Origin of the sequence: Streptomyces sp. R41, assembly GCF_041053055.1 — a bacterium.
Lineage (GTDB): Bacteria > Actinomycetota > Actinomycetes > Streptomycetales > Streptomycetaceae > Streptomyces.
Map to the genome: position 1 here is coordinate 7,408,876 of NZ_CP163443.1, position 56,167 is coordinate 7,465,042.

General features: G+C 70.0%; 56 protein-coding genes and 5 tRNA genes (2 of these 61 running past the window's edge). 40 read left to right on the forward strand and 21 right to left on the reverse strand.

Features of this window, described 5'->3' with window-relative positions; translation table 11 throughout:
* On the forward strand, positions 1-201 hold the end of the coding sequence (locus tag AB5J53_RS33830; RefSeq protein WP_369249405.1) for an acyl-CoA carboxylase subunit beta. The gene continues 1,398 nt to the left of window position 1, outside the view; the window shows 201 of its 1,599 coding nt (coding positions 1,399-1,599); its start codon lies beyond the left edge, outside the window; the stop codon is at positions 199-201.
* A 57-nt stretch (positions 202-258) separates the two neighbouring features.
* Entirely contained in the window at positions 259-450 is a 192-nt protein-coding gene (locus AB5J53_RS33835) for an acyl-CoA carboxylase subunit epsilon (RefSeq protein ID WP_369249406.1), read from the forward strand.
* Between the two features lie 163 nt (positions 451-613).
* On the opposite strand, the gene AB5J53_RS33840 is transcribed toward AB5J53_RS33835, so the two are convergent.
* From AB5J53_RS33840 to AB5J53_RS33875, 8 genes are all read right to left on the reverse strand, one after another.
* Positions 614-1,195 (reverse strand): ATP/GTP-binding protein, encoded by a 582-nt coding sequence (locus tag AB5J53_RS33840; RefSeq protein ID WP_031224757.1) that lies wholly within the window; start codon positions 1,193-1,195, stop codon positions 614-616.
* Positions 1,176-1,775, reverse strand: coding sequence for a DUF742 domain-containing protein (locus AB5J53_RS33845; RefSeq protein ID WP_369249407.1), 600 nt, complete (start codon positions 1,773-1,775; stop codon positions 1,176-1,178). The genes AB5J53_RS33840 and AB5J53_RS33845 overlap by 20 nt, the downstream gene beginning before the upstream one ends.
* A gap of 94 nt (positions 1,776-1,869) precedes the next feature.
* Positions 1,870-2,283 carry a roadblock/LC7 domain-containing protein gene (locus tag AB5J53_RS33850; RefSeq protein WP_005479603.1) on the reverse strand — a complete coding sequence of 138 codons (414 nt, stop codon included), beginning with the start codon at positions 2,281-2,283 and terminating at the stop codon, positions 1,870-1,872.
* A gap of 10 nt (positions 2,284-2,293) precedes the next feature.
* Entirely contained in the window at positions 2,294-5,575 is a 3,282-nt protein-coding gene (locus AB5J53_RS33855; protein WP_369249408.1) for a nitrate- and nitrite sensing domain-containing protein, read from the reverse strand.
* Positions 5,576-5,925: 350 nt separating this feature from the next.
* On the reverse strand, positions 5,926-6,501 hold the full coding sequence (locus AB5J53_RS33860; protein ID WP_054235412.1) for an ATP/GTP-binding protein: 576 nt from the start codon (positions 6,499-6,501) through the stop codon (positions 5,926-5,928).
* Positions 6,482-6,880 (reverse strand): DUF742 domain-containing protein, encoded by a 399-nt coding sequence (locus AB5J53_RS33865; RefSeq protein ID WP_095936861.1) that lies wholly within the window; start codon positions 6,878-6,880, stop codon positions 6,482-6,484. Before AB5J53_RS33865 ends, AB5J53_RS33860 begins: the two co-directional genes overlap by 20 nt.
* Positions 6,881-6,991: 111 nt before the next feature.
* Entirely contained in the window at positions 6,992-7,405 is a 414-nt protein-coding gene (locus tag AB5J53_RS33870) for a roadblock/LC7 domain-containing protein (protein ID WP_037764993.1), read from the reverse strand.
* Positions 7,406-7,414: 9 nt separating this feature from the next.
* Positions 7,415-11,194, reverse strand: a complete 3,780-nt coding sequence (locus AB5J53_RS33875) for a nitrate- and nitrite sensing domain-containing protein (RefSeq protein WP_369249409.1) — start codon at positions 11,192-11,194, stop codon at positions 7,415-7,417.
* Between the two features lie 596 nt (positions 11,195-11,790).
* Here AB5J53_RS33875 and AB5J53_RS33880 point away from each other — a divergent pair.
* The 10 genes from AB5J53_RS33880 (at position 11,791) to AB5J53_RS33925 (ending at position 17,009) form a co-directional block, all read left to right on the forward strand.
* Positions 11,791-11,979: a hypothetical protein gene (locus AB5J53_RS33880; RefSeq protein WP_369249410.1), complete on the forward strand. Its 189-nt coding sequence runs from the start codon at positions 11,791-11,793 to the stop codon at positions 11,977-11,979.
* A gap of 143 nt (positions 11,980-12,122) precedes the next feature.
* Positions 12,123-12,911, forward strand: coding sequence for a fumarylacetoacetate hydrolase family protein (locus tag AB5J53_RS33885; RefSeq protein ID WP_369249411.1), 789 nt, complete (start codon positions 12,123-12,125; stop codon positions 12,909-12,911).
* A complete protein-coding gene (gltX, locus tag AB5J53_RS33890) occupies positions 12,904-14,379 on the forward strand; it encodes a glutamate--tRNA ligase (protein ID WP_369249412.1) in 1,476 nt (491 codons plus the stop codon). Before AB5J53_RS33885 ends, gltX begins: the two co-directional genes overlap by 8 nt.
* Before the next feature lie 196 nt (positions 14,380-14,575).
* Positions 14,576-15,535, forward strand: coding sequence for a FlgD immunoglobulin-like domain containing protein (locus AB5J53_RS33895; RefSeq protein WP_369249413.1), 960 nt, complete (start codon positions 14,576-14,578; stop codon positions 15,533-15,535).
* 131 nt (positions 15,536-15,666) lie between these two features.
* A complete protein-coding gene (locus AB5J53_RS33900; RefSeq protein ID WP_369249414.1) occupies positions 15,667-16,401 on the forward strand; it encodes an HAD family hydrolase in 735 nt (244 codons plus the stop codon).
* 91 nt (positions 16,402-16,492) lie between these two features.
* Positions 16,493-16,564: transfer RNA gene (locus tag AB5J53_RS33905), tRNA-Gln, on the forward strand.
* Positions 16,565-16,606: 42 nt separating this feature from the next.
* Positions 16,607-16,679: transfer RNA gene (locus AB5J53_RS33910), tRNA-Glu, on the forward strand.
* 63 nt (positions 16,680-16,742) lie between these two features.
* Positions 16,743-16,815, forward strand: a tRNA-Glu gene (locus tag AB5J53_RS33915).
* A gap of 21 nt (positions 16,816-16,836) precedes the next feature.
* Positions 16,837-16,908, forward strand: a tRNA-Gln gene (locus tag AB5J53_RS33920).
* A gap of 28 nt (positions 16,909-16,936) precedes the next feature.
* Positions 16,937-17,009, forward strand: a tRNA-Glu gene (locus AB5J53_RS33925).
* Between the two features lie 50 nt (positions 17,010-17,059).
* Here the strand turns inward: AB5J53_RS33925 and AB5J53_RS33930 are convergent.
* Positions 17,060-17,704, reverse strand: coding sequence for a MerR family transcriptional regulator (locus tag AB5J53_RS33930; RefSeq protein WP_369249415.1), 645 nt, complete (start codon positions 17,702-17,704; stop codon positions 17,060-17,062).
* 80 nt (positions 17,705-17,784) lie between these two features.
* Here AB5J53_RS33930 and AB5J53_RS33935 point away from each other — a divergent pair, with 80 nt between their 5' ends.
* Positions 17,785-18,303 carry a DUF4188 domain-containing protein gene (locus AB5J53_RS33935; RefSeq protein WP_369249416.1) on the forward strand — a complete coding sequence of 173 codons (519 nt, stop codon included), beginning with the start codon at positions 17,785-17,787 and terminating at the stop codon, positions 18,301-18,303.
* 69 nt (positions 18,304-18,372) lie between these two features.
* Here AB5J53_RS33935 and ndgR read toward each other — a convergent pair whose 3' ends face one another.
* Positions 18,373-19,089: an IclR family transcriptional regulator NdgR gene (gene ndgR / locus AB5J53_RS33940; RefSeq protein WP_015036427.1), complete on the reverse strand. Its 717-nt coding sequence runs from the start codon at positions 19,087-19,089 to the stop codon at positions 18,373-18,375.
* 190 nt (positions 19,090-19,279) lie between these two features.
* Between ndgR and leuC the strand changes: the two genes are divergently transcribed.
* The 4 genes from leuC (at position 19,280) to AB5J53_RS33960 (ending at position 22,609) form a co-directional block, all read left to right on the forward strand.
* On the forward strand, positions 19,280-20,704 hold the full coding sequence (gene leuC, locus AB5J53_RS33945; protein WP_369249417.1) for a 3-isopropylmalate dehydratase large subunit: 1,425 nt from the start codon (positions 19,280-19,282) through the stop codon (positions 20,702-20,704).
* A 5-nt stretch (positions 20,705-20,709) separates the two neighbouring features.
* Complete coding sequence (gene leuD, locus AB5J53_RS33950; protein ID WP_369249418.1) at positions 20,710-21,303, forward strand: 3-isopropylmalate dehydratase small subunit; 594 nt, start codon at positions 20,710-20,712, stop codon at positions 21,301-21,303.
* Between the two features lie 301 nt (positions 21,304-21,604).
* Positions 21,605-21,835 carry a hypothetical protein gene (locus AB5J53_RS33955; RefSeq protein ID WP_369249419.1) on the forward strand — a complete coding sequence of 77 codons (231 nt, stop codon included), beginning with the start codon at positions 21,605-21,607 and terminating at the stop codon, positions 21,833-21,835.
* A gap of 138 nt (positions 21,836-21,973) precedes the next feature.
* On the forward strand, positions 21,974-22,609 hold the full coding sequence (locus AB5J53_RS33960) for an HU family DNA-binding protein (RefSeq protein WP_369249420.1): 636 nt from the start codon (positions 21,974-21,976) through the stop codon (positions 22,607-22,609).
* A gap of 77 nt (positions 22,610-22,686) precedes the next feature.
* On the opposite strand, the gene AB5J53_RS33965 is transcribed toward AB5J53_RS33960, so the two are convergent.
* Positions 22,687-22,890, reverse strand: a complete 204-nt coding sequence (locus tag AB5J53_RS33965) for a hypothetical protein (RefSeq protein ID WP_189188945.1) — start codon at positions 22,888-22,890, stop codon at positions 22,687-22,689.
* A 101-nt stretch (positions 22,891-22,991) separates the two neighbouring features.
* Positions 22,992-23,630, reverse strand: a complete 639-nt coding sequence (gene cofC / locus AB5J53_RS33970) for a 2-phospho-L-lactate guanylyltransferase (protein ID WP_369249421.1) — start codon at positions 23,628-23,630, stop codon at positions 22,992-22,994.
* A gap of 140 nt (positions 23,631-23,770) precedes the next feature.
* Between cofC and AB5J53_RS33975 the strand changes: the two genes are divergently transcribed.
* The 3 genes from AB5J53_RS33975 (at position 23,771) to AB5J53_RS33985 (ending at position 26,865) form a co-directional block, all read left to right on the forward strand.
* Positions 23,771-24,547 carry a lysophospholipid acyltransferase family protein gene (locus AB5J53_RS33975; RefSeq protein ID WP_369249422.1) on the forward strand — a complete coding sequence of 259 codons (777 nt, stop codon included), beginning with the start codon at positions 23,771-23,773 and terminating at the stop codon, positions 24,545-24,547.
* A complete protein-coding gene (locus AB5J53_RS33980) occupies positions 24,544-25,554 on the forward strand; it encodes an NAD(P)H-dependent glycerol-3-phosphate dehydrogenase (RefSeq protein ID WP_369249423.1) in 1,011 nt (336 codons plus the stop codon). The genes AB5J53_RS33975 and AB5J53_RS33980 overlap by 4 nt, the downstream gene beginning before the upstream one ends.
* A 153-nt stretch (positions 25,555-25,707) precedes the next feature.
* Positions 25,708-26,865, forward strand: a complete 1,158-nt coding sequence (locus AB5J53_RS33985) for a D-alanine--D-alanine ligase family protein (protein WP_369249424.1) — start codon at positions 25,708-25,710, stop codon at positions 26,863-26,865.
* Positions 26,866-26,886: 21 nt separating this feature from the next.
* Here the strand turns inward: AB5J53_RS33985 and AB5J53_RS33990 are convergent, their stop codons facing one another.
* Together AB5J53_RS33990 and AB5J53_RS33995 are read right to left on the reverse strand one after the other, a co-directional pair.
* Positions 26,887-27,396 carry a DUF3515 domain-containing protein gene (locus tag AB5J53_RS33990; protein ID WP_369249425.1) on the reverse strand — a complete coding sequence of 170 codons (510 nt, stop codon included), beginning with the start codon at positions 27,394-27,396 and terminating at the stop codon, positions 26,887-26,889.
* Between the two features lie 20 nt (positions 27,397-27,416).
* Complete coding sequence (locus AB5J53_RS33995; protein WP_028802415.1) at positions 27,417-27,650, reverse strand: Lrp/AsnC family transcriptional regulator; 234 nt, start codon at positions 27,648-27,650, stop codon at positions 27,417-27,419.
* 206 nt (positions 27,651-27,856) lie between these two features.
* Here AB5J53_RS33995 and AB5J53_RS34000 point away from each other — a divergent pair, with 206 nt between their 5' ends.
* Together AB5J53_RS34000 and thiD are read left to right on the forward strand one after the other, a co-directional pair.
* Complete coding sequence (locus AB5J53_RS34000) at positions 27,857-28,822, forward strand: thiamine-phosphate kinase (RefSeq protein WP_369249426.1); 966 nt, start codon at positions 27,857-27,859, stop codon at positions 28,820-28,822.
* Entirely contained in the window at positions 28,819-29,625 is an 807-nt protein-coding gene (gene thiD, locus AB5J53_RS34005; RefSeq protein ID WP_369249427.1) for a bifunctional hydroxymethylpyrimidine kinase/phosphomethylpyrimidine kinase, read from the forward strand. Before AB5J53_RS34000 ends, thiD begins: the two co-directional genes overlap by 4 nt.
* Positions 29,626-29,749: 124 nt before the next feature.
* On the opposite strand, the gene AB5J53_RS34010 is transcribed toward thiD, so the two are convergent.
* The 3 genes from AB5J53_RS34010 to rpmB all read right to left on the reverse strand — a co-directional run bounded on the left by AB5J53_RS34010 (position 29,750) and on the right by rpmB (position 34,568).
* The gene (locus tag AB5J53_RS34010) at positions 29,750-30,982 is read right to left on the reverse strand and encodes an FAD-dependent monooxygenase (protein WP_369249428.1); all 1,233 of its coding nucleotides are present in this window, start codon (positions 30,980-30,982) and stop codon (positions 29,750-29,752) included.
* A 35-nt stretch (positions 30,983-31,017) separates the two neighbouring features.
* On the reverse strand, positions 31,018-34,164 hold the full coding sequence (locus tag AB5J53_RS34015) for a BTAD domain-containing putative transcriptional regulator (protein WP_369249429.1): 3,147 nt from the start codon (positions 34,162-34,164) through the stop codon (positions 31,018-31,020).
* Positions 34,165-34,382: 218 nt separating this feature from the next.
* The gene (rpmB, locus tag AB5J53_RS34020; protein WP_003993230.1) at positions 34,383-34,568 is read right to left on the reverse strand and encodes a 50S ribosomal protein L28; all 186 of its coding nucleotides are present in this window, start codon (positions 34,566-34,568) and stop codon (positions 34,383-34,385) included.
* Positions 34,569-34,827: 259 nt separating this feature from the next.
* On the opposite strand from rpmB, the gene AB5J53_RS34025 reads away from it, so the two are divergent.
* Complete coding sequence (locus tag AB5J53_RS34025) at positions 34,828-36,564, forward strand: DAK2 domain-containing protein (RefSeq protein ID WP_369249430.1); 1,737 nt, start codon at positions 34,828-34,830, stop codon at positions 36,562-36,564.
* Between the two features lie 247 nt (positions 36,565-36,811).
* Here AB5J53_RS34025 and AB5J53_RS34030 read toward each other — a convergent pair whose 3' ends face one another.
* Positions 36,812-39,850: a tetratricopeptide repeat protein gene (locus tag AB5J53_RS34030; protein WP_369249431.1), complete on the reverse strand. Its 3,039-nt coding sequence runs from the start codon at positions 39,848-39,850 to the stop codon at positions 36,812-36,814.
* A complete protein-coding gene (locus AB5J53_RS34035) occupies positions 39,847-41,685 on the reverse strand; it encodes an HSP90 family protein (RefSeq protein ID WP_369249432.1) in 1,839 nt (612 codons plus the stop codon). Before AB5J53_RS34035 ends, AB5J53_RS34030 begins: the two co-directional genes overlap by 4 nt.
* A gap of 167 nt (positions 41,686-41,852) precedes the next feature.
* Between AB5J53_RS34035 and recG the strand changes: the two genes are divergently transcribed.
* From recG to mutM, 8 genes are all read left to right on the forward strand, one after another.
* Positions 41,853-44,066, forward strand: coding sequence for an ATP-dependent DNA helicase RecG (gene recG / locus AB5J53_RS34040; RefSeq protein WP_369249433.1), 2,214 nt, complete (start codon positions 41,853-41,855; stop codon positions 44,064-44,066).
* 18 nt (positions 44,067-44,084) lie between these two features.
* Entirely contained in the window at positions 44,085-44,858 is a 774-nt protein-coding gene (rsmD, locus tag AB5J53_RS34045; protein ID WP_369249434.1) for a 16S rRNA (guanine(966)-N(2))-methyltransferase RsmD, read from the forward strand.
* A 26-nt stretch (positions 44,859-44,884) separates the two neighbouring features.
* On the forward strand, positions 44,885-45,364 hold the full coding sequence (gene coaD / locus AB5J53_RS34050) for a pantetheine-phosphate adenylyltransferase (protein ID WP_369252632.1): 480 nt from the start codon (positions 44,885-44,887) through the stop codon (positions 45,362-45,364).
* A 99-nt stretch (positions 45,365-45,463) separates the two neighbouring features.
* Positions 45,464-46,534 (forward strand): ATP synthase F0 subunit B, encoded by a 1,071-nt coding sequence (locus tag AB5J53_RS34055; RefSeq protein WP_369249435.1) that lies wholly within the window; start codon positions 45,464-45,466, stop codon positions 46,532-46,534.
* A 236-nt stretch (positions 46,535-46,770) separates the two neighbouring features.
* Entirely contained in the window at positions 46,771-47,415 is a 645-nt protein-coding gene (locus tag AB5J53_RS34060) for a DUF177 domain-containing protein (RefSeq protein WP_369249436.1), read from the forward strand.
* Positions 47,416-47,417: 2 nt separating this feature from the next.
* Entirely contained in the window at positions 47,418-47,591 is a 174-nt protein-coding gene (gene rpmF, locus AB5J53_RS34065) for a 50S ribosomal protein L32 (RefSeq protein WP_028802425.1), read from the forward strand.
* A gap of 19 nt (positions 47,592-47,610) precedes the next feature.
* On the forward strand, positions 47,611-48,468 hold the full coding sequence (gene rnc / locus AB5J53_RS34070; RefSeq protein WP_369249437.1) for a ribonuclease III: 858 nt from the start codon (positions 47,611-47,613) through the stop codon (positions 48,466-48,468).
* 696 nt (positions 48,469-49,164) lie between these two features.
* The gene (gene mutM, locus AB5J53_RS34075) at positions 49,165-50,025 is read left to right on the forward strand and encodes a bifunctional DNA-formamidopyrimidine glycosylase/DNA-(apurinic or apyrimidinic site) lyase (RefSeq protein WP_369249438.1); all 861 of its coding nucleotides are present in this window, start codon (positions 49,165-49,167) and stop codon (positions 50,023-50,025) included.
* Here mutM and AB5J53_RS34080 read toward each other — a convergent pair.
* Positions 49,998-50,408 carry a winged helix-turn-helix transcriptional regulator gene (locus AB5J53_RS34080; protein WP_369249439.1) on the reverse strand — a complete coding sequence of 137 codons (411 nt, stop codon included), beginning with the start codon at positions 50,406-50,408 and terminating at the stop codon, positions 49,998-50,000. The genes mutM and AB5J53_RS34080 overlap by 28 nt on opposite strands.
* A gap of 100 nt (positions 50,409-50,508) precedes the next feature.
* On the opposite strand from AB5J53_RS34080, the gene AB5J53_RS34085 reads away from it, so the two are divergent.
* From AB5J53_RS34085 to AB5J53_RS34110, 6 genes are all read left to right on the forward strand, one after another.
* Positions 50,509-51,108, forward strand: a complete 600-nt coding sequence (locus AB5J53_RS34085) for a flavodoxin family protein (protein ID WP_369249440.1) — start codon at positions 50,509-50,511, stop codon at positions 51,106-51,108.
* Positions 51,109-51,379: 271 nt separating this feature from the next.
* Positions 51,380-51,592, forward strand: coding sequence for a hypothetical protein (locus AB5J53_RS34090; protein WP_369249441.1), 213 nt, complete (start codon positions 51,380-51,382; stop codon positions 51,590-51,592).
* Between the two features lie 126 nt (positions 51,593-51,718).
* The gene (locus AB5J53_RS34095; protein WP_369249442.1) at positions 51,719-51,943 is read left to right on the forward strand and encodes a hypothetical protein; all 225 of its coding nucleotides are present in this window, start codon (positions 51,719-51,721) and stop codon (positions 51,941-51,943) included.
* 344 nt (positions 51,944-52,287) lie between these two features.
* Positions 52,288-52,581 (forward strand): hypothetical protein, encoded by a 294-nt coding sequence (locus tag AB5J53_RS34100; protein ID WP_369249443.1) that lies wholly within the window; start codon positions 52,288-52,290, stop codon positions 52,579-52,581.
* A 354-nt stretch (positions 52,582-52,935) separates the two neighbouring features.
* Positions 52,936-53,232 (forward strand): GYD domain-containing protein, encoded by a 297-nt coding sequence (locus tag AB5J53_RS34105; protein ID WP_369249444.1) that lies wholly within the window; start codon positions 52,936-52,938, stop codon positions 53,230-53,232.
* A gap of 100 nt (positions 53,233-53,332) precedes the next feature.
* Positions 53,333-53,518 carry a hypothetical protein gene (locus tag AB5J53_RS34110; protein WP_369249445.1) on the forward strand — a complete coding sequence of 62 codons (186 nt, stop codon included), beginning with the start codon at positions 53,333-53,335 and terminating at the stop codon, positions 53,516-53,518.
* Between the two features lie 20 nt (positions 53,519-53,538).
* Here AB5J53_RS34110 and AB5J53_RS34115 read toward each other — a convergent pair whose 3' ends face one another.
* Entirely contained in the window at positions 53,539-54,504 is a 966-nt protein-coding gene (locus AB5J53_RS34115) for a CAP domain-containing protein (protein WP_369249446.1), read from the reverse strand.
* Positions 54,505-54,658: 154 nt separating this feature from the next.
* Between AB5J53_RS34115 and AB5J53_RS34120 the strand changes: the two genes are divergently transcribed.
* The 3 genes from AB5J53_RS34120 to AB5J53_RS34130 all read left to right on the forward strand — a co-directional run.
* Entirely contained in the window at positions 54,659-54,940 is a 282-nt protein-coding gene (locus AB5J53_RS34120) for an acylphosphatase (protein WP_369249447.1), read from the forward strand.
* A gap of 380 nt (positions 54,941-55,320) precedes the next feature.
* On the forward strand, positions 55,321-55,524 hold the full coding sequence (locus AB5J53_RS34125) for a hypothetical protein (RefSeq protein WP_028802434.1): 204 nt from the start codon (positions 55,321-55,323) through the stop codon (positions 55,522-55,524).
* A gap of 208 nt (positions 55,525-55,732) precedes the next feature.
* Positions 55,733-56,167 carry the start of an AAA family ATPase gene (locus tag AB5J53_RS34130; RefSeq protein ID WP_369249448.1) on the forward strand. It continues 3,570 nt past the right edge of the window, so 435 of the gene's 4,005 nt are visible here — the first part of the coding sequence; it begins with the start codon at positions 55,733-55,735; its stop codon lies beyond the right edge, outside the window.

Here is a 56,167-nt window from a genome sequence, read left to right on the forward strand (position 1 = left end):
GATCCCGAGGCGATGCGGGTGCGCATGGTCAAGGAGTACAAGGCCGAGCTGATGCACCCGTACTACGCGGCGGAGCGGGGCCTGGTCGACGACGTCATCGACCCGGCGGAAACCCGCGAGGTCCTGATCAAGTCGCTCGCGATGCTGCACACCAAGCACGCGGACCTGCCCTCGCGCAAGCACGGCAACCCCCCGCAGTAACCCTGCGGATCCTCCGCGGCAGCCCCGCGGAAACCTCTCTCACGGAGACTGACACCTATGAGCACCCCTGACATCCGCGTCGAGAAGGGCCACGCCGAGCCCGAGGAAGTCGCCGCCATCACGGCCATCCTCCTGGCTCGCGCGGCCGCCGCCTCCACCGATGCGCCGGCCCACCGCGGCCGCCTCAAGGCCGGCTGGCGCCGCCTTGAGCGCGAGCCCGGCTTCCGCGCTCCGCACAGCTGGCACTGACTCCTCCAGCGCGCACGGTCACGGCCCCGCTCTCCTTCGGGAGGGCGGGGCCGTGCTGTTCGGTTCACCGGTGACCGGGCTTCCCCCGGCCGCGGGATGAGAACGGCCCCCGTACCTCCTGAGGGAGGGACGGGGGCCGTTCTCGCAGTGTGCGGTGCCCGCGCTAGCGCAGGCGCGCCATCAGGGCGTGCTCGACCAGCGTGATCAGCGTGGACTTGGCGTCCGCGCGGTGGCGGGCGTCCGTCGTGATGATCGGGGTGTCGGGGCCGATCTGGAGGGCCTCGCGGACCTCGTCGGGGTTGTACGGCTGGTTGCCGTCGAAGCCGTTCAGCGCGATGACGAAGGGCAGGCCGCTGTTCTCGAAGTAGTCGACCGCGGGGAAGCAGTCGGCGAGACGGCGGGTGTCCACCAGGACGACGGCACCGATGGCGCCGCGGACCAGGTCGTCCCACATGAACCAGAAGCGGTCCTGACCGGGGGTGCCGAACAGGTAGAGGATCAGGTCCTGGTCCAGGGTGATGCGGCCGAAGTCCATGGCGACGGTGGTCGTCGTCTTGTCTCCGGTGTGCGTGAGGTCGTCGATGCCCGCGGAAGCGGACGTCATGACGGCCTCGGTGCGCAGCGGGTTGATCTCCGAGACGGCGCCGACGAACGTGGTCTTGCCCACGCCGAAGCCGCCCGCCACCACGATCTTCGCGGACGTGGTGGAGCGGGAAGGCCCTCCGCTAGAGCTTGCGAAGTCCACTGAGCACCCTTTCGAGCAATGTCACGGCTGGCTGGCCGCCGGCGCTCTCGTCGCCGCCGGGCTGATGAATGGCGACCAGGCCCGCCTCCGCCAAGTCGGCGACGAGAATCCTGGCCACGCCGAGAGGGATCGTCAGCAGGGCCGAGATTTCGGCCACCGACTTGATCTCCCGGCAGAGGTTGCAGATCCGCTGATGCTCGGGCAGCTGGCCCTGCATCTGGTGCGGCTGCGCGGTGGTGTGCACCAGCGCCTCGATGGCGAGCTGGTAGCGGGGCCTGGTGCGGCCGCCCGTCATGGCGTACGGGCGCACCAGAGGGTTGTTCGACGCCCCCGCGGGCGACGGCTCGGGTGAGCGTCGCTGCGGTTGCACAGGCTGGATGCGCGGTGCCGGAGGCTGGTCGTACGGCGACGGACCGGGGCCCTGGGGGCCCTGGGGCGCGTACGGCTGACGCCGGTGGCTGGGCGCGGAGGGGAAGTTGTACCGGTTCGGGTTCTGAGAACCGTCACCCTGGCCGCCCTGCCCCTGGCCGGGGCCGTACGACCAGTTGCCCGAAGACGAACCGCCTGGGGGTGTTGCCACTTTCTCCTCCTCCGACTGTGCCGGGCACCCATCACTGTGGGACCGCGTCCCGAAACCTTACGGCCCCGGGACGCCAATACGCACCGTCTGTCTGCTAGTTGAGAAGGCTCCCCTGGAGCTCTGCTCGAAGGTCCGGGGTCAGGACCGTACCCGCACGGTCCACCAGAAGCGCCATCTCGTACCCAATGAGACCGATGTCCGCCTCCGGGTGTGCGAGGACCGCGAGCGATGAACCATCGGAAACGGACATGATGAAGAGGAATCCTCGCTCCATCTCCACAACCGTCTGGTTCACACTGCCGCCCTCGAAGATGCGGGAGGCACCCGCGGTCAACGAGGTCAGACCGGAGGCGACGGCCGCCAGCTGGTCGGCGCGGTCACGGGGAAAGCCTTCGGACATCGCCAGAAGGAGTCCGTCGGCGGAGACCACCACCGTGTGGGACACCCCGGGGGTGTTGTCCACGAAGTTGGTGATCAACCAGTTCAGGTTCTGTGCCGCCTGGCTCATCGGGCTCACACTAACGCTCCTGGTTGTAGGTGCTGTCAGGACCGAAGCCCTGGCCGTTCGTGTCACTGCTTGCGTTGCGTCCCCGCTGTACGCCGCGGCGCAGGTTGCTCAGCCTGCCCCGGACGTCCTCGGGAGCGCGGGAGACCTGGGGGCCGCCCTGTGGGGTCGATTCCGCGGTTCCCTCGACCAGGTTGGCCTTGGGCACCCGCCGCGGCAGACCGGACGAGGTGACCCCGCCCGCCTTGGGCTTCCGGAGCTGTGCGGCCTGCTGCCACCGGTCGTCGTTGGACGAGCGCCAGTCGCCGCTTCGCTCCGCGGCCGAAGCCGTGGCCGCCGGCGCCGCCTGCTCCCTCTGGTCCGCGGGGCGCTGGCCGTTGCCGTTGACATTGCCGCCCGCGGTGGATCCGCGGCGGGGCAGTCCGGCGTCGGTCAGCGCGTGGGGGGCCGAGGGGGCCGGTCCCGGACGGGTGAAGCCTACGCGGTCCTGCTCACTCACGTCAGTGGCCTGCGAGGATTCCGCTTCCGGAGCGTACTCGGACCGATACGAGCCCTGGTATGCGTCCTGCTGCGGCCAATCGTCCTGGTGGGACGCTTCTTGGAAGGCCGAGAACGTCTCCGAGGCGGCGCCCCGGGCTCCCGAGTGCTCCTCCTGGGCAGGCTCCGGATAAGTGGGTTCCGGGTAGCCGCCGTTGGACGGGAAGTACGTCTCGTCATACGACGGCCGTTGCTGCTCGTCATAGCCAGGCTGCTGCGGTTCGTCGTACGCCGTCTGCTGGTCGTACGTGGTCTGCTGCTCCTCGTACACACCCTGCCCGTTGTCGTATCCGGGGCCGCCGTTGTAGGGGGGCCGCCCGTTGTCGTACACGGGCTGCTGGGCGTCGAAGTCGTTCTGGTAGCCCTGCGGGCCCTCGATGGCCTCCTGGCCCGTCGCCTGGGCCTCCAGGGCCGCACGGCGCTCCTCACGCATCAGCGAGCGGCCCACGGGGTCCAACTCGCGGATGTCGTCGGGCACTTCGGTGTAGCGGCTGTCGTCGAAGCCGAGCTCCGCGGCGGTGCGCAGCGGCTGCTGCTGGCCCCCGAAGTCCTCGCCCTGGAACGCCCGCTGCTCCGGGATGATCTGCGAGACGGTGAACTCGTCGCGCATCGGCTGCTGTTCGCCGCCACCACCGTGGGTGATCGCGTCGGGAAGCATGACCAGCGAGGTCGTACCGGCCTGCTCGCCCGAGGGGCGCAGCTGGACGCGGATGCCGTGCCGGTCGGACAGCCGGCCGACCACGAAGAGGCCCATGCGCTGCGAGATCGCGACGTCCACGGTCGGCGGGTTGGCCAGCTTGTGGTTGATGTCCGCGAAGTCCTCGGCGGTGAGGCCGATGCCCTTGTCGTGGATCTCCACCATGATGCGGCCGTCCGGCAGACGGGTCGCGGTGACGCGGACCTTGGTCTGCGGGGAGGAGAACGTGGTGGCGTTCTCCAGGAGCTCGGCGAGCAGGTGCACGAGGTCGGTCACGGCGCGGCCGTGGATCTCGGCCTCCGGGACGCCGGAGAGCTCGATGCGCTCGTACTGCTCCACCTCGGAGGAGGCGGCGCGCAGCACGTCGACGAGCGGGACCGGCTGGTCCCAGCGGCGGCCGGGCTCCTCGCCGGCGAGGACGAGGAGGTTCTCGCCGTTGCGGCGCATACGGGTCGCGAGGTGGTCCAGGCGGAAGAGGTTCTCCAGCTGGTCCGGGTCGGCCTCGTTGTTCTCCAGGTCGGTGATCAGGGTCAGCTGGCCCTCGATCAGAGACTGGTTGCGGCGCGACAGGTTGGTGAAGATCGCGTTGATGTTGCCTCGCAGGAGGGCCTGCTCGGCGGCCAGTCGTACGGCCTCGCGGTGGACCTGGTCGAAGGCGCGGGCGACTTCGCCGATCTCGTCCGTGCTGGTGATCGGGATGGGCTGGACGCGGGTGTCGACGCGGCCCGGATCCGTGCGCGAGAGCTGGTCGACCAGCATCGGCAGACGCTGCTCGGCGACACCGAAGGCCGCGTTGCGCAGCTGGCGCATCGAGCGGCTCATCTGGCGCGCCACCATCCCGGCCAGGATGAACGCGGCGAGCAGGGCGACCACGACGACGGCACCGGTGATGAAGGCGTCGTTCTTGGCGCTGTTGGAGATGTCCGCGGCCTCGGCCACCGCCTTGTCGGCGAGGTCCGACTCGATCTGGCGGTACGCGTTGTACTTGGCGGTGTTGACCGCCCACCAGTTCTGCGCGGTGATGCCCTTCGAGGCGAGCCCGTCGAGCTCGGTCTGCTGGGGGGACTTGAGCGTCGCCAGGGCCGAGACCATGACGACGGCCGTGTCCTTCTCTTCGGTACCGGCCGGCGGCGGCACGTAGTTCGGGTTCGCCGCGCGGGCCTGCGTGGCCTGGGCCGTGAGGTCCGTCTTGATCTGCTTCTTGGCCGCGTCGAGCTTGTCCGCGTCGGCCTGGGTGCCACCACCGATGTACTCCTCGATGGCGATGCCTTCGAGATAGGCGTACGAGGAGAGGGCGACGCGCTGGCTGGCGAGGCTGCTCAGGCCGGGGCCGGGCTTGACCAGCATGTGCATGCCGATGGACCGCTCCAGCGAGAGCGCGGCCTTGGACAGCGAGATCGCGTAGACCGTACGGCCGTAGCTGGTGATGTTTCCGGTGCCCAGACCGAGTTCGTTGGCGAACTCCATCAGCGGGTGCTGGATCTGCGTGTAGCCCTCTTCGGTCTGCACGCCGGTGAGGTTCGAGGTGTACGCGATCTTGCGCAGCGAGTCGAGGCGGGGCTCGACCTTGCGGAAGATGGCCAGCCGGCGCTCCAGGCCCGCCTTCTTCGGCATGTTCTGGGCAGCCTCGTCGAAGGCGTCGGCGGCCGCGTCCGTGGCTTTGCGGGCCGCGGTGACGGTGGCCTTGTCCTTGGCGGTCTGCGCGCTGCCCTTCAGCAGGGGAAGGGCGGTGACGTCCCGCTCGACATACAGCTTGTCGCCGTACGTCAGCGCGGCCTGCACCAGACGTGCCGTCTTCTCGGCGTCCTGGGCTTCCTGCCAGGTGTCGATCGAGCTCTTCACCTGGAAGCCGCCCATGACAAGGCCGACCACCACGGGTATGAGCAGGATCGCGTTCAGCCTGGTCGGTACACGCCAGTTGCGCGGGGAGAAGCGACCGCCGCTCGGCGCGGGCGCCGTCGTGGGCTCCGGGCCGGGCACTTGTGCGGGCGCCGCTCCGCGCGGCGGCGGGGTGAAGTTGCCCCGTGCCGACGGCTCGGGACCGTTCTTGCTTCGCCTCACTCGACCAACAACCTCTCGGCGTCGGCACCTACGTTGTGCCGCGGTGTCTCCAGCGCCCTTGACTACTGGGCAGTTCAGCGCATTCCAGCACGTCAGGCGGCGCCCTTCCAAACACTCGGAACCAACGGTTCCGAGTGCTGTAAGCCCCAGATAAAACGGTCATAAAGAGCGAGCCCCGCCAAAAGGCGGGGCTTTTGTGAGCGCAGCGACACCAGTTGACCGCGATGCGTGTCGGTGCCAGCGAAATTCTCTGTCGAAACGTTATGAACACTGTGGCCGACCGTGTCAAACGACACAGCCGGCTCCAATGCGTCTACGACAACTGCCTTATGGAACTGTCGACTTGGCTACTACCGTAGCCGTGCCATGAGCGCGTGCTCGACGAGCGTGATCAGCGCGCTCTTCGCATCCGCACGGTGCCGGGCGTCCGTCGTGATGATCGGGGCGTCCGGACCGATCTGCAGGGCCTCGCGAACCTCTTCGGGGTTGTACGGCTGGTGCCCGTCGAAGCCGTTGAGGGCGATGACGAAGGGCAGGCCGCTGTTCTCGAAGTAGTCGACCGCGGGGAAGCAGTCGGCGAGACGGCGGGTGTCCACCAGGACCACCGCGCCGATGGCGCCGCGGACCAGGTCGTCCCACATGAACCAGAAGCGGTCCTGACCCGGCGTACCGAAGAGGTACAGGATCAGGTCCTGGTCCAGGGTGATGCGGCCGAAGTCCATGGCCACCGTGGTGGTGGTCTTGTCCCCGGTGTGGGTGAGGTCGTCGATGCCCGCCGAAGCGGACGTCATGACGGCCTCGGTGCGCAGCGGGTTGATCTCGGAGACGGCGCCCACGAACGTGGTCTTGCCGACGCCGAAGCCGCCCGCCACGACGATCTTCGCGGAGGTGGTCGTACGACCTCCGTCAGAGCTTGCGAAGTCCACTGAGCACCCTTTCGAGCAAAGTCACGTCCGGCGCGCCGCCGTTGTTCTCGTCGCCACCCGGCTGGTGGATGGCGACGAGTCCGGCCTCCGCGAGGTCCGCGACGAGGATCCTGGCCACACCGAGCGGCATGGACAGGAGGGCCGACACCTCGGCCACCGACTTGACCTCTCGGCAGAGGTGGCAGATCCGCTGGTGCTCGGGGAGCAGCCCCATCAGCTGCGCCGGGTCGGCCGTGGTGCTGATCAGAGCCTCGATGGCGAGCTGGTAGCGCGGCCGGGTCCGGCCGCCGGTCATCGCGTAGGGACGTACCAGCGGCTGGTCGCCCTCATCCTCGTACGGCTGCGCGTACGGATCATGAGAGGCGGTGGGCGGGGTCATGAATCCTCCGGGCGGGACAGCAAGTCGGTCAGTCGTGCCGTCTGTTGGGGCCGGTGGGGGGATTGTGGCGGCCGGACGGTGATTTCGTGCTGTGGGTAGAACCGAGGGCCGTCAGTGGAGCAGACTTCCCTGTAGTTCGGCGCGCAGGTCCGGCGTGAGCACTGCGCCCGCGCGGTCGACGAGCAGCGCCATCTCGTAGCCGACAAGGCCGATGTCGCACTCCGGGTGGGAGAGAACCGCCAGGGACGATCCGTCCGAGATGGACATCAGGAAGAGGAAGCCGCGCTCCATCTCGACGACCGTCTGGGCCACCGTGCCGCCCTCGAAGATCCGGGATGCCCCGGCCGTCAGCGAGGTGAGCCCGGAAGCGACGGCCGCGAGCTGGTCGGCGCGGTCACGGGGGAAGCCTTCGGACAGTGCCAGAAGGAGTCCGTCGGCGGACACGACGACGGTGTGGGACACCCCAGGGGTGTTGTCCACGAAGTTGGTGATCAACCAGTTGAGGTTCTGTGCCGCCTGGCTCATCGGGCTCAACTAACGCTCCTGCTGGTGAGTGGGGCTGGGGAAGCTGCCGGTCTGGCCGCCTGGAGCGGCCTGTCGACCTTGCTGAATGCCCCTACGGAGATTGGTCAGCCGGCCGCGTACGTCATCAGGCGCACGCGAGACCTGCGGACCGGTTTGGTGCTGTTGCTGCTGTGCCGTGCCCGCGACGAGATTGGCTCGCGGGACGCGGCGCGGCAGGCCTGAGGTGGTGACCCCGCCCGCCGACGGTTGACGGACGCGTTCTGCCTGCCGGACGAGGTCGTCGTTCGGCGAGGTGCGCCAGGAGGCGGTGGCCGGTGCGGCAGCCGGCCGCGGCGGAGCCGAGGGAACCTGCGGCTGCTGCTGCGCAGCCTGCGGTGCAGCCTGGGAGCCGTTGTGATGGGCGCCGTTGGGGGCGCCGTTCGCCTGACCGTGGAACCAGTTGGTCTCCAGCGTGTCGTACAGCGGCGTACGTCCGTCGCCGGGGCCCGCCGGCGGCAGCGCCTCGGGCTCCTGCGGACGCGCGGGCCGCTGCTGCGGCTGCGGGCGCTGCGGGGCCGGCTGCCGGGGAGCGCCGAAGTCGGCGTTGTCCCGGCCGGCGCCCGGCTGCGGCCGCTCGAACTGACCGGTGGACGACGGATCCTGGCTGTTGCCGTACCCGGGCGTCGCGAACTGCCCGGTGGACGACGGGTCCTGGCCGTAGCCCGGCCGGGCGAACTGGCCGGTGGACGACGGGTCCTGGGAGGCGTTGTAGCCCGGGTTGGCGAACTGGCCCGTGGTGGTGGACGGGTTGGAGGGGCCGAACACGTCGGGGCGGACGAACTGCCCGGTGTTCTGGCCGCTGTTCTGGCCGAAGTTCTGCGGCGCACTCGCACCGGGGCGCGGGGCGTCGAAGTCGGGACGGGCGAACTCGGACGTCGAGCCCGGACCCTGGCGGTCGTCGATCCGCGGCATGCGCGAGGTGGCGTCGGGCTCCTCGTGGCCACGCGGCGTGTCGAGGGACGCGCGCGGCACCGGCGGCTGCGCGTTGTCGTCGCTCCAACTCGGCGTGCGCGGCTGCGGGTTGCCACCGGGCAGCTCGGCGCGCGCACCACCGCGCCCCGGAAGCTGCGGCCGGCGACGGCTGCCCTTGCCGCCAGACGGCTGCTGCGGAGGAGTGGCCGCGGGGGCGCTGTCACCGAAGCCGCCCTGACGCGTGTCGGATCCGCCCCGGCGCGCCCCGGGTCCGTCACCGAAGCCCTGGGGTGTACCGGTCCCGGCGGCCTGGAGGCCCTGCGGGGTGCCCGGTGTGCTCTGCCCGAAGGCACCGGCACCGGCCGGAGCCGGCCTGCCCTGCTGCGGGTTCCCCGGACCCTGCGGTCCACGAGCTCCGCCCGGAGCACCGGGGCGATTGCCCTGGTTGCCGCCCGGCAGCGCGGGACCGCCCTGGTTGCTTCCGGGCAGTGCCGCTCGCGGACCCTGGCCCGCGCCGACCTGTCCGCGCTGCGGCGGGGCGCCGAGGAGGCCGCCGCCGGCGGCGGGAGCACCGGCACCGAGCGAGGGACCGGCCTGCGAACCACCTCCGCGACGGGCCGCGGCGACACCGGCCGAGGCCTGCGCGGCGGCCGGGCCACCGGTGCCCGGGCCGCCCTGGCCCGGCTTGCCCGGAGCCTTCTTGCCGCCCTGGGCGACATCGACGGGGAGCATGACGAGCGCGGTCGTACCACCGGAGTCGGAGGGACGCAGCTGGATGCGGATGCCGTGGCGCTGCGACAGACGACCGACCACGAAGAGGCCCATGCGGCGGGAGACGGAGACGTCCACGGTGGGCGGCGAGGCGAGCCGCTCGTTGATCGCCGCGAGGTCCTCGGGGGAGAGGCCGATACCGGTGTCGTGGATCTCGATCAGGACGCGGCCGTCGGGCAGCGCGTGACCGGTGACCTTGACCTTGGTCTGCGGCGAGGAGAACGAGGTCGCGTTCTCGAGCAGCTCTGCGAGGAGGTGCACGAGGTCGTTGACGACGCGGCCGGCGACCTCGGTGGTCGGGACCGCGGCCAGCTCGATGCGCTCGTACTGCTCCACCTCGGAGGCGGCGGCACGGAGCACGTCGACCAGCGGGACCGGGCGGGTCCAGCGGCGGCCGGGCTCTTCACCGGCGAGAACGAGGAGGTTCTCACCGTTACGGCGCATGCGGGTCGCGAGGTGGTCGAGCTTGAACAGCGAGGACAGCTGGTCCGGGTCGGCCTCGCGGGACTCCAGTTCGGAGATCAGCGAGAGCTGGCGCTGGATGAGGCCCTGGGAGCGGCGCGAGAGGTTGGTGAACATCGCGTTGACGTTGCCCCGGAGAAGGGCCTGCTCGGCGGCCAGTCGTACGGCCTCGCGGTGCACGTCGTCGAAGGCCGCGGCCACCTGGCCGATCTCGTCCCGGGAGTGCACACCGACCGACTCGACGGAGGTGTCGACGTCCTGCGGGTCCGACTCGGACAGCTGCTTGACCAGCTCGGGCAGCCGGTCCTGGGCGACCTTGGTCGCGGTGTCCTGGAGGCGGCGCAGCGAGCGGATCATGGAGCGGGCGACCACGAAGGCGCCGACGAGCGAGACACCGAGGACCAGGAGGATCAGCGCACCCGAGATGATCGCTTCGCTCTCGGACTCGTTGCGCAGCTGACGGGCCTTCTGCTCCATCTGGCCGAGCAGCGTGATCTCGATGGTCGACATCTTCTGGATCTTGGTGGTGTCGTCGTCGATCCAGTCCTTGTACGAGCGCTTGGTCTGCGTCTTGAGGCCGCCCGTACCGGCCAGCACGCGCCTGGAGTACTCGTCGGCCTGCCTGATGGTCGGGTTGTCGCCCTCGATGGGCGTGAGGAGGTCGGCGAACCCGTTTCCGTAGATGCTCTTGAAGCCGCTGATCTCGGATTCCTGGCTCTCCTGTGCGGAGAGCGCGTACTGCCGGTCGTTCTCCGACAGCGTGCCGAAGGTGTTCTTCTTCTCCGGCAGCGCGGCGGCGATGACGGCCCGCTGGACGGAGGCGTACTCCTTGGCGGACGAGAAGGCGGACAGCGCGCGGGTGCGCTGGATCATCTCCGGGTTGCTGGTCGCCTCGGCCATGTCCTGCGAGAGCGCGAGCAGCTGGGTGACGAGGCGGTGGTAGGCCTCGACCGTCTGCGTCGAGTTCGTGGGGTCGGCGTAGGCGTCCTTGCGGATGGCGCTGAGCTTGTTCAGCTCACCCGCGATGCCGATCAGGCTGTCCCGGACGCCGGAGAGCTGCCCGTTTGTCGTGGCGTCGTCGATCTCCTGGGTGCCGTCGAGGAAGTGCCTCTTGGCTACGTCGGTCGCGTCGCGGGCGCCCTTGACCGTGTAGTCGCTGGCCGGGGCGCCGTGCGCGAGCGGACCCGCGGACAGGTCGCGCTCCTGCTGGAGCGCGGCGGCGAGCTCGGTCGCCTGCGTGGTCATGTCCGTCAGCAGCTTCATGTTGTCGAGCTGCTGAATGCTGTCCATGTTGTCGTTGATGCGCAGCGCGCCGAGCGAGGTCGCGGCGACCACGGGGAGCGCGAGCAGCGAGACCAGGCGCGTCGAAATGCGCCAGTTGCGCAGCGCTATTCGCGAGCCGGGGCCCGTGGGGCCCGGCGGCTTCGCGGCCGGTGTGGCGGGAGCCTTCGGCTTGGCGCCGGCGCGAGCGGAGTGCTCACCGCTGCCGCCGACCTCTGCCGGTCCCGGGTTCTGGGCGTGCTGGGGCGAGGAACCGCGGTCGGTCCCGCCGTGCGGCTCCGGCTCCGCCGAAGCGCTGCCATCCCTCTTGAAACGTCCCTGCACTAGCGTCGCAACCTCTGGACCAGGCGCCCCTCCGCGAAAACGGCGGGACGGTGTCGGCGTCGTACAGGGGCGCAGATGCGCCCCCTGGTGGTCGTGAGTGACCGGCGCAGGCTCCCCCTTCCCGCCGCCACTCGGCGCTGCGTTGCGCCTCTGCGCGCCGGTTCGATCCCGCGGCGGTCCGTGGAATTCCAGCACAGTGCCGGATCTCCAACAAGGCCCGAGTACCAGGCTGTGACCTCCGTGACAGCTTGTGAGTGGTGCGTTACGAGACGTAGAAAGTGATCTCATACATAACGGGCGTATGCCTACGAGGTGTTGTGGTGTGCAGGGTGTCCCAGTCGCCATGATCAGGAGCGGAATGTCTGCTTCAGCTGAGCAATGTCCGTTTCGCCGGGCGGAGTTGAGGGCCTGAATTGACCGGTTTGCCTGCTAGTAAGTGAGGAAACTCACACGGCGATCATGGCGTCTTCACGGCTTCGCCCGGGAATTGCATGTTTAGCCTGACGCTTTACAGGGATGGCGAATCCGACAACCCGCGCCGACACGGGGGCCTTTGAGCCCGCCAGGCGCCCACGACGACAAGGTCGAGTACAACAGTGAAGACGACGATGATGTTCCGCAACATAGCCAACCCGCGACGCACCACGCTGGCGCACCTCGAGGACGCCGACGCGCTGCAGACGCCGGAGCAGCAGGAGCACTCGGTCGACCTCCCCGCCCAGACCGCCAACCCTCGCCGGACCATCCTGATGGAAGCCCCGGTCGCGGCCTCCGTCGCGGAGTAGTACGCACACACTCCGCCGCGCGCTCACCGTGCCGGTGGATACGCGCTCACCGTGCCGGTGCATATACGCGAAGCTCGCACCCCTTGCCGCGTTAGCCTGGAGCGTCAGACTCCAGCCAGCTCAGTGAGGGGCGCAAGGATCCCGTGCGCATCGCCAGGTTCTCCATCGACGGCAACGTCGCTTTCGGCGCGGTCGAGGGCGACAAGCCGGACGAGCTCGTCCTCGACATCATCAAGGGCATCCCGTTCGCGGACTTCGAGCTCTCCGGTACGAAGGTCCCGCTGAGCAAGGTCAGGCTGCTGCCGCCGGTGCTCCCGAACAAGGTCGTGGCCTTCGGCCGCAACTACGCGGAGCACGCGAAGGAGCTCGGCAACGAGGTGCCCGACGCGCCGTTCGCCTTCTTCAAGCCGTCGACCTCGGTGATCGGCCCCGGCGACGACATCCAGTACCCGTCCTTCTCGAACGAGCTGCACCACGAGGCCGAGCTCGCCGTGGTCATCGGCCGCATGTGCCGCGAGGTCCCGCGCGAGCGCGTCAAGGACGTCATCCTCGGCTACACCTGCGCCAACGACATCACCGCGCGCGACGTCCAGAAGCGCGAGAAGCAGTGGGCGCGGGCCAAGGGCTTCGACAGCTCCTGCCCGCTCGGCCCCTGGGTGGAGACGGACCTCGACCTCACCGCGATCGCCGAGGGCATCACCATCCAGTGCACGGTCAACGGCCGGCAGCGCCAGCTCGGCCGCACCAGCGAGATGATCCACTCCATCGAGGATCTGATCGTGAACATCACGGAGGCCATGACGCTGCTCCCCGGCGACGTGATCCTCACGGGCACCCCGGCTGGGGTCGGCCCCCTGAACGTCGGCGACGAGGTCGCCGTCACCATCGAAGGCATCGGCACTCTCACCAACAAGGTGATCAAGCGTGGCTAACGCGAACGTCCGCGTACGTTTCTGTCCCTCCCCGACCGGCAACCCCCACGTGGGCCTGGTCCGCACGGCCCTGTTCAACTGGGCCTACGCCCGCCACACCGGCGGCACGTTCGTGTTCCGTATCGAGGACACCGACGCGGCCCGCGACTCCGAGGAGTCGTACCAGCAGCTCCTGGACTCGCTGCGCTGGCTGGGCTTCGACTGGGACGAGGGCCCCGAGGTCGGCGGCCCGCACGCGCCGTACCGCCAGTCGCAGCGCATGGACATCTACCAGGACGTCGCGCGAAAGCTCCTGGACGCCGGGCACGCCTACCACTGCTACTGCTCGACGGAGGAGCTCGACGCCCGCCGCGACGCGGCCCGCGCCGCCGGCAAGCCGTCCGGCTACGACGGTCACTGCCGCGACCTGAGCGCCGAGCAGAAGGCCGCCTACGAGGCCGAGGGCCGCGAGCCCATCGTCCGCTTCCGCATGCCCGACGAGACGATCACCTTCACGGACCTGGTCCGCGGCGAGATCACGTACCTCCCGGAGAACGTGCCGGACTACGGGATCGTACGGGCCAACGGAGCGCCCCTCTACACGCTCGTGAACCCGGTCGACGACGCCCTGATGGAGATCACTCACGTCCTGCGCGGCGAGGACCTGCTCTCCTCCACCCCGCGCCAGATCGCCCTCTACAAGGCGCTGATCGAGCTGGGCATCGCCAAGCAGACCCCGGCCTTCGGCCACCTCCCGTACGTGATGGGCGAGGGCAACAAGAAGCTCTCCAAGCGCGACCCGCAGTCCTCGCTCAACCTCTACAGGGAGCGCGGTTTCCTCCCCGAGGGCCTGCTCAATTACCTGTCGCTGCTCGGCTGGTCGCTCTCGGCGGACCGCGACATCTTCTCCACCGACGAGATGGTCGCCGCCTTCGACGTCGCGGACGTGAACCCGAACCCGGCCCGCTTCGACCTGAAGAAGGCCGAGGCGATCAACGCCGACCACATCCGCATGCTCGACGTGAAGGACTTCACGGAGCGCTGCGCCCCCTGGCTGCGGGCCCCGTTCGCCCCCTGGGCTCCGGAGGACTTCGACGAGGTCAAGTGGCAGGCGATCGCCCCGCACGCGCAGTCCCGTCTGAAGGTCCTCTCGGAGATCACGGACAACGTCGACTTCCTGTTCCTGCCGGAGCCGGTCTTCGACGAGGCGTCCTGGACCAAGGCCATGAAGGAGGGCTCGAACGCGCTGCTGAGCTCGGCGCGCGAGAAGCTCATCGCCGCGGACTGGACGAACCCCGAGTCCCTCAAGGAGGCCGTCCTGGCCGCCGGCGAGGCCCACGGCCTCAAACTCGGCAAGGCGCAGGCCCCGGTCCGCGTCGCCGTCACCGGCCGCACCGTCGGCCTGCCGCTCTTCGAGTCCCTGGAGATCCTGGGCAAGGAGAAGACGCTGGCCCGCATCGACGCGGCACTGGCGAAGCTGCCGGCGTAGCCACTGCGCAAGCACTTCGCGTACCCGCAGGGCGTACGCGCAGGGGGCGGCGTCCGGTTCGGACGCCGCCCCCTGCGTATGCACCGAGCCTCCACCCGGAGTTCACCCGTCCTGTGAACTCCCGCTCCCGCAGGGGCAGTCGTATGTTCCCTGCGCACATGATGCGCGTGTTCATCATGTTTCAGGGGAGGGGAACGTGACCCGCTCACTAAGACTTGCCGCAGTGGCCCTCGGCGGGGCCGTGGCCCTGACGTGCGCCGTACCGACCGCACCCGCACAGGCCGTGCCCGACGCCGACACGCCGGTCGCCACCGTGCAGCTGAGCCTGACCGTGCCGCGCGCGGCGGCGTCGGCGAGACCTCGATCGACCGCCCCCGCACCGCCGCCGCGATCTGGGGCCAGTGTCTGTGGACCCCGGCAGCACCCAGGGCAGCGTCGTCGCGTACGACCTCAAGGCCAAGAAGAACGTCGCCACGTCGACACCGGCGCCCCCTGCACGCCCACCGAGATCCAGGCCGTCAACACCTGGCTGTACTGGTCCTGCGGCTCGACCGGCCCCGCCGGGGTCTACGACCGCGCGACCGGCCGCGCCATCACGGTCCCGGCCGGGCAGGGCCGCCTCGCCGACGGCTATCTGATCCGCGAGAACCGCACCACGCACGAGCTGCTGCTCACCGACTTCCACACCGGTACGGCGACCACCCGGACCGTCGCCGTGCTGCCCACGGCGGACCGGAACACCGGCGGCAGCACCGGCAGCTGGGCCGTCGACCGCTTCGGCGGCAACGTCGCCCACCTGACGCAGCAGCGCCAGGTGGCGATCGTCACCGCGGGCGTCCCCACCTCGCCGCTCGCGCAGATGGAGGCGCAGACCGACCCCCAGGTGGGCGGCCCGAGCGTCTCCAACCCGTGGCGGCCCGTGTGGCAGCTGAACAAGCCCTCGGCCTGGACGCTGACCCTGAGCAATACTGCGGGCACCGTCGTGCGTATCCAGACCGGCGCCTCCACCGCCGCCGCGGTCCGCGCCTCCTGGAACGCCCAGAACGACTCCGGCACCTATGTGCCGCGCGGCACCTACACCTGGAAGCTCACCGCCGAGCCGCGGGACGGTCAGGGCCCCGCCCTGACCCTGACCGGCACGACAACCGTGAACTGAACGACACGTCCGCCACGCCCGGGATACGGACTCATGAGTATCGAGGCCTGGTCTGGGACATCGATACTGCATTCTTCGGGGGATAACCCCCGAACCCCCAGCCGGGAGCGGCGCCGCGGTACCGTCGGTTCATGAGCATCAAGGCCGTGGTCTGGGACATCGACGACACGATCTTCGACTACACGGCCGCGGACCAGGCCGGGATGCGCGCGCACTTGGCGGCCGAGGGTCTGCTCGACGGGTATGAGTCCGTCGAGCAGGCCCTCGCGCGCTGGCGGCAGGTCACCGATGCGCAGTGGGCGAGGTTCTCGGCGGGGGAGACGGACTGGCAGGGTCAGCGCCGGGAGCGGGTCAGGGTGTTCTTGGAGGAACGGCTGACCGATGCCGAGGCCGACGCGTGGTTCGACCGGTATGTCGCGCACTACGAGGCCGCCTGGGCCCTCTTCCCGGACGTGCTGCCCGCTCTCGACGCCCTCGCCGCCAGCCACCGACACGCCGTGCTGTCCAACTCCAGCCTCCGGGTTCAGGACGGCAAACTCCGCGTCCTCGGGGTACGCGAGCGCTTCGAGGCCGTCCTGTGCGCGGCCGAGCTCGGCGTCTCCAAGCCCGCCGCGGAGGCCTTCCACGCCGCCTGCGATGCCCTCGGGCTGCCCCCGCAGCAGGTCGCGTACGTCGGCGACCACCCGGAGATCGACGGGCGCGGCGCCGCCGACGCGGGTCTGCTCTCCGTCTGGATCGACCGTGGCGGCGCTCACACCGTGGACGACGGCGGACCGGCCGGCCCGCGCCGGATCGCCTCGCTGGCCGAACTCCCCGCGGTCCTCGGCGCGGATACCCGTTTTGGAGCGCCGTCCACCTTCGGGTAATGTTCTTCCTGCGCCGCCGGAGAGCGGGCCGAAAGGCCGGTAACCGGAGGCGCAAGCTAGAACAAGATCCCCACGGGGGATTGCGTTTCAGTGGCCTATGGTGTAATTGGCAGCACGACTGATTCTGGTTCAGTTAGTCTAGGTTCGAGTCCTGGTAGGCCAGCTCGCAGAGCTCATCTGCAAACGCGGAGATCAGATCCGCAACGCCCCCGTTGTGTAGCGGCCTAGCACGCTGCCCTCTCAAGGCAGTAGCGCCGGTTCGAATCCGGTCGGGGGTACAGATCCTTCCCAGGGGGGACAGTCCGGGTCGCACCCGCTGACTCTCATGCAGGATCGCTAGGGCCCCCGTTGTGTAGCGGCCTAGCACGCCGCCCTCTCAAGGCGGTAGCGCCGGTTCGAATCCGGTCGGGGGTACGCAGTTGGTCTAAACCATATTGGTCTATGGTGTAATTGGCAGCACGACTGATTCTGGTTCAGTTAGTCTAGGTTCGAGTCCTGGTAGACCAGCTCGGATCTGCGGAAACGCAAGATCCAGGCCCCCGTTGTGTAGCGGCCTAGCACGCCGCCCTCTCAAGGCGGTAGCGCCGGTTCGAATCCGGTCGGGGGTACAACATGAAGGCCCTTCGCTTCGGCGGAGGGCCTTCGTTGTGCCCGCCGGCTACTCGAAGCCGTACCGCCGCGTCGTCTCCTCCTCCTGGGCCAGCCGGTGCAGCGCCTGCAGCACCGGCTCGTTGAGGATCGCCCCCAGGATCGCGAACTCGATCCGCTCCGCCTCCGACGGGTACGTCTCCATGTTGTCCAGGTCGAGGACGGCTGTCCGGTGCATCAACTCGGCGTACGGCGCGAGCAGTTCGGCCCCGAAGTCGTAGCCGAGCCGGCGGAACGCGGCAACCGCCACCACCAGTGAGCGGTACGCGGGGGAGATGGTCGTGAGCCGCTGGGCGTTCTCCCAGCCGAGTCGGCCCAGGAGCGCGGTGACCTCCTGCTGTGCGGCCTGGACGTACTCGTCGTCCTCGTCCGGCTCCGGCACCTGCGGCAGCGCCCACATCGCCGCGCCCAGGCGGATCGAGCGGCCCAGGGAGTCGTCGTCCACGTGCCCGAGCACCTCGCGCACCTTCGCCACCGGCACCCGGCCCACCTGGATCATCGCCCGCACCAGCCGCAGCCTGCGCAGATGCTCCTCCTCGTACTCGGCGGTCGTGGCGTTGAGCTGGCGGCCCGGCGGCAACAGCCCTTCGCGCAGGTAGTACTTGATCGTCGCGGCGGACACGCCGCTGCGCTCGCTCAGCTCCGCCAGCCGCATCTCTTGCGCCTTTCCTTGGTAAGTGCCACTATCCAAGCATCACCAGAAGGATAGTGGAGCTATCTGATGAGGGGACCGTCATGTTCGCGAAGCCGGTGCCGGGTCATACGACCGCGGCGGCCGAGGGTGATGTGGTGGTGCTGCTCATCGGCATGCGGATCAACCACTTCTGGGCCGTGCACCACTGGCTGCCGGTGTTGCTGGCGATGCCGCGGATGCTGCGCGAGCTGCAGAAGGACAAGAGCCGAGGACTGCTCGGCCATGTGCTGCTGACGGCCTCACCGCGGACGTACTACGTCGTCCAGTACTGGGAGTCCAAGGAGAAGCTCTACTCCTACGCGCACTCGCCCGACATGTTCCACCACAAGGCGTGGGCGATCATCAACCGTCAGGAGCGTGCGGGGAAGCTGCGTCAGCACGTCGGGCGGTGGCACGAGGCCTATGTGGTGCCCGAGGGGTCGTACGAGTCGATCTACGCGGACATGCCGGCCTTCGGGCTCGCGGCCGCGCACGGGGTGCTGCCCCTCGAGAAGCGGGGGCGCCGCGCCGAGGACCGGTTCAGGTACCGGTCGGCAGGCGCGGTCGAAGAAGCCAGGTGACAGGGGGGATCGGGGGAGCGAGGGGGCCTGCCGCGGCGTTGAGGCAGGTCCCCTCGTCGTACCCGAAGGTCAGCCCGTGCGGCGCAGGGCCTCGGAGAGGCGGGCGGCGGCGTCGATGACCGCCTGGGCGTGCATACGGCCGGGGTGGCGCGTCAGGCGCTCGATCGGTCCGGAGACCGAGACGGCGGCAACGACTCGGTTCGAGGGGCCGCGTACCGGCGCGGAGACGGACGCGACGCCCGGCTCGCGCTCGCCGATGGACTGGGCCCAGCCCCGGCGTCGTACGCCGGAGAGCGCGGTGGCGGTGAAGCGGGCGCCCTGGAGGCCGCGGTGCAGGCGCTCCGGCTCCTCCCAGGCCATCAGGATCTGGGCCGAGGAGCCGGCCTTCATGGTGAGCGTGGAGCCGACCGGGACGGTGTCCCGAAGGCCCGACAGGCGCTCGGCCGCGGCGACGCAGATGCGCATGTCGCCCTGGCGGCGGTAGAGCTGCGCGCTCTCGCCCGTGACGTCCCTCAGGTGCGTGAGCACCGGTCCGGCCGTCGCGAGGAGGCGGTCCTCACCGGCGGCCGCGGCCAGCTCGGCGAGGCGGGGGCCGAGAATGAAACGGCCCTGCATGTCACGCGCCACCATGCGGTGGTGTTCAAGTGCCACGGCGAGGCGATGTGCCGTGGGTCGTGCCAGTCCGGTCGCCGCGACCAGGCCCGCGAGGGTGGCCGGACCGGACTCCAGAGCGCTCAGGACAAGGGCTGCCTTGTCCAGAACGCCGACGCCGCTACTGTTGTCCATGCAACGATACTCGCGTCTCACTCTGTGAAACGCAAGTTCAATTTTCGGTGGAACGCGCCACCCTTGTAGACACAGCGGCCCGCGGACCAACGGGCCCGGCGGCAGGCGTCCGGTACGAGGGGTACGAGCGCCGCCGCCCCGGAAATCTCTAGTTGGGCCGGCGCCACACAGGCCGGCCGGAGGGAAAGCGATGGGTAGGACACTCGCGGAGAAGGTCTGGGACGACCATGTCGTCCGGCGCGCCGAGGGCGAGCCCGACCTCCTCTTCATCGATCTGCACCTGCTGCACGAGGTGACCAGCCCGCAGGCCTTCGACGGTCTCCGTCAGGCGGGGCGCCCCGTGCGCCGTCTCGACCTCACCATCGCCACCGAGGATCACAACACCCCGACCCTCGACATCGACAAGCCCATCGCGGACCCGGTCTCCCGGGCCCAGCTGGAGACGCTGCGCAAGAACTGCGCCGAGTTCGGTGTACGGCTGCACTCGCTGGGCGACGTCGAGCAGGGCGTCGTACACGTGGTGGGACCGCAGCTGGGCCTGACCCAGCCCGGCACCACGGTCGTGTGCGGTGACTCCCACACCTCCACGCACGGCGCCTTCGGCGCGCTGGCGTTCGGCATCGGCACCTCGCAGGTCGAGCACGTGCTGGCCACCCAGACGCTGCCGCTGGCCCGCCCCAAGACCATGGCCATCACGGTCGACGGCGAACTGCCCGAGGGCGTCACGGCCAAGGACCTGATCCTGGCGATCATCGCCAAGATCGGCACGGGCGGCGGCCAGGGCTACATCCTGGAATACCGCGGCTCCGCCATCGAGAAGCTCTCGATGGAGGCCCGGATGACCATCTGCAACATGTCGATCGAGGCCGGCGCCCGCGCGGGCATGATCGCCCCCGACGAGACCACCTTCGCGTATCTCAAGGGCCGCGCGCACGCCCCCGAGGGCGAGGAGTGGGACGCCGCGGTCGCGTACTGGAAGACCCTGAAGTCGGACGCGGACGCGGAATTCGACGCGGAGGTCGTCATCGACGCCGCCGCGCTGGCGCCGTTCGTCACCTGGGGCACCAACCCGGGCCAGGGCGCGCTGCTTTCGGCGTCCGTCCCCGACCCTGCTTCGTACGAAGACGCTTCGGAGCGCCTGGCCGCCGAAAAGGCCCTGGAATACATGGGGTTGACCGCCGGACAGCCGCTGCGCGACATCAAGGTCGACACCGTCTTCGTAGGTTCGTGCACCAACGGCCGTATCGAGGACCTGCGTGCGGCCGCCGCGATCGTCGAGGGCCGCAAAGTCGCCGACGGCGTACGGATGCTGGTGGTCCCCGGCTCCGCGCGGGTCGGTCTGCAGGCGGTCTCCGAGGGCCTGGACGTGGTCTTCAAGGAGGCCGGCGCCGAATGGCGGCACGCGGGCTGCTCCATGTGTCTGGGCATGAACCCCGACCAGCTGGCCCCCGGTGAGCGCTCGGCGTCCACCTCCAACCGCAACTTCGAGGGCAGGCAGGGCAAGGGCGGCCGTACGCACCTGGTCTCGCCGCAGGTCGCCGCCGCGACCGCCGTGCTGGGCCACCTGGCCTCGCCCGCCGACCTGTCCGACGCCCCTGTGCCCGCTGGAGTCTGAGAGTCATGGAAGCATTCACCACGCACACCGGCCGGGCCGTCCCGCTGCGCCGCAGCAACGTCGACACCGACCAGATCATCCCCGCCCACTGGCTCAAGAAGGTGACCAGGGACGGTTTCGAGGACGGGCTGTTCGAGGCCTGGCGCAAGGACTCGTCCTTCATCCTCAACCAGCCCGAGCGCAAGGGCGCCACGGTCCTGGTCGCAGGACCCGACTTCGGTACCGGCTCCTCCCGCGAGCACGCCGTCTGGGCGCTGCAGAACTACGGTTTCAAGGCCGTCATCTCCTCCCGCTTCGCGGACATCTTCCGGGGCAACTCGCTCAAGAACGGCCTGCTCACGGTGGTTCTGGAGCAGAAGATCGTGGACGCGCTGCAGGAACTCACCGAGCAGGACCCCGAGGCCGAGATCACGGTCGACCTGGAGGCCCGCGAGGTGCGCGCCGAAGGCATCACCGCCGCCTTCGAACTCGACGAGAACGCCCGTTGGCGGCTGCTGAACGGCCTGGACGACATCTCCATCACCCTCCAGAACGAGGGCGACATCGCGGCGTACGAGACCAAGCGGCCGTCGCACAAGCCGAAGACGCTGCACGTCTGACGCGCGGGCCGGATTCACGTCCGGTCGATCGCCTGATACTCGGCTCACGCAAGGCTGATTTCAGCCACCGCAACACCCCTCTGTACCCCCAATCGTGGACGGTTGGGGGTACAGCTGTGTCTGCCTTCGGACGGCTCCGGCGCGCCGCTTTGGAGGGCTCCAACTCCCCTAGTTACAAAGGCTATTGCCTGGGTACGCGCATCTTGGCCCCGCGTCGTGCCGAGGTGCTCCGAACCCCCTCCGGGGACGGCAGTTACCCCCTGCGCAGGCGACAACTCGCCCCAGATGGCACAATCTGTGCATGGAACACGACGGCCAACTCGAGCTCTACGTGGCAGTCGCGGCCCAACTCAAGGAAGCGCACACAAGAGTGCGCGCACTGCAAGTCCCGGAGGGCGTACGGATGGCGCTGACCCGGAAGCTGCTGGTCATTACGGCCGTGGCCAAGCACGATCTCGCCGATGCGACAAGGCGTCTGGAGCGGTTCACCAACGACCTCGACGAGGGTCGATTCCTCGAAGAGGAACGCTGAGGAACTTCGCTACAGCCCGAGTTCGTTGCGGCACAAGGGTGATTAGCCCGTTTCGTGTTTGATTTGCGGTATATATCTGCCTAACGTGCGAAAAAGCTTGAACGCATTCGTTCGGGCAATGTCTCCGAAGGGGAAGACGTGAACAAGGCGCAGCTCGTAGAAGCGATTGCCGACAAGGTCGGCGGGCGTCAGCAGGCCGCCGACGCGGTCGACGCCGTACTGGACGCCATCGTCCGTGCAGTTGTCGGCGGGGACCGGGTCTCGGTCACCGGCTTCGGTTCCTTCGAGAAGGTCGACCGTCCGGCTCGTTACGCCCGCAACCCGCAGACCGGGGAGCGTGTTCGGGTCAAGAAGACCTCTGTGCCGCGCTTCCGCGCGGGCCAGGGCTTCAAGGACCTGGTGAGCGGCTCGAAGAAGCTCCCGCGCGGTGGCGAGGTCGCCGTCAAGAAGGCGCCCAAGGGCAGCCTGACCGGCGGTGCCGCCGCCACGGTCAAGAAGGCCGCGGCCAAGAAGGTCACCGCCAAGAAGGCCGCGGCCAAGAAGGCTGTGGCGAAGAAGGCCCCCGCCAAGAAGGTCACCGCCAAGAAGGCCGTGGCGAAGAAGGCCCCCGCCAAGAAGACCACGGCGGCCGCCAAGAAGGCCACGGCGAAGAAGACCACCGCCAAGAAGGCGACGGCCAAGAAGGCCCCGGCGAAGAAGGCGACGGCCAAGAAGGCCCCCGCCAAGAAGTCGACGGCTCGCAAGACCACCGCCAAGAAGACCACCGCCCGCTAGAAGCAGGGGCGCAGGGGCAACTCACGCGCCGGGCCGGGCTCCCCTCGGGAGCCCGGCCCGCGGCGTGTGCGCGACGTCTAGAGCGTCTGCAGGGTGACGAGGGTGATCCGGAGGGCCTCGCCCTCGCCCTCGGTCTCGATACGCACCCGCTGGCCCGGGCGCAGCAGCCGCAGCCCGCCGGCGTCGAACGCCGGGCCGTCGAAGGGCACGGGGGTGCCGTCGTCGAGCAGCACCTGGCCGCTACGGGTCTCGGGGTCGTATGTGTACGCGGTCGCCTGCATGGGGGCAGCCTACGGGCCCTTGAGGGCGCGGGGCTGTGGCATATGCGGCTTCGCCGCGTGGGCGCGACCGGCCATGGACGGCTCGCGGCCGTAGAGCCCACCTACTGCCCGGGAATCAGCAACCGCGCCGCTGCTTCCGCCGTGCGCGGCCCGACCCCCAGCGCCAGCGCGGCCCGCAGATCATCCCCGGTGTCCACGTCCTGCCGTACGGAATCCACGGCGTCGAGCCGGAGTTCCACGGCACCCGAGGCGCGATGACGAGCCCGGGAATCCGTACCGAAAGCCGGAAGCAATTCCCGCCTCGGCCCGGCGGCCAGCAGAGTTGTACCGATTGCGTCGGCATCCGGCAGAAATGCGCGGGGGAATTCGGCGGCCGCATCGAGTACCCGCATCAATTCCGCGGACCGCAGGGCGGGAAGATCGGCGTTGAGGGCCGCCACGGCACTGTCGGGGCGCCAGGACCGTACGACCCCCGCTCCGTGCGCCAACGCGGCGTTGAGGCCGCCTCCCGGCTCGTCCGCGACGATCCGGGCGCCGAGCGCGGCCAGCTCCCGCCCGGCCAGGGCGTCGTCCGTGACTACCGCCACATCGCGGACCGCCGCACAGGCCAGCGCGGCCGCCACGGTGTCCTGCGCGAAGGCGAGGGCGAGCCCGGGGCGCAGTCCGTCGGCGGCCGTGTCGGCCAGTCTGCTCTTGGCCCGCGCCAGGGGTTTGAGGGGTACGACCACAGTCCATCGCACGAGTGTTCCACCCTCCCTTGTCGCGCCCCATTGTGACCCGGCCGCCCTGGCGCTCCGGACGCCGGGGCGTACCGTGTTCTCGACAGACAGGCGGCCTGGGGCGACACTTGTGCCGCCAGGCCCTAGAGGAAGGTGTCCGCGTGCCCCGCCGCAGAATCGGCTTCTGGTACCGCTTCGCAGCGGTCCTCTGCAAACCGCCGCTGGTGGTTCTGATCAAGCGGGACTGGCGCGGAATGGAGAACATTCCGGTCGAGGGCGGATTTATCACCGCGGTGAACCACAATTCGCATGTGGATCCCTTCGCGTATGCGCACTATCAGTACAACACCGGGCGTGTTCCGCGATTCCTGGCGAAGGCGGGCCTTTTCAAGAAGGGATTCGTCGGGGCCGCGATGCGCGGCACCGGACAGATCCCCGTCTATCGCGAGAGCACCGACGCGCTGAGCGCCTTCCGGGCCGCGATCGACGCCGTGGAGCGCGGCGAGTGCGTCGCGTTCTACCCCGAGGGCACCCTCACCCGCGACCCCGACGGCTGGCCGATGACCGGCAAGACGGGCGCCGCGCGGGTCGCGCTGGAGACCAAGTGCCCGGTGATTCCGGTCGCCCAGTGGGGCGCCAACGAACTGCTGCCGCCCTACGCCAAGAAGCCCAACCTCCTTCCGCGCAAGACCCACCACGTGCTCGCGGGCCCGCCGGTGGACCTCTCGCGCTTCTACGACAAGGAGATGAGCCCGGACCTCCTGAAGGAGGCCACCGAGGTCATCATGGCCGCCATCACCGCGCAGCTGGAGCAGATCCGCGGCCAGAAGGCGCCCGTGAAGCCGTACGACCCCCGTGAGGTGCGCATCGCGCAGCGCCGCAGGGCGGCGGCGAAGGAAAAAGCGAAGGCACAGCAGGAAGAGGGGCAGGGCACGTGAGCAAGCCGGTCAAGGCGGCCGTCTTCGGGACCGGATCGTGGGGCACCGCGTTCGGCATGGTGCTCGCCGACGCGGGATGCGACGTCACCCTGTGGGGCCGCCGTGCCGAACTGGCCGCGGCGGTCAACTCCACCCGGACGAACCCGGACTACCTGCCCGGTGTCGAACTCCCCGAGAACCTGCGGGCCACATCCGACCCCGCAGAGGCCGCCGCGGAGGCCGACTTCACGGTCCTCGCGGTGCCGTCGCAGACGCTGCGCGGAAACCTCGCGGAATGGGTGCCGCTGCTCGCGCCCGAGACCGTCCTCGTGTCCCTCATGAAGGGTGTCGAACTCGGCTCCACCATGCGGATGAGCGAGGTGATCGAGGACGTCGCCAAGGTCGGCGCGGACCGTATCGCCGTGGTCACCGGGCCCAACCTCGCCCGGGAGATCGCCGCGCGGATGCCGGCCGCCGCCGTGGTCGCCTGCCGCTCCGAAGCGGTCGCCCAGCGCCTCCAGTCCGCCTGCCACACGCCGTACTTCCGCCCGTACACCAACACAGACGTGGTGGGCTGCGAACTCGGCGGCGCCGTCAAGAACGTGATCGGTCTCGCCGTCGGCATCGCGGACGGCATGGGCCTCGGCGACAACGCCAAGGGCTCGCTCATCACGCGCGGGCTCGCGGAGACCACCCGGCTCGGACTCGCCATGGGCGCCGACCCGATGACGTTCTCCGGACTCGCCGGCCTCGGCGACCTGGTGGCCACCTGCTCCTCGCCGCTGTCGCGCAACCACACCTTCGGCATCAACCTCGGCAAGGGCATGACCCTCCAGGAGACCATCGCGGTCACCAAGCAGACCGCCGAGGGCGTCAAGTCCTGTGAGTCCGTGCTGGATCTGGCCCGCAGGCACGGCGTCGACATGCCCATCACGGAGACCGTCGTCGGCATCGTCCACGAGGGCAAGCCGCCCGTCGTCGCTCTCAAGGAGCTGATGTCGCGCAGCGCGAAGCCCGAGCGCCGCTGAGCATCGACGCGGTGCGAGCTGTCGTCCGACGGCTCGCACGACAGCTCGTCCGGCGCTGAGGATCAACGCTGTGCGACCACTCGCGCGACGCTGAGCAACGGCCGTCGTGGGGCGCTGACTCACCGCCGTACCAACGGGTACTCTCAACGCGATATGAGCACCGAGAACCTCCCCCAGAGCCCTGAGCAGCCGCCTCGCAAGCCGCGCGTGGCCGTCGTCTTCGGCGGCCGCAGCTCCGAACACGGGATCTCCGTGGTCACGGCCGGCGCGGTGCTGCGCGCCATCGACCGTACGAAGTACGACGTCCTGCCGATCGGCATCACCCGGGACGGCCGTTGGGCACTCACCGCCGACGAGCCGGAGCGGATGGCCATCATCGACCGGCAGCAGCCGAACGTCGAGCAGCTCGCCGAGTCGAGCGAGGGCGGCGTGGTGCTCCCCCTCGACCCGGCCAACCGCGAAGTGGTCTACAGCGAGCCCGGATCGGTCCCCAAGGCCCTGGGCGAGGTCGACGTCGTCTTCCCCGTGCTGCACGGCCCGTACGGCGAGGACGGCACCCTCCAGGGCCTCCTGGAGCTCTCCGGGGTCCCGTACGTCGGTTCGGGCGTGCTCGCCTCGGCCGTCGGCCAGGACAAGGACTACATGAAGCGGGTGTTCACCTCCTTCGGGCTGAAGGTCGGCCCGTACGTGGTGATCCGGCCCCGCGAGTGGGAGCGGGACCAGTCCGCTGCCCGCAAGAAGATCATCGACTTCGCGGGTGACCACGGCTGGCCGCTTTTCGTGAAGCCCGCGCGCGCGGGGTCGTCGTTCGGCATTACGAAGGTCGACTCCCTCGAAGGCCTCGACCAGGCGATCGAGGAGGCTCAGCGGCACGACCCGAAGATCATCGTGGAGGCGCTGCTGCGCGGCCGCGAGATCGAGTGCGGGGTCCTTGAGTTCGAGGACGGGCCGCGCGCCTCCGTCCCCGCGGAGATTCCGCCCGTGCAGTCCCACGAGTTCTACGACTTCGAGGCGAAGTACATCGACTCGGCCTCCGGGATCGTGCCCGCGCCGCTCACCGAGGAGCAGACGGCCGAGGTGCGGCGGCTGGCCGTCGAGGCCTTCGACGCGGCGTCGTGCGAGGGTCTCGTCCGCGCGGACTTCTTCCTGACCGAGGACGGCGAGTTCGTGATCAACGAGATCAACACGATGCCGGGCTTCACGCCGATCTCCATGTACCCGCGGATGTGGCAGGAGACGGGCGTCAGCTACCCGGAGCTGGTGGACCGCCTGGTGCAGGCGGCGCTGCGCCGGTCGACGGGGCTGCGCTGAGCGCGTCCTACAGCCCTCGTGTCAGTTGGCGATCCCCTTGGGGATCGCCTTCTTGATGGACGCGGCCACGTCGACGAGCATGCCCGAGGTGTCCCGCCCCTTGGGCACGGTCACCTCGACGTACGCGCTGCGGTTCGCGGTGGTGAAGCGGGTCGACCCGTCGTCCTGCTTCTCCATCAGCCAGTCGACGCCGTTCACGGTGCCACCGACCGCCTTCGGGTCGTCGCCGAGGGCCACCTTCGGGTCAATCATCTTCGGAGGCCGCTCGACACCGCAGCGCAGTATGATCGCCGGGCTTCCCCAGCCCGCGGTCAGCGCGGACCGGGGCTCGGGATCCTTGCGGCCGAGGCCGTCCACCTTCCGCGGCAGCACCTTGTCCAGGTTCTGGCACAGCTTGGTGACCTTCGCGTTCGGGCTCGGAACCGAGACCGACGCGTTGTCGTCTGCTGAGGAGCAGCCCGCAATCGTGATCAGCAGCGCGAGGACGGGCAGCCCGAAGAAAGCGGTGTGCCGGTGACGGAAGAAGTTCACCGGCCAAGGGTAGACGGGGGCTACAGGTGCACGACCGGACAGGTCAGGGTGCGGGTGATGCCGTCCACTTGCTGGACCTTCGCGACCACCATGCGGCCGAGTTCATCGACCGTGTCGGCCTGGGCCCGCACGATGACGTCGTACGGTCCTGTCACGTCCTCGGCCTGGATCACCCCCGGGATCTTGCTGATCGTCTCGGCGACGGTCGACGCTTTGCCGACCTCCGTCTGGATCAGGATGTACGCCTGTACCACGGAACCTCCAGGGCGGCCACGAGGATCATGTGGGGAAAAGGAACGCCACGGTATCGCGTTGCCGCTCGCCGCGGGGAGACCCGCGGTGGCTGGGGCTTGCGCGCCGGGGTGCACGGACTGCACAAGTTGACGGTCAACTCGACCGTACCGAGTACGGAGACGGCTCGCGACCGGGCACGGGTAGCGACAGAGGGAGCACTACGATCATGAAGGGCACCGTGGGCGAGTTGGGGGAGTTCGGGCTCATCCGAGAGCTCACCTCGCGTCTCACCACCACCCCGGCGGTCCGGGTCGGCCCCGGCGACGACGCCGCAGTGGTGGCCGCGCCCGACCGCAGGGTCGTGGCGAGCACCGACATCCTCCTGGAGGGACGGCACTTCCGCCGCGACTGGTCCACGGCGTACGACGTGGGGCGCAAGGCGGCCGCGCAGAACCTCGCGGACATCGCCGCGATGGGCGCCGTACCGACCGCGCTGCTGCTCGGCCTGGTCGTCCCGGCCGAACTCCCGGCCACCTGGCCCTCCGAGCTGATGGACGGGCTGCGCGACGAGTGCCAGGTCGCGGGCGCGGCCGTGGTCGGCGGCGATGTCGTACGCGGTGACACGATCACCATCGCGATCACCGCGCTCGGTGATCTGCGCAACCACGAGCCGGTCACCCGGGCCGGCGCCCAGCCCGGTGACGTCGTCGCCGTGACGGGCTGGCTGGGCTGGTCGGCGGCCGGGTACGCGGTGCTCTCACGGGGCTTCCGCTCGCCGCGCGCCTTCGTCGAGGCCCACCGGCGTCCCGAACCGCCGTATCACGCGGGTCCCGCGGCGGCCGGGCTCGGCGCGACCTCCATGACGGACGTCAGCGACGGGCTGATCGCCGACCTCGGGCACATCGCCGAGGCCAGCAAGGTGCGCATCGACGTCCGCTCCGGCGACATCGACATCCCCTCCCAGATGAACGACATCGGGCAGGCCGTCGGCGTCGACCCCCTCCAGTGGGTGCTCACCGGCGGCGAGGACCACGCGATCGTCGCGACCTTCCCGCCGGACGTGAAGCTGCCCGCCCGCTGGAAGGTGATCGGCGAGGTGCTCAACCCGTCGGCGCTGCCGCAGGTCACGGTGGACGGGGCGCCCTGGACGAGCAAGGGCGGCTGGGACCACTTCGGGGACATCGAGTCATGAGTGCCGTGGGCGCGCCGCCCAGGGTCCTGACGGTCGCGGGCTCCGACTCCGGTGGCGGTGCCGGGATCCAGGCCGACCTGAAGACGATGCTCGCGCTCGGGGTGCACGGCATGAGCGTGATCACCGCCGTCACCGCGCAGAACTCCCTGGGCGTCCAGGGCGCTTGGGAGCTGCCGGTGGAAGCGGTGCGCGCCCAGTACCGCAGCGTCGTCGACGACATCGGCGTCCAGGCGGTCAAGACCGGCATGCTCGCCTCGGCCGAACTCGTCGAGGCCGTCGCCGAGTTGATCGGCACGACGGACGCGCCGGCCGTCGTCGACCCGGTCGGCATCTCCAAGCACGGGGACTCGCTGCTCGCCGCGTCCGCGCTGGACTCGGTACGGACGAAGCTGCTGCCGGTGGCTACCGTGGCGACGCCGAACCTCGACGAGGTGGCCCAACTCACCGGTGTGCGGGTCGAGTCGGAGGACGATCTCGGGCGAGCCGCGGCGGCCGTGCTGTCGTACGGGCCGAAGTGGGTCCTGATCAAGGGCGGTCATCTGCCCGGTGACGCTGTGGACTTGCTCACCGACGGCTCCGAGGAGCACTGGCTGCGGGCCCCGCGCCACGACAACCGGCACACGCACGGCACGGGCTGCACCCTGGCGTCAGCCATTGCTTCTGGGCTGGCGAAGGGGCAGACCGTGCCGGAGGCGGTGGCGGCGGCAAAGGAGTACGTCACCGGGGCGATCGCGGCCGGGTTCGCGCTGGGGGGCGGGATCGGGCCGGTGGATCATGGGTGGCGGTTCAGGGCCGGCGCGTAAGCGTTTTTGTGCGGGCGCGTATGCGCTTGCGTACGGGGTGGTGTGTCAGTCGTACGGGGTGGTGTGTCAGTGAGCGTTTGCGTGCGGGGCGCGCAAGCGTTTGCGTAAACGCTTGCGCAATCGTTTACGGGCGCGGGTACTCCCGCAGCTTGATGTCGGTGGCCGCCTTCTCGGTGAGCTTCTTGAAGAAGCGGGCCAGGGGGCGGGAGCTGAGGATCCGGTACATCCGGTCGCGGCTGCGGATCCGCCGCTCGGTGGGCGGGGCGAAGAACGGGCCGGCGTTGCCGGAGATCTTCTGGCAACCCTTGGCGAAGTCCCGGATCCGCGTCTCGTACTCGGCGAACGCGGTGCGGTGGTCGCCGCCCGCGAGAGCCAGCTCCCCGGCCAGGACGTACGCACCGACGATCGCGACACCGGTGCCCATGCCGCCCATGGTCGCGCCGTACCCGGCGTCCCCGAGCAGCGCCACACGGCCCTTGGTGAGCCGGTCGATGTGGATCTGGGCGATCGCGTCGAAGTACAGGTCGTCGGCCTCCTCCAGGGCCTTGAGGACGTGCGGCGTGTCCCAGCCCATCCCGGCGAACCGCTCGGCGAGGATCCGCTTCTGCGCGGCGACGTCCCGGCGGTCGTACTCCAGCTTCTCGGAGCGGAAGACGAGCAGCGCGCCCGCGCGGTCCGGGTCGCCGTCGTAGTTGCTGACGGAGACCGCCCGGCCCGGCTCGCTGTAGATCTGGGCGGTACGGTCCAGGCCCAGGTGGTTGGGGATGTCGAAGCCCGCCACATAGTGGTCGAGGAAGCGCAGGTGGCGGGACTCGTCCCCGAAGGCCAGGCGGCGAGTGAGGGAGTGCAGTCCGTCGGCGCCCACGACGAGGTCGAAGCGGCGGGGCGCGCCGCGTTCGAAGGTGACGTCGACGCCTTCGGGAGACTCGGTGAGCGTGGCGATCGAGTCGCCGAAGACGTACTCCACGCTGTCCCTCGTGCGCTCGTACATGATCTGTGCCAGCTCGCCGCGGAAGATCTCCACGTCGCCGCTCATCATCTCGGCCGGCAGGTCGACGCGCGGGCTGCCGTCGGCGTCGACGACGATCTGGCGGCCCATGTGGGTCTGGCGGGCGTGGATCTCGTCCCAGACGCCCATGGCGGTCAGGACGGTCCGGTGGACGTGTCCCCGGAAGTCGACCGCGAACCCGCCCTCGCGGAGAGCGGCGGCCTTCTCGATGACGGTGACGCGGGCGCCGTACCGGGCGAGGTTGAGGGCGAGGGCGGGGCCGGCGATGCTGGCGCCGGAGATCAGGACGTCGAGGTGGGCGAGTTCGGTGGTGTGGTCGGCAGGCTTGGCCGTGTCGTTGTTCGTCATGGTCAGGAGCTTCGCCGGAGGCGCTGACCGTGCCCTTACCGTTCGCTGACCGCCGCTGACCCGAGGCTCCGGCCCTGCTGAAAGGCCTTTTCGTATGCCTCCGGAGAGAGCTCTTTCCGTATCTGGTCCCTGATGCGGACGATCTCGGGGTCGCCCTCGGGCGCGGTGCCCCGCAGGGCGACGGCCGCGCCGAGCAGGACGGCGGCGCGCTCGGGGCTCTCGGCGACGCACGCCAGCGCCTCGGTGGCGTCGGCGAGTTCGAGACCGCCGTGCACCTCGAGGGCGAGGGCATGGGCCTGGACGAACCAGTCGCGGGCCTCGTCGGCGCATTGCTCGGCGAGGGCGGTACGGCCCAGGCCGATGAAGATCCGTACGGATTCGCCGACGCTGAACCAGTTCCCGGCACAGGCCTCCAGGGCGTTTTCGTAGCGCCCGCGCGCGCGTGCCGTGTCCCCGGACAGCCGGGCGGTGTCGCCCAGACCGCGCCGGGCCGCCGCCACCTTGTCGGGGGCACCGGCCGTACGGGCCAGGGAGGCGGCGTGTGTGTAGTGCTCGGCCGCCGCGTCGAGGTCCCCCAGGTGCAGCAGGACGGTGGCGCGGCGCTGCACCAGGTCACCGGTCTCCTCGGGCGCCGCCAACTCCCGTACGTAGGTCAGGGCCTCGTCGATCAGCTCCAGGGCCCGCTCATGGTCCCCGCGCTGGTCGGCGAGCATGGCCAGTGGGTCGAGGCAGTTGGCCAGGCCCCAGCGGTCTCCGGTGGCCCGGAAGCCGGCCAGACCACGGGTGAGCGCCGCCTCGGCCGCGTCGGGCCGTCCGGCGAACAGCTGCTGGAAGCCGTCGCCGAGCTCCATCAGGGCCAGTCCCCAGGGGGCGTCGCCGACCTGTGTGCGCACCTGCTCGTCGGTGACTCGGCGCGGCCCGTCCGCGACGGACCACATCACGAACGTGAACGGCAGGCGCAGTGGGTGGTGCAGGGAGCCGAGCAGGACAGCCGCGCGGTCGAGGTGTTCACGGGCGGCGGGATCGTCGTCATCGGCACCACCGGAGATCGTGTTGAGCAGGCAGAGGACGTACTCCTCCGCCAGGGCCTCCGGGTGAGCGTCGCCCACGGCCGCCAGCAGTTCGCGGGCGAGCGGCACCTGCTCGCCGTGCAGGCCCCGTAGCCGCCAGAACCAGGAGAGGGCGGCCATGAGGAGCAGCGCACGGCTCGTGTCCGTGCGCACGAGGTGGCGCAGGGCCGCGTCCAGATTGGCATGCTCGGCGCCCAACCGGGCCAGCCACGGGAGTTGGCCACCGCTGCGGAGATGCGGTTCCGCCCCCTCGGCCAGGCGCAGGAAGTACGCGGCGTGGGCGGCTCGCAGGTGCTCCTCCTCGCCCTGCTCGGCGAGGTGCTCGGCGGCGTACGCGCGGATGGTCTCCAGCATCCGATAGCGCCCGTCGGAGACTTCCAGCAGCGACTTCTCCGCCAGCGAGGCCAGCAGATCCTCCGGATACGGCACCCCGCACACAGCCTCGACCGCATCGAGAGTCGCGCCCCCGGGGAACACCGTCAGCCGCCGCGCCAACTCCCGCTCCTCGTCGTCCAGGAGGTCCCAGCTCCACTCCACGACGGCGCGGAGGGTGCGGTGGCGGGCGGCTTTGGTGCGGTCGCCCCGGGAGAGCAGCCGAAAGCGGTCGGCGAGACGGGCGTCGAGGCGGTCGGCGAGCTCGTCGGGGGTGAGGGTGCGCAGCCGGGCCGCGGCCAGTTCGATGGCCAGCGGCAGTCCGTCGAGCGCGGCACAGATGTCGGCCACGCGCGCGTGCCCCTCGAAACCCGGCTTCACAGCGGCCGCCCGGTCCACGAACAGCCGGGTGGCGGGCTCCGGCGGCAGCGGGGGCACCGGGCACAGCACCTCACCCGTGATCCCCAGGGACTCGCGGCTGGTGGCGAGGATCCGTACACCGGGGCAGGTCCCAAGAAGCAGCGCGGCGACCCGGGCCGCGTCCTCGACCAGGTGCTCGCAGTTGTCCAGCACCAGCAGCAGCTCGCGGTCCTCCAAAGCGGCGAGGAGCCGCTGCGTGGTGTCGGTCGCTGGCGTGCGGAAACCCTCGCGCACACCGAGTGCGGTGAGGATGGCGAACGGGATCTGGGAGCCGTCGGTGAGGGTGGTCAGTTCGACGAAGCAGACGTCTGCGTAAGCGTTTACGCGAGCGTCTGCGTAAGCGCTTACGCAAGCGTTTGCGCAGACGCTTGCGCGGGCGTTTGCCTGCTCGTCGGCGACGGCGCTCACGTGGGCGTTTGTGGCGGCGTTTGCGTGCGCGCTCGCGACCTCTGTCGCGAGTCGGGTCTTGCCCGCGCCGCCGGGTCCCGTGAGGGTCACCAGGCGAGCCTCCGCGAGCAGCGTGCCGATCTGCCGGAGCTCGGCGCCGCGGCCGATGAAGCGCGTCAATTGGGCGGGGACGCGCCGTTGGGCGGGAGCCGCGCCCTTGAGCAGCTCCAGGTGGAGTGCGGACAGTTCGGGCGACGGATCGGCGCCCAGTTCGTCCGCGAGCGTGCGCCGTACCTCCTCGTACACCGTGAGCGCCTCGGCGGGCCGTCCGCCCGCGTGCAGGGCCCGCATCAGCTGCCCGTACAGCCGCTCGCTCAGCGGGTGTGCGGTGATCAGTTCACGGAGCTCCGGTACCAGTTCGGGGCCGCCGCCGAGTGAGAGTTCGGCGTCGACGCGGTCCTGTACGGCGGCGAGTCTCAGCTCGTGGAGCCGGTTGACCTGGGCGTGCGCGTCGGGGAGATCGGCCAGCGCGGGGCCGCGCCACAGGGCGAGCGCCTCCCGAAGCGTGGCCGCCGCGCCTGTGTGGTCGCCTCGGGCGAGGGCGGTGCGGCCCTCACCGGCCAGGCGCTCGAAGCGGTGGGCGTCGACGGCGTCGGGAGAGACGTCGATGCGGTAGCCGGTGGGGCTCGCCTCGATCTCCGCGTGCGGGCCGAGTCGCTTGCGCAGCCGGGAGACCTGGGATTGGAGGGCGTTGGCAGCCCCGGCCGGCGGCTCGACCCCGTACAGGCCGTCCGTCAGCCGTTCCGTGGAGACTGTGCGCCCCGCGTCCAGGAGGAGCAGGGCGAGCAGGGCGCGGGGGCGGGGGCCGCCGGGGTCCAGGGGGCTACCGTCTGCGGTGCGGATGTCGAGGGGGCCCAGGATGCCGAAGCGCATTGGGCAGATTCTGGCAGGTCGCGCGGAGACGGGTGAGGGAAACCGGGGGCTACGCGCGCGTGAGGGCCGCGGGGAGGCGGAAGAGAACCCGAGGCGGAAGGGAACCCGGGGCGAGGAGAACCCGGGGCAGAGGAGAACCGGGCAGCAAAAAACCGGCCCACCGTGAGGTGGACCGGCTCAGTGCAAGCGAACCAGCAGTGGCCGCGCGCTAGCGGTTGTCAGCGCGAGACCTTGCCGGCCTTGATGCACGAGGTGCAAGCGTTCACGCGCTTCGGCGTCCCGCCGACCACGGTACGGACGCGCTGGATGTTGGGGTTCCAGCGACGGGACGTACGGCGGTGCGAGTGCGAGATGTTGTTGCCGAAGCCCGGCCCCTTGCCGCAGACGTCGCAGTTGGCAGCCACGGGTCACTCCAAAGACTTCAGATGCACTTACGGTTGATCCCGGCATGCCGGAATCAAGATCTAGGATCTGAGTGGCGGTGCCAGGGGGAAGGCCCGATCGGATCGGGCAACTGGAGCAGCATACAACGACTGCGTCCGGAGAACGAAACTACCATGGCTGGCCCGGGCCCCGCTCCGGCCCTCCTCAGGGCCCCCTACCGGTAGTAACCCGTCCTGGGTCTACGCTGCGTCCCACGTCCAGCAGCTCAAGGAGGCGCAGGTGCCGCAGGTGCCGCAGACATTGGATGCTCTCGCGGTGCGCACCTGGTGCGGGCTCGCGCTGGAGGCGCTGGGACGGGCGCGCGAGGAGATCGACGCGATCAATGTCTACCCGGTGGCCGACGGAGACACCGGGACGAATCTGTATCTGACGGTGGAGTCGGCTGCCGCTGCGGTCGAGGCGGTCTTCGCGGGCTACGAGACCGTCGCCGCTACGAGCGAGGCACGTGCGGGCCATGACGCCGCGTCCGCGGGGACCGGGCGGCCCTCCCTCGCCGACGCCGTGCGGGCGATGGCGCACGGGGCGCTGATCGGGGCCCGCGGCAACTCCGGGACCATCCTCGCGCAGCTGTTGCGCGGCATGGCGCAGGTGCTCGCCGCCGACAGTGAGACGGCTCACGCCGACGGCCAGGGCCTGCGGCTCGCCCTGCGGCAAGCCGCGGACTCCGCGCGCCAGGCCGTCGCGCACCCCGTCGAAGGCACGGTCCTCACGGTCGCCTCGGCCGCCGCCGACGCGGTCACCGGCGCCGAGGGCGACTGCGGAACGGTCGCGCGCGCGGCCTACGAGGGGGCGCGGGCGGCCCTCGCCGCGACCCCCGGGCAGCTGGCCGTCCTGGAGCGCGCCGGCGTGGTCGACGCGGGCGGACGGGGGCTGGTGGCGGTGCTGGCGGCACTGGTGGAGACGTTCACGGGAGAGGCGCCCGGGGCGCTCGTGTCCCCTGTACTCGACCACGCGCGCGTGGTCGCGGCCGTGAGCGAAGTCGTCGACGCGCATCCCGAGGTGTGTGTGGACGGGCCGGGGGCGGACGGCGGGCCCGCCTTCGAGGTGATCTATCTGCTGGAGGCGGAGGACGCGGCCGTGGCCCGGTTGCGGGACCGGCTCGACGTCCTGGGGGACTCGCTCGTCGTGGTCGGCGGCGACGGGCTGTGGAACGTCCATGTGCACGTGGACGACGCGGGCGCCGCCGTGGAAGCGGGCGTCGAGGCCGGGCGGCCGTACCGGATCAGGATCACGCACTTCGGCCTCGGGGACGTCCATACCGCGGGCGCGGCCGGTCGACCGCCCAGGGAGCGGGCGCAGCGCGCCATCGTGGCCGTCGTGCCCGGTGAGGGTCTGGCCGGGCTGTACATGGAGGCCGGGGCCACCACCGTGCTCGCGCGGCCCGGGGAACCGCCCGCCAGCGGGGAGCTCGTCGAGGCCGTACGGCGGGCCCACGCGCGCGAGGTGGTGCTCCTGCCCAATGACGCGGACCTGCGCCACACGGCGGCCGCGGCGGCCGAGCAGGCGCGCGCGGAGGGCGTCCGGGTCGCGTTGATCCCGACCCGGTCCGCCGTTCAGGGCATTGCCGCGCTCGCCGTGCACGAGCCGGAGCGCCGCTTCGACGAGGACGTCGTCGCCATGACCTCGGCGGCCGGGGCCACGCGCTACGCCGAAGTCGCCGTCGCCGAGCGGCAGTCCTGGACCATGGCCGGCATCTGCCAGGCCGGCGACGTCCTCGGCCTCATAGACGGCGATGTCGCCGTGATCGGCTCCAACATCACCGGCACCGCAGAAACCGTCCTCGACCGCATGCTCGCCGCCGGCGGCGAAATGGTCACCCTCGTCCTCGGCGACGAGGCTCCCGACGCCATTGCCGCGCACCTCGAATCCCGGGTGCGGGAGTCGTACTTGGCGGTGGACACGGTGGTGTATCGGGGTGGGCGGCAGGGCGCGCTGTTGTTGATCGGGGTGGAGTAGCGGCTGCGGGTGGGTGGGGTGCGGGCGCCGGGTTCTTCGCCCCCTCCGCCCCTACCCGTTCCCGACTTCGGGGGCTCCGCCCCAAGACCCCCGATCGGCCTGAACGGCCTCGTCCTCAAACGTCGGAGGGGCTGAAAATCAGCCCCTCCGGCGTTTGAGGAGCGGGGCTCTGGGGGCGGAGGCCCCAGGTACGGGACGGGTAGGAGCGGAGGGGGCGAAAAACGCCCCGCCCGCCCGGCGCCACCAATCAGCGCTCCGGACCCGCCCCCACCACCTCCAACATTTTCCCCGCCTCAGCGCGCCGCGCCTCCGCGGTCTCCCCCTCCACCCCTGCGTAAGCGGAAAGCACCGCACGCGCGCGTGCCCCGGCCGCGTCGGGACGCCGAAGGTCGGCCTCCAGCCACCCGGCGGCCAGTTCGGCACCGGTCCGGGCATCAAGGGCATCGTCCCCGAGGGAGCCGAACACCGAGATCGCCTGAGTGATGTGCGCCAGGGCCTCCTCGAACGCGCCCTGGGCGGCAGCCTCGTCCGCGTCGTCGGGCACGGACCGGGCCACAAGGTCCCCGAACTGGCGATAGGTGTGGCCGAGTTCGGCGACGAGGCGACGAAGTACGTCCTCATCCTCCGACGAGCCAGCCGACGAGCCAGCCGGCAAGTCGGACGGCAAGCCAAAGGGTGACTCGGACGGCAAGCCAAACGGCGACTCGGACGGCGACCCCGATGCGATGGACGCCCCCTCGACTGCCGCCTCGCACTCCCGCACCGCCACCAACATCAACTCCCGCGCCCCATCGAGCCCCACATCCGCACGGGCCGCGGCCCACGCACGCGCCCGCAGCGACCGGACCAGCCCGTGGACGTTGCCGAGGGCGCGCCAGAGGTCGCCGGCACGGGCGTACGCCTGGTCCGCCTCGGCGGGCAGCCCGGCGTGCCCAAGGGCCTCGGCGGCGAGATGCGCGAGCATCGCGTGGTCACGCTGTTCGGGCCAGTGCCGGGCGATGTCCGCGGCCCGCAGCCAGTGTTCGGCGGCCTCGCGGTGTTCGCCGAGCTCGGTGAGACAGTCGCCGAGCCACCACCGCGTCTGCACGATCGCACCGTCACCGTGCATGTCGGCGGTCAGATCGGGCAGTGCCGACTCCAGCACCTCGGCGGCCTCCGCCCACCGCCGCTGACGGAGCAGGAAACCGCCGAGCTGGTGCCGTGCCCAGGCGCCGAGCGTGCCGGCCTGGCCCGCCTCGTCGGCCCAGTGCGCGGCCTCCAGGGCGTGCTCCGAAGCGGGCCGCAACTGCCCACTGGTGCCGAGGATTTCAGCGAGCTGGAGGTGCAACTGGGCCTGGCCCATGGGTTCCAGGTACGCCCCTGCGTGGTCCAGCGCGGCGCGCGCCGCCCGTTCCGCCCTGTCCGTGTCGCCGAGGCGCAGGGCGATCCCGGCGAGCCGGGAGTCGTACTCGACGGCGAACCACGGCAGCCCGGCCGCCACGAACGTCTCCACGGCCAGCGAGAGCCGGTCCGTGGCCTCCTCGGCGTCCCCGGAACGCGCCGCGAGCTCCCCGAGCATCGCCTGCGCCTCCGCCGCCCGCGAGGCCAACGGGACGTCCGCCACATGCGGCTCGGCAAGCGCCAGCAACTCCCGCGCGGCCTCCTCGGCGTCGGTCACCACGACGCCACTGGCCTCCGTTTCGCCCCCGGCTTCATCCAGGCGGTGCATCAATATGCGTGCCCGCCCCACCAGCACGGATGCCGTCTGAGACACCCCCGTCCCGCCCTCCGCGAAGAGGGCGAGCACCTTCTCGTACGGCTCCGATACGGCCGCCAGGGCCTCCTCGGACCCGCCGGAGAGGGCGTGGACGTACGCGGCGCGGGCGCGGGCGGCGAGTGCCTCGCCGGGGTCGCCCGCCTCGGCGTACAACTCGGCCGCGCGGTGGAAGAGTTCGACGCCCTCCGGACCCCGGCCCATGGCCGCGTGGTCGGTCATCTCCGCGCGGTCGCGGACATCCAGCTCGTGGCCCTCGGCGGCCCGCGAGACCGTGGCCCACGCCTCGACGGCGTCCGGGCTCCGCAGGGCCGAGAGCCGCCGGGCCTCGGCGAGCAGCGCGGACAGGTCCGGCTCGGTGGCCGGTTGCTCGACGGCGCTCGTCGGAGGCGCCGGTACGGGGGTACGCGCGGGGCGTGCGGAGCGCACGCCCAGTGGGAGCCGGTCCACGAGCGGCGGCTGATCCATCCGCGCACGGGCGCGCTCACTGACGTACGGCGTGCCATTGCGCGCGTCGAACCGCGCGGCCAGCGAAAGTGCCTCCCCGCGCGCGTGGACGGCGAGTTCACCCGCGGTCCACGCGCGTCCGGCAGGCCCGGGCACGGTCTGTTCGCCGAGCCCGAGCGACGTCAGGCGGGCCATCAGGAGGGCCACCACCGCCATGAAGTCCAGCTTGCTGCGCGGGTCCCCGGAGTCCGTGAAGTACGACGGCCGCTCCGCGAGCAGCTCCAGGGCGCGCGCCTCGTTGCCGGAGAGCGCGCAGAACTCCACGTGGTCCGCGTACGCGCCACGCATGCTCTCCATGGCGCGCACCAGCCGGAAGCCCCGCAGGTGATGGGCACGCGCCTCGTCGACGCGTCCCAGCCGCAGCAAGGGCAGCAGGGAGGAGGCGAGGACGGTGTGCGGCTCGTGGGCGCAGGTGTACTCGCCCTCCAGGACCGGTCCCCACAGCTCCAGCGCCTCCGCGTCCGCGCCGCGCTCCGCCCGCCACCAGCCCTGGCTGTGCAGCTCGCAGGCGTGGCAGTCGGCCATGCTGTCCCGGTCGGCGGCCAGCCAGGCGGCGTAGGCCCGCTCGGCGCGCTCCAGGTCGCCCAGGTGGGCGGCGACGCTGAACTCGGCGCCGCGCACGGCCCGTTCGGAGTGTCCGGCCAGCCGGTAGCGGTGCTCCATCTCGCCGAGCCACTTCTCTATGGAGGCGAGCGGAATGTGCGGCTGGTCGAGCATTCCGGCGGACATCCACTTGAAGACCCAGTGCAGGGAGTGGATCTCGTACTCGTCGAAGTCCTCGGGGCGCTCGTCCCACATGCGCAGCAGGCGCGCGAAGGGGACGAACATCTTGTCCTTCTCGGAGCTGTAGTTGTAGACCTTCAGCTGGTGTCCGAGCGCCTCGATCACGGCGAGCGGGATGTTCAGCTTCTCGGCCTCGACGAGCAGCTGCTCCGCGCGCGCGTTGCGGGCGGGTCCCTCCGGCTGCTCGTAGTTGTCCGCCATCGCCTGGCGCAAGGTGTCGAAGTCCATGGCCTGGCTGCTCATCGGCGGTCGTCCTTCCCGGGGTCGGTGTGGGTGGCCCACTCCAGGAGGCCGATGAACGCGCGGTTGAGGAGCGCGGAGTCCGCGGGACGCAGCGGGCGCTGGGCCATCAGCAGGGCCTGCCCGTAGAGGGACTCCGTGGCGGTGCCGATCAGCTCCGGGTCGCTGAGTGAACTGATCCTTCGGATCAGCGGGTTGAGGTGGTTGAGCACCAGGCGCGCGCGTGGGGCGCTGCCGCGCAGCGAGCCGAGGATGCCCGCCCAGAGGTCGTCGGCCTGCTCCTCGGCCTCCGCGCGGGCCTGCTCGTGGCGGGCCGCCCGGTCGTCCAGGTGCAGCGCCGGGACCGACAGCGGGTGGAAGGCGCGCAGGGCCACATCGCAGCCCAGGGGGTCGAGTCTTGCCCGCGCGGCCGCCAGGAAGGCCGACAGGGCGAGCTCCTCGGCCGGGTCGACCGCGTCCAGGTGAGCCGTCACCGTGTCGGCGTCGAGCTCCGACACGGCCGTCCCCGGGCGTACGGACGGCAGTGCCTCGATCAGCTCGCTGTCGTACGTGTAGCCGCCGTTGATCACCCCGATGCCCTGTGCGGAGGCGATCGGCGCGACCTGCCGGTACTCCTCCACGGTCCGCGTGAAGTGCACTACGGGATGCCGCTGCGCGAACTCCTCCAGGGACAGCCGCCCGTCGGTCGTCTCGAAGGGCAGCCACGGCAGCATCGTGCGCAGCATCTCCTTGTCGTGCCGCGCAAGGGACTTCACGCCCAGGTAATGCACCGACAGGAAGGCGGCCAGCCGCTCCGGATCGCCCGCCGCGAGCCCGGTCAGCCAGGCCCGAATCCTCTCGCCCAGCGCCTCCCGTACGGCCGCGAGCGTCTCGTCCTCGTACAGCGACTCCCGCGACGCGGTGGGCCGCAGGCTGTCCGTGTCGAGGACACAGCGCACGAAGAACGCCCAGTCGGGCAGCAGCTGTTCGGCCCGCTCGGTGAGCAGCATGCCCTTCAGGTGCACGCGGTGGCCGGCGCGCTGGGCCGGGCTGACCGCGGACGGCAGGACGTACGCCACGCCCCGGATCCCGGCGAGCGGCACGTCCAGGTCGATCGACTCCAGCGGCGTGAAACCGAACAGGTCGTGGCAGTGCCGGGCCAGTGCCACCCTTCGGGTGGCGGGACTCGGATGGGGACGGTCCCAGGGCGCCGGAAGGTCCGCGATCACCTCGTCGCCGACACGCACGTCGTACGGCAGCAGCGACCCGAAGTCCCGCGCCAGCGACCGCACCCGCTCCTCACTCAGCCACTCGCCGGCCCCGGCGCGCGCCACCAGATGCACGGTGGTGCCCGGTTCGATGCGCGCCTCGTGCGGCAGCGTGCGCACGGTGTACGAACCGTCGTCGGCCGCCGTCCACTCCACGGGCGCCGCGTCGGGCGTACGCGCGCTGCGGCTGACGACCCGGATGCGCTCGGCGACGACGAAACACGCCAGCAGACCGATGCCGAACTGCCCGAGGAAGTCGGAACGCGCCGTCTCCAGACCGTCGTTCCGCTTGGAGCTGCGGCCGATGGTCGCGAGCAGGTTGTGCACGTCGGACTCGGTGAGCCCCACGCCGGAGTCCTCCACCCGCAGGGCGCCGCCCTCGGCGTACAGGCGCACGGTGGCCGGCGCGTCCGACTGTTCGGCGCGCCGCGCGGTGATCGCGTCCACGGCGTTCTGCAGCAGCTCGCGCAGATAGACCTTGGGACTGGAGTAGAGATGATGGGAGAGCAGGTCCACCAAACCGCGCAGGTCGACCTGGAACGTATGAGGTGACTGGGGTGCCTGTGATGGCTGTGAAGTCTGGGAGTCCATCGTCGCTGCGCCGGTGGGTGGGGGGACGGGCGACGGCGCGGGGTCGGGCGGTCCCGGCGAACGGTGACCGCGAAGAGGGCCGGAGCGGGCCATCCTAGGCCTGGAACGACCCGCCTGACCAGCGGATTTCCGGGACGTATACGGCATTGTCAGTCCTGTGGTGTGCAATGGATCTCGTGCCCGTGCTCGAAGAACCACTGAAGAAGGTGCTCGGTCCCGCCACCGCGAAGGTGATGGCCGAGCACCTCGGCCTGCACACCGTCGGCGATCTGCTGCACCACTATCCGCGCAGATATGAGGAGCGCGGGCAGCTCACCCACCTCGCCGACCTGCCCATGGACGAGCATGTGACGGTGGTCGCCCAGGTCGCCGACGCGCGCCTGCACACCTTCGCCTCGTCCAGGGCTCCCCGCGGCAAGGGTCAGCGCCTCGAAGTGACCATCACGGACGGCAGCGGCCGCCTCCAGCTGGTCTTCTTCGGCAACGGCGTGCACAAGCCCCACAAGGACCTCCTGCCCGGCACGCGCGCGATGTTCTCGGGCAAGGTCTCCGTCTTCAACCACCGCCTCCAGCTGGCCCATCCGGCGTACGAGCTGCTGCGCGGCGACAGCGACGACGCCGCCGAGACCGTCGACTCCTGGGCGGGCGCGCTCATCCCGATCTACCCGGCCACCGCCAAGCTGGAGTCCTGGAAGATCGCCAAGTCCGTGCAGACGGTGCTGCCCAGCGCCCAGGAGGCCGTCGACCCCCTCCCGGACTCCCTCCGGGACGGCCGCGGCCTGGTCGCCCTCCCCGAAGCCCTCCTGAAGATCCACCGTCCGCACACCAAGGCGGACATCCACGACGCCCGTGCCCGCCTGAAGTGGGACGAGGCCTTCGTCCTCCAGGTCGCCCTGGCCCGCCGCCGCCATGCCGACGCGCAACTCCCGGCCGTGGCCCGCAAACCCACGCCGGACGGCCTGCTCACCGCCTTCGACGCCAAGCTGCCCTTCACCCTCACCGAGGGCCAGCAGAAGGTCTCCAAGGAGATCTTCGACGACCTCGCGACCGAGCATCCGATGCACCGGCTGCTCCAGGGCGAGGTCGGAAGCGGCAAGACGATGGTGGCCCTGCGCGCCATGCTCGCCGTCGTCGACGCCGGAGGCCAGGCCGCGATGCTCGCGCCCACCGAAGTGCTCGCCCAGCAGCACCACCGGTCGATCACGGAAATGATGGGGGAGTTGGCCGAGGGCGGCATGCTCGGCGGGGCCGAGCACTCCACCAAGGTCGTGCTGCTCACGGGCTCCATGGGCGCGGCGGCCCGGAGGCAGGCGCTGCTCGATCTGGTCACCGGCGAGGCCGGGATCGTCATCGGCACGCATGCGCTGATCGAGGACAAGGTGCAGTTCCACGACCTGGGCCTGGTCGTGGTCGACGAGCAGCACCGCTTCGGTGTCGAGCAGCGCGACGCCCTGCGCGGCAAGGGCAAGCAGCCCCCGCACCTCCTGGTCATGACCGCCACGCCCATTCCGCGCACGGTCGCGATGACCGTCTTCGGCGACCTGGAGACCTCCGTCCTCGACCAGCTCCCCGCCGGCCGCTCGCCGATCGCCAGCCATGTCGTCCCGGCCGCGGACAAGCCCCACTTCCTCGCGCGCGCGTGGGAGCGCGTGCGTGAGGAAGTGGAGAACGGCCATCAGGCGTACGTGGTCTGCCCCCGTATCGGGGACGAGGAGGACGACCCCAAGAAGACCAAGAAGAAGTCCCCCGAGGACGAGGCGGAGAAGCGCCCGCCGCTCGCCGTCCTCGACGTCGCCGACCAGCTCACCAAGGGCCCCCTCCAGGGCCTCAAGGTCGAGGTCCTGCACGGCCGTATGCAGCCCGACGACAAGGACGCCGTCATGCGCCGTTTCGCCGCGGGCGAGACCGACGTCCTGGTCGCGACCACCGTCATCGAGGTCGGGGTGAATGTGCCGAATGCCACAGCGATGGTGATCATGGACGCCGACCGGTTCGGCGTCTCCCAGCTCCACCAGCTGCGCGGACGGGTCGGCCGAGGCTCGGCCGCCGGACTCTGCCTCCTGGTCAGCGAGATGCCCGAGGCCAGCGCGGCCCGCCAGCGGCTGAACGCGGTGGCGTCCACGCTCGACGGCTTCGAGCTCTCCCGAATCGACCTGGAACAGCGCCGCGAGGGCGACGTCCTCGGCCAGGCCCAGTCCGGCGTCCGCTCCTCGCTGCGCATGCTCGCCGTCATCGACGACGAGGAGATCATCGCCGAGGCCCGCGAGGAGGCCGCTGCGGTGGTGGCCGCCGACCCGGAGCTCGAGCGGCTCCCGGGACTGCGCACGGCTCTCCAGGCCCTGCTCGACGAGGAGAGGGAGCAGTACCTGGACAAGGGGTGATGCCAGCGCCCCGAGGTGATGACATGCGCTCCTGAAGATGATGACAGCGCTCCTGAAAAGGGGCGCGGGTCCGTATCGACATACGGCTCCGCCGCGCGGGCGCGAGCCACCGGATCGAACCCACGGTCGCCCCCGACGCGCAGCACCCCCCACTCCCGCCTGCCAGACTGGATCCGTAATCATCCGCTCGAACAAGGACCCGAGATGACCCGCGTGATCGCCGGCGCAGCCGGCGGACGCCGCCTAGCCGTCCCGCCGGGCACCGGCACCCGGCCCACCTCCGACCGGGCGCGCGAGGGCCTCTTCTCCACCTGGCAGTCCCTGCTCGGCGGCCCGCTGGAGGGGGAGCGCGTGCTCGACCTGTACGCCGGTTCCGGCGCCGTCGGCCTGGAGGCGCTCAGCCGTGGAGCCGGACACACCCTGCTCGTCGAGGCCGACGCCCGCGCGGCCAAGGTCATCCGCGAGAACGTGAAGTCGCTGGGCCTTCCGGGCGCCGAGGTCAGGTCGGGCAAAGCGGAGCAGATCATCCAGCAACCGGCGCCGGCAGACCCGTACGACCTGGTCTTCCTGGACCCGCCCTACGCCGTCTCGGACGACGATCTTCGCGAGATTCTGCTCACACTCCGGGCGCAGGGCTGGCTAGCGGCCGAAGCCCTCGTCACCGTGGAGCGCAGCACCAGAGGCGGCGAATTCGGGTGGCCGGACGGCTTTGCAGCGCTCCGGGCCCGTCGTTACGGCGAGGGCACGTTTTGGTACGGTCGCGCCGCCTCTACGTGCGAAGACGCACGATGACCGGACCGGAGAGCGAGGGACCACAGTTGCGCCGCGCCGTCTGTCCGGGGTCATTCGACCCCATCACCAATGGACACCTCGACATCATCGCCCGCGCCTCCAGGCTCTACGACGTCGTGCACGTCGTGGTGATGATCAATCAGGCGAAGAAGGGCCTGTTCACCGTCGACGAGCGGATCGAGCTGATCCGCGAGGTCACCGCCGAATTCGGCAATGTCCAGGTCGAGGCCTACCACGGCCTGCTCGTCGACTTCTGCAAGCAGCGCGACATCCCCGCCATCGTGAAGGGCCTGCGCGCGGTCAGCGACTTCGACTACGAACTCCAGATGGCCCAGATGAACAACGGCCTCTCGGGCGTCGAAACGCTGTTCATCCCGACCAGCCCCACCTACAGCTTCCTCTCCTCCTCGCTGGTCAAGGAGGTCGCGACCTGGGGCGGAGACATCTCCCACCTGGTGCCGCCGGTGGTCCTCGAGGCGCTCAAGGAGCGGCTCGGCAAGGGCTGAGCTCCTGACAGTCCGTCACCCGGTGTCGGGCGGGGCAGGAGTGGTCGTACAGTCGACCCGTCCGTCTCCATCACAGCTGTAGAGAGTGGCGAGCACACGGTGGACGTGCAGAAGAAGCTCGATGAGATCGTCGCGGCGGTCGGCAGCGCCCGTTCCATGCCCATGTCGGCCTCGTGCGTGGTCAACCGCTCCGAGCTGCTCTCGATGCTCGAAGAGGTGCGCCAGGCCCTGCCCGGCTCCCTCGCCCAGGCCGAGGAACTGATCGGCGGCCGTGAGGAAATGGTCGAGCAGGCCCGTCAGGAGGCCGAGCGGATCATCCAGTCCGCGCACGCCGAGCGCGGCTCCCTGATCTCCGACACCGAGGTCGCCCGCCGCTCCCAGAACGAGGCGGACCGCATCCTCGCCGAGGCCCGCAAGGAGGCCGAGGAGATCATCGCCGAGGCCGACGACTACGTCGACTCCAAGCTCGCCAACTTCGAGGTCGTCCTCACCAAGACGCTCGGCTCCGTGGGCCGCGGCCGCGAGAAGCTCCTCGGCACCGGTCCCGGCGTCGACGAGCAGGGCTACGAGGACGAGGACGCCCCCGAGCGCAGCCACGACCCGGAGACCCTGCGCCGCAACGCCGACGAGTACGTCGACGTGAAGCTCGGCGCCTTCGAGGCCGTCCTGGCCAAGACCCTGGAGGCCGTCGGGCGCGGTCGGCAGAAGCTGCACGGCCGGATCGCCAGCGACGACCTGGGCCTGCTCACGGACGACGGGACGACCGTCCAGCACACCAGCGACGCCGACTACCTGGCCGGCCTCGTCGAGCTCTCCGAAGCCCCCGAGCAGCCCGTCCAGACGCCCGAGGTACCGGCTCAGCCGTCCTACGGGCAGCAGGACGCCTACGCGTACCAGCAGCAGGCCGATCCGTACGGTTATCAGCAGCAGTACGCCCAGCAGGACGCGTACGGCTACCAGCAGGCCGACCCGTACGCCGCCTACCCGCAGCAGCAGGGCTACGACCAGCAGCAGGCGTACGACCAGAGCCAGCAGCAGGCCTACGCCCAGCCGCAGGCCCACGCGCCGGACTCGCAGGGGCACGCCCTGGACGAGACCAGCCTGTTCGACACCGGCATGATCAGCGCGGAGCAGCTGCGGGCGTACGAGCAGGGGCGCGGCGGCCACTGAGCGCGGGGCTCGGCGGGCACGGAGTACGGGGCGCGGCGGGCACGGAGTACGGGGCGCGGCCGGGCTCCGGGCAGGGGGCGCACGCCGGTGCACGGGACCGGGAGCGCGCACCGGATTGGGCCGAGAGCGAAAGGTCCAGTATCCTGGCTCTTCGGTCGCGCGTACGTCCGCGATCAACGCTGCCCACGGAACACAAGGGGCCGCGTCCCCTTGAGCTTCGAAGATCGAAAGCAGGAATGGCTCTGAACACCCGCCTCGACCACCGCAACCCTCTCGTGTTCGACACACACGAGCTGGGGCGGCGTCCTGGCGCGCTGCAGCGCTTGACCCGCAGGATCGACGCTCCCAAGGATCTCGGGATCCAGGGAGTCATCGGAGTGCCGGAAGGCGCCCCGGTGGAGCTTGAACTCCGCCTCGAGTCGGTCATGGAAGGTGTGCTCGTCACAGGCACCGCCCGTGCACAGGCCGAGGGGGAGTGCGTAAGGTGTCTGGAGCCGCTCGAGCAGGAGCTCGAAGCGGACTTCCAGGAGATGTTCTCGTACCCTGACGCCGATGACCGGGGCCGCCCCAAAGCGGAACCGGCCGACGACGCCGAGGAAGACGAGGACAGGCTCTTCATCGAGGACGGCTTGTTCGACCTCGAATCCGTGCTGCGTGATGCGGTGGTGCTCGCACTGCCGATGCAGCCGGTGTGCCAGGACGACTGCCCCGGCCTGTGCTCCGAGTGCGGAGCCCGGCTGGCGGACGACCCGGACCACCACCATGACGCCGTCGACATCCGTTGGGCGGCACTGCAGGGACTCGCCGGTTCACTCGAAGATGGCGAGAAGGACGAGATGAGCGGCGCCGAAGCGGGCGTCGACGAGAAGCAGGAGAAGTAGCCGTGGCTGTTCCGAAGCGGAAGATGTCGCGCAGCAACACGCGCCACCGCCGGTCGCAGTGGAAGGCTGCGGTCCCCACCCTGGTTGCGTGCGAGCGCTGCCACGAGCCCAAGCAGCAGCACATTGCCTGCCCCGCTTGCGGCACCTACAACAAGCGCCAGGTCCTCGAGGTCTGAGCGGCTGGTGAGAGGTCTGATGTCTGACGCCAAGGCGGACTCAAACGCCAAGAAAAAGGCGGACAACACAGCCTCGTCCCACACGCTTCTGGAAGGGCGGCTCGGCTACAAGCTCGAGTCCGCCCTTCTGGTGCGTGCGCTGACCCACCGTTCCTACGCGTACGAGAACGGCGGTCTGCCGACCAATGAGCGCCTGGAGTTCCTCGGGGACTCCGTGCTCGGCCTCGTGGTCACGGACACGCTGTACCGCACCCACCCCGACCTGCCCGAAGGCCAGCTGGCCAAGTTGCGGGCCGCGGTGGTCAACTCGCGTGCGCTGGCGGAGGTGGGCCGCGGCCTCGAACTCGGCTCCTTCATCCGGCTCGGCCGGGGCGAAGAAGGCACGGGAGGCCGGGACAAGGCATCCATCCTCGCCGACACCCTTGAAGCGGTGATCGGCGCGGTCTATCTCGACCAGGGTCTGGACGCGGCGGGCGAGCTCGTCCACCGGCTCTTCGACCCGCTGATCGAGAAGTCCTCGAATCTGGGCGCGGGCCTGGACTGGAAGACCAGTCTCCAGGAGCTCACCGCGACCGAGGGGCTCGGCGTGCCCGAGTACCTGGTCTCGGAGACCGGCCCGGACCACGAGAAGACCTTTACTGCTGCCGCCCGCGTCGGAGGCGTCTCGTACGGCACCGGCACCGGCCGCAGCAAGAAGGAGGCGGAGCAGCAGGCCGCGGAGTCCGCGTGGCGTGCGATCCGTTCCGCCGCGGACGAACGCGCGAAGACGGCCAGGGCCGCCGAGAAGGCGGCTCAGGCCGCTGAGAAGGCGGCTCAGGCCGCCGAGGGATCCGCCGACACCCCCTCGGCCCCGACGAGCGACCCGGCCACGGCCTGATTCCTTCACAACTGAAGTAGCGAAGTACCGAGCCCCGCCGCAGCGCAACCGCGCTGCGGCGGGGCTCGTGCATGGACACGAGGCTCGTCCGGGCGAAGGGACGGGAACCGGCTGGAGGACGCCGTCATCGGCGGGCACAGCCTCCAGATCGGCGAGGTCCGCGGGTGATGTCACCGTCGTCACCGGGAGCCCGGGGGCTCCTCCAGGGAACCCGGCCTCATCCGGGTCAGGGACGCCGATCCCCTCGCGGGTCGCGGCGGCCTACGCCCACGCGATCGACGTGCTGGTCCAACTGCGGCTGAGGCAGAGCGAGTTGGACGAGGTCATACGGCTGAGCGGTCAGGGGTAGTCGGGCCTGCAACACGGCGGGATTGTGGATGCGCTCGTCCCACACGGCTACGTGGACCGGGCAGTACGGTTCCTCACGGAGCAGGCCGGGAGTCGTACCGGGCCTCCCAGCTCGCGGAGCTGCTCAACGCGCACGGCAGCGCGGAGGAGCTGCCTGAGCTGATCGACAGGGGGGCCATGGGCGTCGCCCGGCGGCTGCACCGCCTGCTCAGGAACAGGGGAAGGAAGCCGAGGCCCGCGCCCTCATGACCCACGGCCTCACCCCCGAAGGCCGCCCGGCCGGCCCCTGTTGAGCGCGAGGTACCCTGCGGGCATCGCCCCGTGTCCCGCCCCCTCCGGAGGAGTCCCGTGCCCGAGTTGCCCGAGGTCGAAGTCGTGCGGCGCGGCTTGGAGCGTTGGGTCAGCGGGCGAGTCGTGAAGACGGTCGAGGTGCGGCATCCGCGGGCCGTACGACGGCATCTGGCGGGGCCCGAGGGCTTCGCGCAGGCGCTCGCCGGGCAGCGCGTGGGCGAGGCCATGCGCCGCGGCAAGTATCTGTGGCTGCCCCTCGAAGACTCCCCGTACTCCGTGCTCGCGCACCTCGGCATGAGCGGCCAGCTCCTGGTGCAGCCGGAGGACGCCCCGGACGAGAAGCACCTGCGCATCCGCATCCGCTTCGAGGACGGCGAGGGCACCGAGCTGCGCTTCGTCGACCAGCGCACCTTCGGCGGGCTCTCGCTGCACGAGAACACCCCCGACGGCCTGCCGGACGTCATCGCGCACATCGCCCGCGACCCGCTCGACCCCCTCTTCGACGACGCCGCGTTCCACACGGCCCTGCGCGCCCGCCGGACCACGATCAAGCGCGCCCTGCTCGACCAGTCCCTGATCAGCGGGGTCGGCAACATCTACGCGGACGAGGCCCTCTGGCGCTCCAAGCTGCACTACGAACGTCCCACGGGAACCTTCACCCGGCCACGCACCGCCGAGCTCCTCGGCCACATCCGCGACGTCATGAACGACGCCCTGGCCGTCGGCGGCACCAGCTTCGACAGCCTGTACGTCAACGTCAACGGGGAGTCGGGCTACTTCGACCGCTCGCTCGACGCGTACGGGCGCGAGGGCGAGCCCTGCCGACGGTGCGGGACGCCGATGCGGCGGCGCGCCTGGATGAACCGCTCCAGCTACTTCTGCCCGAAGTGTCAGAAGGCGCCGCGCGTCTCGTCGTAACGCTGACGCGCTTCGAGCACGTCGTCCATGCGGCCCTCCACGAACTGGATGAGCGTCATCAGACGCTCGGCGACGTCGCGCCCGAGCGGAGTCAGTTCGTAGTCCACGCGGGGCGGGTTCGTCGGCTGTGCCTCACGGTGCACGAGGCCGTCGCGCTCCAGCGCGTGCAGGGTCTGGGACAGCATCTTCTCGCTCACGCCGTCGACACGGCGGCGCAGCTCATTGAAGCGGAGAGAGCCCTCGTGCAGCGCTCCGAGGGTGAGCGCGCCCCAGCGTCCGGTGACGTGCTCCAGCGTGCCCCGGGACGGGCAGCTCCTCGCGAACACGTTGTACGCGAGGTCCTGACACTCACCGCTCTCGGCGGTCTGCACGCTGGGCTTCATGGGGTTAACCATACTCCGGCGCAGCGCTAACCAGGAGGTTGCACTAACTAGAAGTTAGTGCTTTCCTTTGGTTACCACCCCAGTCAGAGGAGTTCCCATCGTGAGCACCCCCGTCGTCTCCATCGCCTACCACTCCGGCTACGGCCACACCGCCGTCCTCGCCGAGGCCGTCCGCTCCGGCGCCGCCGAGGCCGGCGCTCGGGTTCACCTGGTCAAGGTCGACGACATCACCGACGCCGAGTGGGAGCTGCTCGACGCCTCTGACGCGATCGTCTTCGGCTCGCCGACCTACATGGGCACCGCGTCGGGCGCCTTCCATGTCTTCGCCGAGGCGTCCTCGAAGCGCTGGTTCGGGCAGGACTGGAAGGACAAGCTCGCCGCCGGGTTCACCAACTCCGGCTCCAAGAGCGGCGACAAGCTGCACACCCTGCAGTTCTTCCAGATCCTGGCCGCGCAGCACGGCATGAACTGGATCAACCTCGGTCTGCACCCGGGCTGGAACAGCAGCTCCGCCTCCGAGCACGACCTCAACCGACTCGGCGTCTTCGCCGGCGCCGCCGCCCAGACCAACGTCGACGAGGGCCCCGAGACCGTGCACAAGGCCGACATCGCCACCGCCGAGCACCTCGGGCGTCGGATCGCGGAGGCGGCACGGGTGTTCGCGCTGGGGCGCGCGGCTGCGGCCGAGGTGGCCGCGTAAGCGTTTGCGGCGCGTACGTGTCGATGAATGTCCCGTGGCGCGTAAGCGATTACGTAAACGTTTGCGCAAGCGTTTAACGCGCCTACCGCGTCCGCGTAAGCCTTTGCGTGCCCACGAAGAAGCCGCGCTCACCCTGTCCTGGTGGGCGCGGCCTTCGCGTACCTCGAAGCGCAGCCGTCGGTCGGCTGACGTCACTCTTCTCGCTGCACACCACAGGCGACGCTCGCCTCCACGATGGACTCATAAATCGAACACGTGCTTGAATTTGTGCATGCGACCGTTTCCCGCCGACCTCGCCCGAGCGCAGCAGGAGTGGAGCGCCACCTACCGGCAGCTTGCGGAGCAGCCCGGCCGTACCGAGTTGCGCCGGCGCTCGTACCGGCTGTCGGCTCGGCTGTTCTTCCACCCCTACTGGCGGCAACGGCGCCAAGCGCCGCGGCGTGGTGGGCACCGCGTGACCTTGGACGGTCGGACCGGGACGTGAGCTGAGTGGCTTCATCACCGGATCTACCTGCGGCTTCAACGCGACGCGCTCTGCCGTCCGGCGGCTGAGGGTCCTCGAATGACGCGCTGGAATGCGGGGCCGTACATCCCGGATGATCCTGAAGGCGTGTCCGGACCGATTCGCGTGATCGTGCATCCACCGTCGCCCACCGGTGGTCGGCGCGTGCGCGTGGACGGCGAGATCCTCGGCCTGGCCCACAACGTGGCCGACGTCGCCGAGTTCCTCCGCCGAGCCGGCCTGGAGATCGACCCTGCCGAGGTCGCTGGGGTGCCGTGGATCGACTGGCGCGGGGTGGGGCCGGAACGCTGGGGCCCGGAGACAAGCAGCTGACGCTCTCCCCAGCCGAGAGGGCGCCTGGAGTCAACACGCTCTCCAGCGGTGTTGGTGGTCTCGGTGGCGGCGAACAGGGCCGTTCATCTGCGTTCATGCGCGGCCGGTCCTGGCAGCGGCCTGCGGCTTCGGTCCCGTCTGACCGTCTGTGAACGGCGCTGAATGAGACGGAAACTGAGACGGACGGCAGCTGGACGCTGGCTCACGGCCGGACCCACCTCGCCGGCGGCCTCGATGCCAACCCTCCCGCCCTCCTCTCCTGGCTTCGGTCACTCGGCCTGCGCCTGGGCGGTCTTCAGTACTTCTGCACCGATCGCATCGGCGACTACCACGCTTGGGCGAGAGTGGAAGGCGGCCGAATCGTCCGGGCCTACTGCTACGACGGGGCTGGCGGTGACGTCCCCCTACGACTCGGTGAGCCCACCGAGATCGAGCGCCCACTCGGTGTCGGACACAGGGGGCTGGAGGAGGGCTGGGAAAACTGGCACGACTCCGATTGGGATGACTGGCATGCCGCCATGCCGCATGAGGAGCACGTCATGGCCATCGCCCGGCACTGGGGAATCTGTCCTCTCGACATCCCGGAGGCGCCACCCGTGGACGAAGGCATCTACGGATTTCCAGCCGGCGCCGACTGACTGCCGCAGCGCCGAGAGGAGCGGGCCGTCGAGGATGACTCTCTGAGCTTGGGAATCTCGTGTGCTCAGGGCACGAGAGCTCTACTGACCTGCAGTGGAGCGGCGTCGGCACCTGATAGGACGCCGACTGGTTCCCCGGTGTTCCCCGTGGATCCGCGCACGATCTGGCACGGGTCTGGCACGGATCTCTTCGTGGGGATTCCTCGATTGACTACCTCGTGCCGTCGCAGGTCCCAAAGCACATCTCGCTGGTTCCAGCCACCGTTACTCATTCGGGTGCGCACCTTGTGCATATTTCGGCCACTACGCCCAGGATTAGCCTGGCGAAGCGTTCCCTCATGAAGGTGAAAGACCATGCCGACGTATGTCACGTTGCTGAACTGGACGGATCAAGGGATCCGAAACTACAAGGACACCGCGAAACGTGCCGAGGCCTTCGCCACAGCGGTACAGAAGCTCGGGGCGAAGCTCCTGAACATCTACTGGACCGTCGGTTCGTACGACCTCGTGGCCGTTGTTGAGGCGCCCGACGACGAAACCGCCACCGCAGCGCTCCTGCAGCTCGGCGGGGTGGGCAATGTCCGTACCACGACCCTGCGGGCCTTTGGCCGAGAGGAGATGGATCGCATCATCGCCAAGGCCGCTGGGTGAGGACATGTCAGACCTTGATGCCAAAGGCCCCGGATCTTGATAGGTCCGGGGCCTCGGGGATGGTTGCGGCGGTTGCTGTACTTCGCTGCCGTACGAGGCGATGGCCATAGTCGGCCTCGGCCTGTCCGCTCAGAGAGTGCACGTGGCCCCCGGCTTCACGCTGCGCACGTACACGCACCTGATGCCGTCGGGTGAAACCCGCACCCAGGCCGCCGTTGATCACGTCTTCAAGGACGATGAGCCTGCGGACGACGACAGCGCCGAGACGGCCCAGGGGGGTGAATAGGCCTCTGACCTGCGATTATCTCAGTAGCCGAAGTCCTGAGTCCACCACGGGCCGCCCGAGCCGAAGTGGGCTCCGACGCCGAGGGTCTTGAAGTCGCAGTTGAGGATGTTGGCGCGGTGGCCGGGGCTGTTCATCCAGGCTTCCATCACCGACGCGGCGGTGGCCTGGCCGCGGGCTATGTTCTCGCCGCCCAGGCTGGTTATCCCGGCTTTCGCCGCCCGGTCCCAGGGGCTGAGCCCGCTCGGGTCGGTGTGGTCGAAGAAGTCGCGCGCGGCCATGTCCTCGCTGAAAGTCTGGGCCAGGTCGGTGAGGGCACTGTTGGCGGACACCGCGCTGCAGCCCACCTTGGCCCGCTCCTCGTTGACGAGCTTGAGCACCTCGGCCTCGGCCGCGGCCTCGGCGGAGACCGCCACCGGGGCGGTGGTCTTCGGCGCCTTCGTGGCGGGCTTGGCGGGCTTCGCGGGCTTGGGAGCCTTCGTCTTGCTGGGCTTGGCGGTGGGCTCCTTCGAAGGCGTCGTCGTCGGCGCGACGGACGACGTCGCGGGAGCGGCCGAGCCCGAGGGCGACGCGGAGCGGTCCGCGTCACGGCTCGTCGACGTGTCGTCGCGGGAGTCCGCGCTGCCGGACGTGCCACCCTGCTGGGTCTCCAGGCCGGAGGGGGAGCTCGCGGCCTGCACGTTGTCGGAGTTGTTGCTGCCGCCGCCGAGCGAGTAGTTGTCGCTGCCGGGCAGCACTCCGGCCGCGACGGCGACAGTGCCCAGCGCCACGGCCGCCGAGACGCCGAGCAGGCCCGTGCGGACGGGGGTCGCGCCCTTCCTCTTACGGTGCGAGCGGGCGGCGGCGGTGCGCGGGAGGTCGGCGACTGCGGCGTAGCCGTACAGATTCTCCGGACCGTAGCTGTCCGTCCGCGTCTCGTGCGTTTCCGTGACCCCGGTGGCGCGGCCAGTGGCGGCGCGGCCGGCGGCGGAGCGTCGGTGGCGTCCCATCTCCTGGGCCTTCCTCGATCTTGCGGTCAGCGATCCTCAGTCGAACCTCACCCGAAAGAGTGAGTTTCATATGAGACTCATTGGGTCGGGACGGTACCCCATGCCGCAAGGGGAGGAAGTGCTCCGAGAGACATTGTCCGGTTAGCGTGCACCCATGAACGAGGTTGCACGGGTGGTCGTCTGGGTGCGCGGAAGGGTCCAGGGAGTGGGTTTCCGCTGGTTCACGCGGGCCAAGGCGCTGGAGATCGGCGGGCTGAGTGGCTTTGCTCTCAATTTGGACGACGGACGGGTCCAGGTGGTCGCGGAGGGCTCCCGGGACGGATGCCAGAGCCTGCTCGACTGGCTCCAGGGCGACGACACGCCCGGGCGGGTAGACGGAGTCACTGAGATCTGGGACACGCCCCGGGGGATCTACGACGACTTCGCCATCCGATGACGATGACCGGTGCAACAGCCCAGGCGGAAGCGGTATGGCATGCCACCGGCACCTGCCAGAAGCAGAAATGACCTGGTGGTTGCCAAGAACGGCTTGTCGTGGCAGGCTCCCCGATTAAGGATGATCTCCACGCCCTGAGGGCCCCGCAGGAGTCGCAGCGCAGCCGTTCAAGGGCCGCGCGACAGCGGGTTGCCCGCCAATACAGGGCGTGATCGTGTTGACCGTCAAACTTTTTGGTGAGACGCTGAAAGCCCCGCGCACCCTAGCTGTTTGGCATGTGGAACGGCAGCAGGACATCAGCAGTGTCAAGCATCGCGGGTGCGATTCCCTCACGACCCACACCGCTTCGGTCGGTCACTCAGTGTGGAGGACCATCCATCATGGCAAAGGCGCTTCTCGGTTACGTCGGCGGTTCCGACCCGCGACTCATTGCCGAGATGCGACGGCTCCAGCAGCGCGTACAGGACCTCGAATCCGAGCTCGTACGGATCCAGGCCGAGAATGACGCGCTCGCGGCTGCCGCTTCTCACGATTCGCTTCTCGAGAGCATCGACGTACCCCAGGCGGAGCCTGCGCTCACCTGATCACTGCACCGCACTACGACAGCAGTGGTTGGGCAGCCCCTATCAACCGCTAAGTTGTCAGATTTGCAAGGGACGCCCTTCGGCGTCCCTTCTTTCTTTCCCCCGCGCACAGTTCCATTCTCTTTAACGTCTGGTGTGCCCTGCACGTTCATGGGTGAAACCGCGCGTTCATGGAGTGAGACCGGCACGAAAGGTAGAGTCCGGCGGCGTGCACCTCAAGGCCCTGACCCTGCGCGGGTTCAAATCGTTCGCCTCGGCGACCACGCTGCGGTTCGAGCCGGGTATCACCTGTGTCGTGGGGCCCAACGGCTCGGGCAAGTCCAATGTCGTGGACGCCCTGAGCTGGGTCATGGGCGAGCAGGGGGCCAAGTCGCTGCGCGGCGGCAAGATGGAGGACGTCATCTTCGCCGGCACCACCGGCCGTCCACCGCTCGGCCGCGCCGAGGTGTCGCTGACCATCGACAACTCGGACGGGGCGTTGCCCATCGAGTACGCCGAGGTCACCATCACGCGGATCATGTTCCGCAACGGCGGCAGCGAGTACCAGATCAACGGTGACACCTGCCGTCTCCTCGACATCCAGGAGCTGTTGTCCGACTCCGGCATCGGCCGCGAGATGCACGTCATCGTCGGCCAGGGCCAG

Coding starts and splice junctions, on each gene's coding strand:
- rsmD (WP_369249434.1), top strand. CDS start 44,085: ATGACATGCGCTCCTGAAGATGATGACAGCGCTCCTGAAAAGGGGCGC.
- AB5J53_RS34035 (WP_369249432.1), bottom strand. CDS start 41,685: ATGGACTCCCAGACTTCACAGCCATCACAGGCACCCCAGTCACCTCAT.
- AB5J53_RS33870 (WP_037764993.1), bottom strand. CDS start 7,405: ATGAGCCAGGCGGCACAGAACCTCAACTGGTTGATCACCAACTTCGTG.
- AB5J53_RS34090 (WP_369249441.1), top strand. CDS start 51,380: ATGCGACCGTTTCCCGCCGACCTCGCCCGAGCGCAGCAGGAGTGGAGC.
- AB5J53_RS34105 (WP_369249444.1), top strand. CDS start 52,936: ATGCCGACGTATGTCACGTTGCTGAACTGGACGGATCAAGGGATCCGA.
- AB5J53_RS34015 (WP_369249429.1), bottom strand. CDS start 34,164: ATGCGCTTCGGCATCCTGGGCCCCCTCGACATCCGCACCGCAGACGGT.
- ndgR (WP_015036427.1), bottom strand. CDS start 19,089: ATGGACAACAGTAGCGGCGTCGGCGTTCTGGACAAGGCAGCCCTTGTC.
- AB5J53_RS33835 (WP_369249406.1), top strand. CDS start 259: ATGAGCACCCCTGACATCCGCGTCGAGAAGGGCCACGCCGAGCCCGAG.
- rnc (WP_369249437.1), top strand. CDS start 47,611: ATGTCTGACGCCAAGGCGGACTCAAACGCCAAGAAAAAGGCGGACAAC.
- AB5J53_RS33955 (WP_369249419.1), top strand. CDS start 21,605: ATGGAACACGACGGCCAACTCGAGCTCTACGTGGCAGTCGCGGCCCAA.
- AB5J53_RS33850 (WP_005479603.1), bottom strand. CDS start 2,283: ATGAGCCAGGCGGCACAGAACCTGAACTGGTTGATCACCAACTTCGTG.
- AB5J53_RS33935 (WP_369249416.1), top strand. CDS start 17,785: ATGTTCGCGAAGCCGGTGCCGGGTCATACGACCGCGGCGGCCGAGGGT.
- AB5J53_RS34030 (WP_369249431.1), bottom strand. CDS start 39,850: ATGAGCAGCCAGGCCATGGACTTCGACACCTTGCGCCAGGCGATGGCG.
- leuD (WP_369249418.1), top strand. CDS start 20,710: ATGGAAGCATTCACCACGCACACCGGCCGGGCCGTCCCGCTGCGCCGC.
- AB5J53_RS34060 (WP_369249436.1), top strand. CDS start 46,771: ATGGCTCTGAACACCCGCCTCGACCACCGCAACCCTCTCGTGTTCGAC.
- AB5J53_RS34000 (WP_369249426.1), top strand. CDS start 27,857: ATGAAGGGCACCGTGGGCGAGTTGGGGGAGTTCGGGCTCATCCGAGAG.
- AB5J53_RS33930 (WP_369249415.1), bottom strand. CDS start 17,704: ATGCGGCTGGCGGAGCTGAGCGAGCGCAGCGGCGTGTCCGCCGCGACG.
- leuC (WP_369249417.1), top strand. CDS start 19,280: ATGGGTAGGACACTCGCGGAGAAGGTCTGGGACGACCATGTCGTCCGG.
- AB5J53_RS33985 (WP_369249424.1), top strand. CDS start 25,708: ATGAGCACCGAGAACCTCCCCCAGAGCCCTGAGCAGCCGCCTCGCAAG.
- recG (WP_369249433.1), top strand. CDS start 41,853: ATGGATCTCGTGCCCGTGCTCGAAGAACCACTGAAGAAGGTGCTCGGT.
- AB5J53_RS34120 (WP_369249447.1), top strand. CDS start 54,659: ATGAACGAGGTTGCACGGGTGGTCGTCTGGGTGCGCGGAAGGGTCCAG.
- AB5J53_RS34010 (WP_369249428.1), bottom strand. CDS start 30,982: ATGACGAACAACGACACGGCCAAGCCTGCCGACCACACCACCGAACTC.
- AB5J53_RS34115 (WP_369249446.1), bottom strand. CDS start 54,504: ATGGGACGCCACCGACGCTCCGCCGCCGGCCGCGCCGCCACTGGCCGC.
- AB5J53_RS34080 (WP_369249439.1), bottom strand. CDS start 50,408: ATGAAGCCCAGCGTGCAGACCGCCGAGAGCGGTGAGTGTCAGGACCTC.
- AB5J53_RS33900 (WP_369249414.1), top strand. CDS start 15,667: ATGAGCATCAAGGCCGTGGTCTGGGACATCGACGACACGATCTTCGAC.
- AB5J53_RS34110 (WP_369249445.1), top strand. CDS start 53,333: ATGGCCATAGTCGGCCTCGGCCTGTCCGCTCAGAGAGTGCACGTGGCC.
- thiD (WP_369249427.1), top strand. CDS start 28,819: ATGAGTGCCGTGGGCGCGCCGCCCAGGGTCCTGACGGTCGCGGGCTCC.
- AB5J53_RS33865 (WP_095936861.1), bottom strand. CDS start 6,880: ATGACCCCGCCCACCGCCTCTCATGATCCGTACGCGCAGCCGTACGAG.
- AB5J53_RS34125 (WP_028802434.1), top strand. CDS start 55,321: ATGGCAAAGGCGCTTCTCGGTTACGTCGGCGGTTCCGACCCGCGACTC.
- AB5J53_RS33965 (WP_189188945.1), bottom strand. CDS start 22,890: ATGCAGGCGACCGCGTACACATACGACCCCGAGACCCGTAGCGGCCAG.